Raw genomic sequence first — 57,223 nt, forward strand, 5'->3', positions numbered from 1 at the left:
CCACCCGGGTGACGCGTTCGACGTGCCGGCCGACGCGGCGGTGCAGACCCTGTTCGTGCCGGTGTGCGCGCCGTGGATGAAACTGTCCGAAGCAGTCGACTTCGTCCGGGCGGTCGCCCCCCGGCGGGCCCTGGCCCTGCACGACGGCCTGCTCAACGACGCCGGCCACCGCGTCACCGACAACCTGATGGGCAAGCTGGCCGGCTGCGACTACGCCCGGCTGCCGGCCGGCACCACGCTGGACTGAGTGCCGGGCATGAGCAGCGGTGGCGCGGCACCGGCCGAGGTGGTCCGCCGGCTCTACACCCTGCCACCCGGGCAGTTCGTGGCGGCCCGGACCGAGGCGGTCGCCGCCACGCGGGGCAGCGACCCGGCCGCCGCCCGCGCCATCGGGAAACTGCGCAAGCCGACGGTCGCCGCCTGGTTGGTCAACCTGCTCGCGCTGCGTCGCCCGGACCTGATCGACGGGCTGGTGGAACTGTCCGGGCAGCTGCGGTCGGCGCAACGGCAGCTGCGCGGGCCGGCGCTGCGGGAGCTGTCGACGCGCCGGCGGGCGGTGATCGAGTCACTGGTCGCACAGGCCCGCGCGCTCGCCGTCGATGCCGACCCGGCGGCCGCCGCCGGAAAACTACCCCTCGCCGAGGTGGAGGCCACCCTGTCGGCGGCCCTGTCCGACGAGCAGATCGCGGCTCAGGTGCGCTCCGGGCGGCTGATCCGGGCGGTGGACTACGCCGGGTTCGGTGAGGTGCCCCGCCCCCGGCTGCGCCTGGTCGGCCCGGACGACGTCGTGGCCGACGAGCCCGACACCGGCCGGGCCGCCGCCGGCCGGGCCAGGCGGGGCCGGGCCGCCGCCGATCGGGCGGAGCGGGACCGGGCCGCTGCCGACCGGGCCGCGCGGGAGTTGGCCGACCGGCGGCGTCGGCTCACCGCGGAGCTCGACCAGGCCAACGCCGGGCAGCACGCCGCCCAGTCCGATCTGGCCCGCGCTGCCGCCGCCGAGCACGAGGCGGCCGAGGCGGTCGCCGAGGCACACCGCCAACTGGCCGAATGGGAACGTCGTCGGGCCGCTGCCGAACAGGAGCTTGCTCGTCGTAAGGTGGCCCGCAAGACTGCGGAGCGGGCGGTCAGTGCCGCCCGACGGTACGTCGGCGACGTGACCGCCGTGTTGGAGGATCTGCCGGAGCCCGGCTGATCCGTCCACTGCGGGGACTGACCGGGGTCGACATCGGTCAGTGGAGGTTGCCGGGACCGGCAGCTGGGAGCGTCGACCTCGGCCGGCGCGGCGAAGGGCGGCGACGCGGTGAATCCCGACCAGGCCGCCGGCGCGTGTCGGCGCAGCCTGCACGAGCTGACGGCGGCGTACAGCGAATGTCCGCAGACCCTGCGCCGATCCCGTCAGCTGGGGCTCGGCGGGTGGGCGTTCCATGTGGCGGGGCGGGCCGGGGTGCTGGGGCCGGTCTCCGCCGCGACCGTGACGGCCGCGATCGGCGTCATCGCCCCCGAGGCGGTCGCCGACGGCTGGGAGGCTGCCTGTGCGGTCACCACCCCGGCCGAGGCAGCCTCGGTGAGCATGGCCGAATGCTGCCGGTGGGGCGCCGAGCAACTCGGTGACCTCGCCATCGTGGAGCGGTTGGTCGAGCTGGCCGAGCCGGTGGTGCGGGCCGCCGACGCCACCGGGATGCCGCTGTTCGCCGCCTGGCGGGCGATGCCGGTGCCGGACACCACGCCCGGGGCCCGGGCCGCCGTCGCGGTCCGGCTGCTCGGTGAGCACCGGGCCGGGGCCCACCTGATCGCCGTACGGGTGGCGGGGTTGACGCCGTTGGAGGCGGTGCTCGCCGGCCCGGAGGGCGCCAGCGGGGCGGTGGCCGCCGGCTGGTCGCCGCCGTGGCCGCCGACCGGGCCGCTGGTCCGCCGCCGGCTCTGGGCCGACCAGGTGACGAACCGGTTGGCCGGGCAGGCGTTCACGGTGCTCGACCAGGGGCTCCGCCGGGAGCTGGTCGAGTTGCTCGCCGGTGCGGCGGCACACGTACGCCGACGCTGAGCCGGGCGCGCTGGGGACCGTGGCGGCTCAGCGGCCAGTGGCGGTCAGGCGGTGGCGGTACGGGTGGGCCGGTCGCGCAGCGCCGCCACGTAGTCGTCCGGGGCACCGGCCTTCTCGGCCGCGTTGGCGATCTCGGACAGGTACCAGGCGGTGGGCAGCCCGCCCTCGTACCCGTCGAAGACGTAGACCCAGGCGGTGATCTCGCCGTCGAGGGTGACCGCCCGGACGGTCAGCCGCCGGTAGGTGCCCGACAGCGCCCCCTCGACCTCGTCGAGCTGCGCGGCGTCCCAGGGGTGGACGTCGTAGAGTGCGACGAAGACACGGTCGCCGGGCGACTCCACGATGGTGGTGACCGCACCCTCCCAGCCGATCACCCCCTCGCCGGCGAAGGTGAGCCGCCAGCCTTCCAGCCAGCCGGTACCCACCATGGGCGAATGCGGACAGTAAGCACGCATTCGTGCGGGGTCGAGGTTTGAGCCATACGCGGCGTAATGACGCACGGCGATGACGATAGCCCGGCGAGGGGGTGGGGGAGAATACGAGTGAGCGTGTCGCGTGTCGGGCGTGCCGTCGGGAGACGGCACCGGACGGGTGGAACGTACCGCTAAAGTCCAATTTGGGGAGAAAGTCGTTTTGAAGCGGATAGTGATAATCGGTGGTGGCCCGGCCGGCTACGAGGCGGCCCTGGTCGCGGCACAACTGCATGCCGAGGTCACGGTCGTCGAGGCCGACGGCGCCGGCGGGGCCTGCGTACTGTCCGACTGCGTCCCGTCCAAGACCTTCATCGCCAGCTCAGAAGTGGTGACCGGATACCGGGACACCGAGGAGTTCGGCATCGACTCCGAAGGGCTCGACGCCGTGACCGTCGACGCCGCCGCGGTGCACGCCCGGGTCAAGCGCCTCGCGCTCGCCCAGTCGGCCGACGTGCACAGCAAACTCGTCAAAGCCGGTGTGACGTTCGTCGCCGGCACCGCCCGGCTCGGCGAGGACACGCTCGGTCACACCCACCGGGTAATGGTCCGCCCGCATGACGGTGACGCAGAGTACGCGATCGAAGCCTCGACCGTACTGGTCGCCACCGGCGCCACCCCCCGGCAGCTGCCGACGGCGGTGCCCGACGGCGAACGGATCCTGACCTGGCGCCAGGTCTACGACCTGCCGGAGCTGCCCGAGCACCTGATCGTGGTCGGCTCCGGTGTGACCGGTGCCGAGTTCGCCAGCGCCTACCTGGCCATGGGGGTGCCGGTCACCCTGGTGTCGAGCCGGGACCGGGTGATGCCGCACGAGGACGCCGACGCCGCGATGGCGATCGAGCAGGTCTTCCGGGCACGCGGCATGACGATCCTGAACAACTCGCGGGCCGAGGCGGTCACCCGGACCGGCGACGGTGGTGCGGGCGACGGCGTCGAGGTCAGGCTCGCCGACGGCCGTACGGTGACCGGCTCGCATGCCCTGATCGCCGTCGGTTCGGTGCCCAACACCGCCGACCTGGGGCTGGCCGAGTACGGAGTCTCCGTCGCGCCCAGCGGCCACGTGCCGGTCGACCGGGTGTCGCGGACCAACGTGCCGGGTATCTACGCCGCCGGCGACTGTACCGGGGTGCTGCCGCTGGCCAGTGTCGCCGCGATGCAGGGGCGGATCGCGATGTGGCACGCGCTCGGCGAGGCAGTGGTGCCGCTGCGGCTGCGCACGGTCGCGGCGAACGTCTTCACCGATCCGGAGCTGGCCACCGTCGGCGTCTCCCAGGACGAGGTCGACGACGGGCGGGTGCAGGCCCGGCAGGTGATGCTGCCGCTGGCCGGCAACGCCCGGGCCAAGATGGCCGACCTGCGCGACGGCTTCGTCAAGCTGTTCTGCCGCCCGGCCAGTGGGCAGATCATCGGCGGGGTGGTGGTGGCGCCGAAGGCCAGCGAGTTGATCATGCCGATCACCGTCGCGGTGGAGAACCACATGACGGTCAGTCAGTTGGCGCACACAATCACAATTTATCCTTCGTTGTCCGGATCAATCGCTGAAGCCGCACGTCAGCTGATGTGGCATGACGAAGAGTAATTAACTGGAAACTTTTCGGGGCGGCGGAAGGCCGCCGTCACCGCGTACGGTTGACGCGGCGGTGGCCGCTACCCCCGGATCTCCCCGTTCCCGGCGGTCGCGGACGGTGCCCGGGCTGCCGGCAGGTCCCGTGCCGGCAGCCCGCCCTCATCTGGGCCCTTCACCGTCACGCGCACCCTGGCCCAAGATCAATGTGAGCGCCGTGGTTGTCATCCGGCGAGTTCGACGCCCCTGGCGCTCACATCGATCTTGCCCGAGGCTGGCGGACCGCCCGGCCGGGGCGTAGTCGCTGCTGCGGACACCGGCGTACCGTCGCCGTTAGAGCTCCGGCCGGCGTGGTACCCGGCCCCCAGCCCTCGGGCGGGAGGGACAGCATGAACATCGGAGAGAACCTCGCGAGGAAGCGGCGACGGGCAGGCCTCACCCAGGAAGGACTTGCCGAGCGCAGCGGCGTGAGCATCTCAGTCATTCGAAAGCTGGAACGCGGCGACCGAGACTCCGCCTCGCTGCCGACACTGCGCAGCCTGGCAACCGCCCTCGGCGTGACCACAGTCGAGTTGTTTCGCCCCACTCCGACCCAACTGCAGCCGCCCATCGACGATCGCAGCGACCTCTACCTCATTCGTCGGGCGCTGCAGCCGGCCAGAACCGCCGACGGTGATCTGATTACCCTGGCAGACGACGTGCAGCCTGGTGCTGACGACGTCGCCGATTCCGTTCGTGAGATCAGCGGGTTGTTCCGGGACAGCGACTACGCCGGTGCAGTCGCCGCATTGCCCACCGCTATCAGCCATGCCCGCGCCGCAGTGGCCGAAGCCGACGAACCCAGCCGACCTGGCGTATGGGGTCAGCTGGCGCAGGTCTACCAGACCGCCGCGTTGGTACTGATCCAGCTCCGTAAAGACGACCTGGCCTACCATGCGCTCGGCTTGGCCATGGACGCCGGCCGCCGAGCCGGCGACGACGTCCTCACAGCCTCTGTGGTCTGTAGTGAAGGATGGCTGCTCACCAGGCAGGCTCGATTCGACGAGGCCGAGCGTGCCGCGCTCGTGACCGCCGAAGCGATCGAGCCCAGGATGTCCAGGTCGCCAGCCAGCCAGGTTGCCGTATGGGGGTGGCTGAACCTCGGTGCGGCCGCAGCGGCCACTCGCAACAATCGGATGGACGTGGCCGCCGACTCCCTGCGTCGGGCTCACGCGTCCGCACACGTCGCCGCCGGCCACGTACCACCGCGTGTAGCGCACTGGACGACCTTCGCACCAGCGGTGGTGGCCATGCGTGAGGTGGAACTGGCGATGGTCGTCGGCGACGCCGGCCGCGCAGCCGAGGTGGCGCGTACCGTCCCGCCGGGTGCGCGTCCGGCCGTGACCTACCAGCGGTTCCGGCTGGACGTCGCTGCCGCCGCACTCGACCGACGCAGACGTGACGAGGCGTTGGCGGTGCTGCTGCGGTTGCGGGAGTCTGCGCCAGAGTGGCTGCGCTACCAGCGGTACGCCCAGCGCCTCGTCGAGCGTCTCCTGCACGCCCGGTCCCGCGCAGTGCAGCCTGAACTGCGCGCCCTAGCGGACTTCCTCAACATCGCCTGAACAGGCCAACTACCCCCTATTGGGTCAGTTCACGTCGGCGTGCCCACCGGAATGCCACATCCTGCACATGTCGATCATCGCAGTTGAGTGACATGTTGTGTGCGCAGCGCAGCTGATGCCTGATCGTCACCGTGATCGGTACAAAGCGCGTTGCGCCCGTCATGGCCCGGTCCTGTTTCGGTTCCAGCGCGCGGATCCGCGGGGCCGGGCCGTAGATCGGCGGCGGTCCGGCGCGGAACCCCCGTGCCCGCCGGGCCGCCGCCCCCTTCGACTCGAGGAGCGCGCAGATGATCGGGAAGTGGTTCCTGCGACCCGGCACGGTCGACGTCGTTCGGCCGATGCCCGGCCACCGCCGGTACGCCGACCAGCCCGCCCGGCCGGGCACCGGCCGGCCGGCGACCCGTACCGACCGGGCCGAGCGGCGCGGCGGCAACGCCGGCCGGCACTACCTGCGGTGAAGGTGCGGCCCGGGGTGGTGCACACGCCGCACCGCCCGTCCTGGATGTGCGCGGCCTGCCCGGTGGACACGCCCTGGCCGTGCCCACCGGCCCGGATTCAACTTGCCGAGGCGTACGCGGGCGAGCCCATCGCGCTCTCGGTCGACATCGGCGAGATGCTCCCCATGGCCGCCGAGGAGGCCGGCGTCACCGACCCGGCCGAACTGTACGAGCGCTTCGTGTCCTGGACCTGGATCGGGTCGGCGACGTGACCGCGATGGACGACGGGCCGGTCACCGGCCGGGACCTCGACGACGCCGCCTGCGCGGCCCTCGCGGCCCACGACGCAGGCCGGTTCTGCCACACCGGATGCCCCGGCACCCCCGACTGCCCACAGCTGGCCTGGGCTCGCCGCCATCACGGCCTCGGCGGGCCACAGCGGCCGTCCTGGACGTGCACGGTCTGCCCGGCCGGCACACCGTGGCCGTGCCCGCCCGCACGGGCCGCACTCGTCGACGCGTACGCCGGTGACCGGCTCCGGATGGTCGTCGAATTGGCCACGATGATGCAGACCGCGCTGGCCGAGACCGGCGAGGACGGCGGCATGCTGTACGAGCGGTTCGTCCTCTGGACGCGCACGCGTGGGCGACAGCCAGGTGGATCTCGGCCAGCCGACGGTGAGCATCCGATGCTCGGCCCTGCGACGCCGCCCTCTCCGCCGTGGTGGCACGGCCGGCGGATCTGACACTGAGGGCGACCAGCCCGCCCGGCGGTGCCACCCGTGCGTTCGGCGACTGTCGATGTGACCGCGTCGCCGGCACCAGCGGCAACCGCAGGTCGGGGCGGCCGCGTTACCCGTACGCAACGAGTCCGGCGTACCGTGCGGGAACGTGAAGATGCAGGCTGGCGCACACCGTGATGGGATGGTGCAGGGCCCAGAAACGGGGTGACTGCGGTCGCCGGAGGAAGGGCGGGGCTGGCCGATGGCCGATCTGTTCGAGGACTACCACCTCGGCCCCGGCTGGGACGAGATGTTCGGCGAGCCCGGCATGCCCCGGGAGACCTACGAGGCGCTGCACGCCACCCTGCAGCCGCTGTCCAGCGCCGAGCTGGGGGTGCGCGCCGACGTCCTCGCCCGGGCCTTCCTCGATCAGGGCATCACCTTCGCGCTCAAGGGCGTCGAGCGGCCGTTCCCGCTGGACATCGTGCCCCGGATCATCGCCGCCGACCAGTGGCGCACCGTCTCGGCCGGGGTCGCCCAGCGGGTACGCGCGTTGGAGGCGTTCCTGGCCGACATCTACGGCCCGGCCCGGGTGCTCGTCGACGGCATCGTGCCCCGCCGGCTGGTGGTGACCAGCGCGCACTTCCACCGGGAGGCGGCCGGCATCGTGCCGCACAACGGGGTCCGCATCCACGTCGCCGGGGTCGACCTGATCCGCGACGAGCAGGGCACCTTCCGGGTCCTGGAGGACAACGTACGGGTTCCCTCCGGGGTCAGTTACGTGATGGAGAACCGGCGGGCGATGGCCCACGTACTGCCGGAGGTCTTCGCCTCGACCCGGATCCAGCCGGTGGAGTCCTACCCGGCGCAACTGCTGCGGGCGCTGCGGGCCGCCGCCCCGGTCGGCGTCGCCGACCCGACGGTCGTCGTGCTCACTCCCGGGGTGCACAACTCGGCCTACTTCGAGCACGCGCTGCTGGCCCGGGAGATGGGCGTCGAGCTGGTCGAGGGTCGTGATCTGGTCTGCGTCGGCAACGAGGTCGCGATGCGTACCACCGGCGGCGAGCAGCGGGTCGACGTGATCTACCGGCGCATCGACGACGACTTCCTCGACCCGGTGCATTTCCGGGCCGACTCGGTGCTCGGCGTCGCCGGGCTGCTCAACGCCGCCCGCGCCGGCCGGGTCACCATCGCCAACGCGGTCGGCAACGGCGTCGCCGACGACAAGCTGCTCTACACGTACGTGCCGGAGCTGATCCGCTACTACCTGGCCGAGGAGCCGATCCTGCCCAATGTCGAGACGTACCGCCTCGACGACGGCCCGGACGTGCTCGCTCACGTCCTCGACCGGCTCGACCAACTGGTACTCAAGCCGGTCGACGGCTCCGGCGGTGCCGGCATCGTGATCGGTTCGCAGGCCAGTGACGAGGAGCTGGCCCGGGTCCGGGAGCAGATCGTCTTCGACCCGCGTGGCTGGATCGCCCAGCGGGAGGTGGCCCTGTCGATGGTGCCGACCCTGGTCGGCAACCGGCTGCGGGCCCGGCACGTCGACCTGCGGCCGTTCGCGGTCAACGACGGCGAACGGGTCTGGGTGCTGCCCGGCGGCCTGACCCGGGTGGCGTTGCCCGAAGGCGCGCTGGTCGTCAACTCCAGCCAGGGCGGCGGCTCGAAGGACACCTGGATCCTGGCGTCGCCGACCGCGACCCCGCATCCGGACGACGCGCCGGTGCTGGCCGAGCTGACCGTCAGCGGGGTCGACCCGGTGCCGGCGGCACCCACCCCGGATCCGGGTCCGGGCGCCGCCGCGACCTCCGCACAGCAGCAGCAACAGCAACAACAGGAGCAACGGGTACGCGGGGAGGACGGTCGATGCTGAGCCGGATCGCCGAGTCGCTCTACTGGATCGGCCGGTACGTCGAACGGGCCGAGGACACCGCCCGGATCCTCGACGTGCACCTGCACCGGATCATCTCCGACCCGTGGGTGGCCGAGGAGACCGCCTGCCGGTCGCTGCTCGGGGTGATGGGGGTCGACGTCGACGACCAGCCGTGCTCCTCCTCGCGGGTGGTCGGCCTGCTCGGACTCGACGAGCGCAACGCCAGTTCGGTGGTGGGCTCGCTGGCCGCCGCGCGGGAGAACGCCCGGGGTGCCCGGGAAACCATCTCGTCGGAGATGTGGGAGTGCCTCAACGCCACCTGGCACGGGCTGCCGGACGCCCGCCGCCGGGTCGAGCAGCAGGGGGTGCACGCCTTCTTCCGCTGGGTACGGGAGCGGTGCGCCCTGATGGCCGGGCTCACCGACGCGACGATGAGCCGCGACGAGGGCTGGCTGTTCCTGGTGCTCGGGCGCAGCATCGAACGGGTCGACATGACCGCGCGGCTGCTGTCCACGCACGTACGGGCCGGCGGCAGCATCCCGTCCTGGTTGACGCTGCTGCGTTCGTGCGGGGCGTGGGAGACGTTCCTGCGCACCTACCGGGGTTCGCTGGACGACCGGTACGCCGCCGAGTTCCTGCTGCTGGACCGGCTGTTCCCCCGGTCGGTGTTCGCCGCGTTGACCGCCGCCGGGTCCTGCCTGGCCGAGCTGGAGCCGGCCGCGGGTTCAGCTGCCGGGCCGGGGGCGGCCGGTCGGGCCGGGGTGATGACCGACGCGCAGCGGATCCTCGGGCGGGCCCGCACCAACCTGGAGTTCCGGGGCGCCGACGAACTGCTCGCCGACCTGGGTACGGTGCTGGACAGCCTGGAACGGACCTGTTCGCACCTCAACGACGCGGTGTCCCGGCGCTACTTCCGGCAGACCTCGGCGGTGCTCTGGCTTCCGGAGGCGGTGGCGTGACGGGCGTCGGCCGCAGCGGCCCGTCGGGCGAGGGGGTGGTGGCGTGAGCGTCGATTCGTGGCGGTTGAAGGTGGAGCACCGGACCGGGTTCAGCTACGCCGGCAAGGTCGGGTCGTCGTACAACGAGGCCCGGATGTCGCCACGTAACGAGGCCCGTCAAGCGGTGCTGGAGGCGCGGGTCGAGGTGTTTCCGCCGGCGCGGACCTACCGGTACGAGGACTACTGGGGGACGGTGGTCACGGCCTTCGACCTCCACAGTCCGCACGAGACGTTGGAGGTGACCGCGACCTCGGTCGTGGAGACCCTGCCCCCGGGTGACCTGCTCGACGAGCGGGCCGGTGCCGGCTGGGACGAGCTGGCCCGCCCGGACCGCGTCGACCAGTGGCACGAGTTCCTGCTGCCGACGCCGCGCACCGCGCTCGACGACGAACTGACCGGGCTGGCCGAGTCGGTGCGCGCCGACCAGGCCACCCCGCACGCGGTGGCGCTGGCGATCTGTGAGCGGGTCCGGGCCGAGGTCGAGTACGCGACCGGTTCGACGGGGGTACAGACCGACGCCGTGCACGCCTGGCGGCAACGCAAAGGTGTCTGCCAGGACATCAGCCACCTGGTGGTCGGCCTGCTGCGGGTCGTGGGGGTGCCGGCCCGGTACGTTTCCGGCTACCTGCACCCCAGCCGGGACGCGGCGATCGGGGACCGGGTGGTCGGGCAGAGCCACGCCTGGGTGGAGTGGTGGGCCGGCCGGTGGACGGCGTTCGACCCGACCAACGGGATCCCGGTCGGCGAACGGCACGTCGTGGTCGGCCGGGGCCGGGAGTACGGCGACGTACCGCCGCTGAAGGGGGTCTACGCGGGGCCGGCGAACACCGGTCAGGGCGTCGAGGTGGCGATCACCCGGCTGCGCTGAGCCGTACCCCGGCCGAGCAGCTCCGGTGGGTCACCAGCTGCCCGCCACCGGCATTCCCTCGGTGTAGCCGGCGGTGCTCTGCACCCCGACGACGGCCCGGTCGTGGAACTGCTCCAGGGTGGCGGCGCCGACGTAGGTGCAGGCGCTGCGGACCCCCGCGACGATCTCGTCGATCAGGTCCTCGACACCGGGACGGTCCGGGTCGAGCAGCATCCGCGCCGACGAGATGCCCTCCTCGAAGACCGCCTTGCGGGCCCGGTCGAACGGGCTGTCGTCGGCGGTGCGGGCGCTGACCGCCCGCGCCGACGCCATCCCGAAGCTCTCCTTGTACCGTCGCCCGTCGGCGTCGGTGTACAGGTCACCTGGGGATTCGTAGGTGCCGGCGAACCAGGAGCCGATCATCACGTTGGCCGCGCCGGCGGCCAGGGCGAGCGCCACGTCGCGGGGGTGGCGGACCCCGCCGTCGGCCCAGACGTGCCGGCCGCGTCGGCGCGCCGCCGCCGCGCACTCCAGTACGGCGGAGAACTGCGGCCGGCCGACCCCGGTCATCATCCGGGTGGTGCACATCGCGCCCGGCCCGACGCCGACCTTGACGATGTCGGCGCCGGCGTCGATCAGGTCGTCGACCCCGGCGGCGGTGACGACGTTGCCGGCGACCACCGGCACCGGCGGGTCGAGCTTGCGGACGGTACGCACGGCGGCCAGCATCCGTTCCTGGTGGCCGTGCGCGGTGTCGACCACGATGGTGTCCACCCCGGCGGCGATCAGCGCGGCCGCCTTGCCGGCGACGTCACCGTTGATCCCGACGGCGGCGGCGACCCGCAGCCGCCCGTCGGCGTCGACCGCCGGCCGGTAGAGCGTGGCCCGCAGCGCGCCGGCCCGGGTCAGCACGCCGACCAGCCGCCCGTCGGCGTCGACCACCGGGGCGACCCGGCGGCGGCCCTGCGCCAGCAGGTCGAACCCGGTACGCGGATCGACCGACCCGGCGACGGTCAGCAGGTTGGCCGACATCACCTCGTGCAGTTGGGCGAACCGGTCGACCCCGGCGCAGTCGGTCTCGGTGACGATGCCGACCGGCCGGCCGTCGTCGACCACGATCACTGCCCGGTGGGCCCGTTTCGGCAGCAGGTGGATGGCGTCGCCGACGGTGTCGGCGGGGCCCAGGGTCAGCGCGGTGTCGTAGACCAGGTGGCGTTGCTTGACCCAGGTGATTACCTCGGCGATCACCTCGATCGGGATGTCCTGCGGGATCACCGCCAGGCCGCCCCGTCGGGCCGCTGTCTCGGCCATCCGCCGTCCGGCGACCGCCGTCATGTTGGCCGCCACGAGCGGAACGGTGGTGCCGGTGCCGTCCGCCGTGGCCAGGTCGACGTCGAGCCGGGAGGCGACGTCCGACCGGTTCGGGACCAGGAAGACGTCGTTGTAGGTCAGGTCGTGCGCGGGTGCCGCGCCGGTGATGAACCGCACTCTGCCCATCATGCCCGGCGGTGCCACGGCCACGCAGCGGGACCAGCGACCGACCGTCGGTCAGGTGGCCATGCAGTGCGGTCAGCCGATCACACAGATCGTCGCGCCGGCGCCGACCACCGCGCCGACCTCGGCGGCCAGGCTGCTGACCGTACCGGCCTTGTGCGCGTTGAGCGGCTGCTCCATCTTCATCGCCTCCAGCACCACGATCGGGTCGCCCTCGGCGACCTGGTCGCCGTCGGCGACCGCGATCTTGATGATGGTGCCCTGCATCGGTGAGACCAGTGCATCGCCGCTGGTGGCGGCCGCCGCGCTGGTGCCGCCCCGACGGCGGGCCGGCTGTCGGGCGGCGGTCGGCGCGGTCGGCGTACCGCCGCCGAAGCCGGCGGGGAAGGTGACCTCCAGCCGCTTGCCGCCGACCTCGACCACGACGGTCTCGCGGGCCTCGGCCGGGGTGTCGGCCGCCGCCGGCACGGTGAAGGCCGGGACGGTGTTGTCGAACTCGGTCTCGATCCACCGGGTGTGCACGGTGAACGGCTCGCTGGTGAATGCCGGGTCCCGCACCACCAGGCGGTGGAACGGCAGGGCGGTGGCCATCCCGTCGACGACCATCTCGTCCAGCGCCCGCCGGGCGCGTTCCAGCGCCTCGGTGCGGGTCTCGCCGGTGACGATCAGCTTTGCCAGCAGCGAGTCGAAGTTGCCGCTGACGGCGTCGCCGGCGGTGACGCCGGTGTCCACCCGTACGCCGGGGCCGGTCGGCAGCCGCAGTGCGGTGATGGTGCCCGGCGCGGGCAGGAAGTTGCGGCCCGGGTCCTCGCCGTTGATCCGGAACTCGATGGAGTGTCCGCGCGGCGTCGGGTCGTCGGTGAACCGCAGCCGCTCGCCGGCGGCGATCCGGAACTGTTCGCGGACCAGGTCGATGCCGGCGGTCTCCTCGGTGACCGGGTGCTCGACCTGCAACCTGGTGTTGACCTCCAGGAAGGAGATGGTGCCGTCGGTGCCGACGAGGTACTCGACGGTGCCGGCCCCGTGGTAGCCGGCTTCCCGGCAGATCGCCTTGGCGCTGGCGTGGATCTCGGCGCGCTGGGCGTCGGTGAGGAACGGCGCCGGTGCCTCCTCGACGAGCTTCTGATGGCGGCGCTGCAGCGAGCAGTCCCGGGTGCCGACCACGACCACGTTGCCGTGCTGGTCGGCCAGGACCTGCGCCTCGACGTGCCGGGGCCGGTCCAGGTAGCGCTCGACGAAGCACTCGCCCCGGCCGAACGCGGCGACGGCCTCGCGGGTGGCCGACTCGAACAGGTCGCCGATCTCGTCGATGCTGCGGGCGACCTTGAGGCCGCGCCCGCCGCCGCCGAACGCGGCCTTGATCGCCACCGGTAGCCCGTACTGTTCGGCGAAGGCGACCACTTCGTCGGGCCCGGCGACGGGGTCGGCGGTGCCGGGGACGAGTGGCGCGCCGGCCCGCTGGGCGATGTGCCGGGCGGTGACCTTGTCGCCGAGGTCGCGGATCGCCTGCGGGCTGGGCCCGATCCAGGTCAGCCCGGCGTCGATGACCGCGGCGGCGAAGTCGGCGTTCTCGGAGAGGAATCCGTACCCGGGGTGCACGGCGTCGGCCCCGGACCGGGCGGCGACGTCGAGCAGTTTGTCGATCCGCAGGTAGGTCTCGGCGGCGGTCTCCCCGCCGAGAGCGTACGCCTCGTCGGCGAGCCTGGCGTGCAGAGCCTCGCGGTCGGTGTCGGCGTAGACCGCGACGCTGGTCAGGCCGGCGTCCTGGCAGGCCCGGATGACCCGGACCGCGATTTCGCCCCGGTTTGCGACGAGAACTTTGCGCACGCCCTGTTCTCCCTTGCTCACGGACTAATGCGGGAGTCTAACGGCCAGCGTGATCGATCTGACCTGCGCTTCGGTGTGGGATGAGGCACCGTTCAATAGGCTCGGCGCCGTGTCTGCCACTCGGATGATGATTCTCGGCCTGGTCAAGTGGATGCAACCGGTGCACGGCTACGACGTGCGCCGCGAGTTGCTGAGCTGGCGGGCGGACAGCTGGGCCAACGTGGCACCGGGTTCGATCTACCACGCGCTGCGCACCCTTGCCGAGGAGGGACTGCTCCGGCAGGTGGGTACCGCCCAGGTCGGCTCCCGGCCGGCCCGCACCAGCTACGAGATCACCGCCGCCGGCGTCGAGGAGTTCGACGATCTGCTGCGTCGACACTGGTCGGACTCTCGACCGGCGGCGGATCCTTTCCTCAGCGCGTTCGCGTTCCTGCCGGCGATGCCCCGGGCGGAGGCGGTCGCGGCGCTGCGGGCGCGGGCGGCGACGCTGCGGGCCGGCAACGCCGCCGCCCGCGACGAGCTGGCCGGTGGCTGGCCCCGGCAGAAACCGTCGTACGTCGGGTGGATGCTGGAGCTGACGATCGCGCGTGCCGAGGGGGAGATCGCCTGGTGTGAGCGGGTCGCCGAGCTGATCGCCGCCGGGGCGTCCTACCAGCCGGCTGAGAAGTCGGCTGACGCGGCCTGGGCCGGCTGGCAGGCTGACGTCGACGCAGGTGACCGGGATCCGCTGTGACCCGGGTGGAATACTCAAGCTTGACTAATCTTCGGGCAGTCCAGGAGCACACTGATGATCGAGACCAAGGGGCTGCGGAAGTCGTTCCGCTCCCGGCAGGGGCGCGGTGCCAAGACCGTCGACGCGGTCCGCGGCGTCGACATGCTGGTCGAGGAGGGCGAGATCTTCGGCTTCCTCGGGCCCAACGGCGCCGGCAAGACCACCACCCTGCGGATGCTCGCCACCCTGATCGAGCCTGACGGCGGCGAAGCCGTCATCGCCGGGGCCGACCTGCTGCGCGACCCCGGCGAGGTACGCCGCCGGATCGGCTACGTCGCCCAGGGCGGCAGCACCTGGGACGAGGTCACCGGCCGCGAGGAACTGGTGATGCACGCCCGGATGTACGGCATCGGCAAGGCCGAGGCGCAGCGCCGGGCCACCCGGGCCCTGGCCGCCTTCCAGCTGACCGAGTACGCCGACCGCAAGTGCAAGACCTACTCCGGTGGTCAGCGCCGCCGGGTCGAGATCGCGCTGGGCATCATCCACGAGCCGAAGGTGGTCTTCCTCGACGAACCGACCACCGGGCTCGACCCGCAGAGCCGGGCCCACATGTGGGACGAGATCCGTCGGCTGCGCGCCGAGGGCATGACCGTCTTCATCACCACCCACTACCTCGACGAGGCCGACGCGCTCTGCGACCGGATCGCGATCATGGATCACGGTGAGATCGTCACCGAGGGCACCCCCGCCGCGCTGAAGCGGGAGATCGCCGGCGAGGTGGTCACCGTCGGGCTGCGACCGGGCCAGGCGGCCACCGCCGCGCAACTGCTCGACACCCAGCCGTACGTCGCCAAGCTGGAGACCCCGGACGACGGCGGACTGCGCCTGTTCGTCGACGACGGTGCCACCGCCATCCCGCAGATCCTGCGCACCCTCGACGGCGCCGGCCTCGACCTCGGCTCGATCGAGCTGCACCGGCCGAGCCTCGACGACGTCTTCCTCACCAAGACCGGCCGCTCGCTGCGCGAAAGCTGAAATCGGAGACCACGAGATGAAATTCGCCCGCGACACCTGGCTGATCTTCCAACGACAGGCGACGTTGCTGCTGCGCAACCCTGTCTGGATCTTCGTCGGCGTGTTCCAGCCGATCATGTACCTGTTGTTGTTCGCGCCGCTGCTCAAGCCGGCGCTGGCCCCGATGGGGGCGAGCACCGACGCGGAGATCTACCGCATCTTCGTGCCCGGCCTGCTGGTGCTGCTGGCCATCTTCGGCGGACTGTTCCAGGGGTTCGGTCTGATCGCCGAGCTGCGGGCCGGCGTGATCGAGCGGTCCCGGGTCACCCCGGTCAGCCGACTCGCCCTGCTGCTCGGGCGCAGCCTGCGCGACGTGGTGTCGCTGCTGCTGCAGGCAGTGATCATCACCGTGCTGGCGATCCCGTTCGGGCTGACCGTGCAGCTGGGCAACCTGCTGCTGGCGTACCTGCTGCTCGCCCTGATCGCGCTGATGACCTCGGCCGTGTCGTACGGCGTGGCGCTGCTGGTCCGCAGCGAGGACGCGCTCGCCCCGCTGATGAACACCGTCGCCCAGCCGGTGCTGCTGCTCTCCGGCATCCTGCTGCCGCTGGCCTTCGCGCCACTGTGGCTGCAGCGGGTGGCCCAGTGGAACCCGTTCTCCTGGGCAGTCGACGGCACCCGTGCCCTGTTCGCCGGGAACATCGGCGACGACGCGGTCTGGCAGGGGCTGTTGATCACCATGGCGCTGGCCGCGCTCGCGGTGACCTGGGCTGCCCGCGCCTTCGCCCGCAGCGTCCGGTAACGGCGCCGCACCCAGGGCTGCCCTCTGCGCACGGCAACGGCGCAGAGGGCAGCGACTCCAGGCTACCGCCGGCCGGCTCGACCCGCCCCCGGCTGCGGGCCGGGACGGGACGGGCCGGTGGTCAGCGGCGGCGGGCCAGGGTCAGGCCGTCGGCGATGGCCAGCATCACCACGTCCACCCGGTCGTCGTCGGCGACCTGCCGGTTGAAGGCGACCATCGCCCGGTCCTCCTCGCTCTGCGGCTGCAGGACCCGGCCGTGGCGCAGTACGTTGTCGACCACGATCAGCCCGCCGGGGCGCATCCGGGGCACCAGCTCGGCCCAGTACACCGGATAGCTGATCTTGTCGGCGTCGATGAATGCCAGGTCCAGGTGCGGCTCGGTCGGCAACGCCCGCAGCGAGTCGGCGGCCGGCCCGATCCGCAGCTCGATCCGGTCGTCGACGCCCGCCCGCTGCCAGTAGCGGCGGGCCACCGAGGTGAACTCCTCGGAGACGTCCAGGCAGATCAGCTGACCGTCGGCGGCGAGGCCCCGGGCGATCGCGAGCGCGGAGAGCCCGGTGAAGGTGCCCACCTCGACCGCCTGGCGGGCACCCACCAGCCGGGCCAGCATGGTCATCAGGGCGGCCTGTTCGGGTGCGACCTGCATCTGCGCGTTCTCCGGCAGGTTGGTCGCGGTCTCGGCGATGAGATCGCCGACGATCTCGTCCGGCGGGGTGCCGTGGGCGACGACGTACGCCTGCAGCGCATCCGTCATCGGCAACGTCTTGGTGGTCATGCACCGAACGCTAGCGGGTCACCGGTCCTCGTCGGCCGCGCCCCACAGATCGGTGATCCGGTGGCCGACGTCGGCCACCAGCCGGCGCAGCAGCGGCAACGACAACCCCACGACCGTCCCGTGATCGCCTTCGATCCGGTCGAGGAACGGCGCACCCACCCCGTCGATGGTGAACGAGCCCGCCACCCGTAGCGGCTCGCCGGTGGCCACGTAGGCGGCGATCTCGTCGTCGGAGATGTCGGCGAAGTGCACCACGGTCGCGGCGGTCCGTTCGGCCCGGACCCCGCTCGCCAGGCTGGTCAGCGCATGCCCGGTGTACAGCACCCCGCTGCGGCCGCGCATCCGCCGCCAGCGCTCGGCGGCGTCGGCGGCGTCGGCCGGCTTGCCATAGACCGCGCCGTCGAAGTGCAGCACCGAGTCGCAGCCGAGGACGAGCAGGTCGGCATCGCCCTCGACGTGGTCGGGGCGCAGCCGGTCGGCGACGGCGACCATCTTCATCCGGGCCAGGGCCAGGCACAGCTCGTCGGGGCGCTCCAGCGTCACCGACTCCTCGTCGACGCCGCTCACCAGCACCTGCGGGGTGATCCCGGCGGACTGCAGCAGCGCGTACCGGGCGGGGCTGGCCGAGGCGAGTACCAGGCGGGGACGCATCGAGGTGGGCACGGTCGGTCAGGCTACCCGGCCGGTCAGCGCGGGGACGCCGACGTGCGCCAGGCGTCCGGGCCGGGCCGGGGCAGCGGGCCACGGTCGGGCCGGACGCTGCGGGCCCAGCGGGAGACCGCAGGGTCGCGGGCGCCGTCGTGGGCGTCACTGTCGGAAACCGGACGGGTACGGCTGAGTACGGCGCCGACCAGCGCGGCCAGCTCCTCGGCGGTCGGTGACCCCCGGGTGATCCGCCAATCGTGCCGCGCCTCGCTCATCGGCCCAGGCTACGCGGAGCGGCCGACGCGGTCGACCGGTGGTCGCCGGACCGGCGACGAATGGTGATCATCACTGGCGCGCCAGGCTGGCCACCGGGTTGCCGGATCGTACAATATGACGCGCGGCTCACACCGGCCGCGTGCCGATCGTGTGGCACCCAGATCTTCCGGGTACGGTCATTTGGATGTCCGCTGTGCCCCCGCAACTTGTTGCTGACCGTTACCGGCTGGTCGAGCCGCTCGGTCAGGGCGGCATGGGCCGGGTCTGGAAGGCCCGTGACGAGGTGCTGCACCGCGACGTCGCCATCAAGGAGCTGGTGCCGCCGCCGGGGCTGACCAACCAGGAGCGCCGCGAGATGCGGGAACGCTCGCTGCGGGAGGCGCGGGCCATCGCCCGGCTCAACCACATCAACGTCGTACGGGTCTTCGACGTGCTACGTACCGACGGTGACCCGTGGATCGTGATGGAGTACGTACCGTCACGGTCGTTGCAGGACCTGCTCGCCGACAGCGGCCCGGTGCCGGCCAGTCGGGCCGCGGAGATCGGTCTCGGCGTACTCGGCGCCTTGCGTTCGGCGCACCTTTCCGGGGTCATGCACCGGGACGTCAAGCCCGGCAACGTGCTCATCGGCCATGACGGCCGGGTGGTGCTGACCGACTTCGGGCTGGCCACCGTGCCCGGTGACCCGAACGTCACCCGGACCGGCCTGGTGCTCGGCTCACCGGCGTACATCGCCCCGGAGCGCGCCCGCACCGGCAGCGCCGGGCCCGAAGGTGACCTCTGGTCGCTCGGCGCGACCCTGTACGCGGCCGTCGAAGGGCAGTCGCCGTACGCCCGACCGACGGCGATCGCCACGCTCTCCGCGCTGGCCACCGAGCCGCCGCCGCCGGCCCGCCGCGCCGGGCCGCTCAAGCCGGTCCTCGCCGGGCTGTTGCGCAAGGACCCGCAGACCCGGATGAAGGCCGACGAGGCGGAGCGCCTGCTGACCCGGGCCGCCGGGCGCGGTCCGCGTCGGGGCCGGTCACTACTCGACGGCGTACGCCGACCGAGCCCGCTCGGCTCCCGGGAGCTGCGGCCCGGCGAGTCACGGTCGGGGATCGTTCCCGGTCCGCGTTCGGCCGCGCCGCGTAGCCCCGTGTCGCCGGGGCCGGTCTCGCCGGTCTCGCCGTTGCCGACCCCGCTGCCGGTGGTGCCGGGGCCGGCGAAGTACGGCCCGATCGCCCGGCCCGCCGCGGCTTCGGACGAGACCAAGGTGGTCGGGTCGCCATCGGTCGCGGCCGACGAGACCAAGGTGGTCAGGTCGCCGGCCGCCGAGACCAGCGTGCTTCCGGCGCCGAAACCGGCTGCACCCGCGCCGGCCGAAACGACCGTGCTGCCGCCGGCCGGCCCGGCGCAGCCGACGCCGCCGACCCAGGCTGAGCCGCAGGTCAAGGCTGAGCCGCAGGTCAAGGCTGAGCCGCAGGTCAAGGCTGAGCCGACCCAGGTCGTGCGGGCCGTCAAGTCGGGCACCGCCAAGCCGGCGGCGAGGCAGGAGCCGGCCCCCGCCGTCGTGGCGCCGGCCCCCGCCGTCGTGGCGCCGGCCCCCGCCGTCGCGGCGCCGGTCGACGAGCCGGCCGACGAGCCGACCACAGTGGCACCCGCCGTCGACGAGCCGGCCGACCGGAGCGGCCCCGCTGCCGCCGAGCCTTCGGCCCCTGCCGTGCCGGCCCCTGCCGTCGCCGCCGCGACCAGCGTGGACCACCGGCCGGAGCCCGCGTCGCAGCGGCAGAACTGGTCGACCCCGGCGCTGCTGTTCGACCGGGCCGCCCGCACCATCGGCGCGGTGCCGCGCAACGTGCTGCTCGGCAGCGCCGCCGGGATCGTCGTACTCGTGCTGTTGGTGACCGTCGCGATGCTCAGCCTCGGCGACGAGGGTGAGCGGCGCGGACAGCTCGGCACCGGAGCCGGCGAGTCGCCGGCCGCGCCCTCGCCGGCCGCGCCCTCGGCGGCCGCCAGCGGCGCGCCGAGCGCCGAAGCCTCACCGCAGCCGTCGTCCGCCGCGCCAACGCCGAGTGCACCGACGTCGCCGACCCCGACGACCGAACCGCCGACCGGGCCGGCCCAGGCCGGGCCGTTGCCGGCCGGCTGGCGGCTGCACGAGGACCCGACCGGGTTCTCCGTTCCGGTGCCGGAGGGCTGGGCGGTCACCCGCGACGGCAACCGGGTCGAGTTCCGGGAGACCGCACAACTCGGGCGACTGATCATCATCGACCAGACCGACAGCCCCAAGCCTGACCCGGTCGCCGACTGGGAGAGCCAGGAGCAGTCCCGGCGGGGTGGCTACAACAACTACGAGCGGGTCCGGATCGAAGCCGTCGACTACTTCCTGTCCGCCGCCGACTGGGAGTTCCGCTACACCAGCACCCGGGGCAACCGGCTGCAGGTACGCAACCGGGGATTCGTCACCGCGCCGGACAAGGCCTACTCGATCTACTGGTCCACCACGGCCGACCGGTGGCAGGAGGACCTGGTGTACTTCGACCTGATGGCGAGCCGGTTCCGCCCGGCCGGGAGCTGAGCCGCCGCACCGTACGCATTAACTTCCGATCTTCGGGGTACCACCCTGGACACGACGGAAGGAGGTGCGACATGAGCAACCGTCGACGGATCGTCAAGCCGAGTCTGGCACTGTGGATGCTGGTGGCATTGGCCGACGTTGCCCTGCTGGTCGCCAGCGTGGGGCTGCTGACCGTACTGCTGGTCGTGGCCGGCGTCGCCGCCGTGGCCGGAGCCGCAGTCGGGGCGTCCCAGCTGATCGGTCGCGGTGCCCGCCGAGCGGCGGACCCGCTGTCGTAACGATGTCACTTCTCTCCGTAGCCGTTGATTGTGATCTATGCGCCGACTAGCCTGAGGACGGCGGACCGCCACGGGCTCGATCTGCCGACCGGCGAAACCGGCGGCGCACACGGGGAGACGAGTTGGATCCAATGGTTCTGGCTGCCCAGCAATGGGTCAACGCCACCTATCGTCAGGTGCCCGGCTACCAGGTCGTGGCGGAGGACGGGCGCACCGGCTGGCCCACCATGTACGCCCTCACCAGGGCGCTGCAGCATGAGCTCGGCATCGCCACCCTGGTCGACAACTTCGGCCCCACGACGCTGTCCCTGCTGACCCAGCGCGGCGGGATTCGCATCGGCGACCCGAACACCAACATGGTGCGGATCCTGCAGGCGGCCTGCTTCTGCAAGGGCTACCACGCGGGCGGGATCACCGGCACCTTCGGCCCGAACACCCAGGCCGCGGTGACCGCCATGATGGCCGACGCCGGGCTGGGCCCGATCGTCGGCGGCGCCGCCTCGCCGAAGGTGGTCAAGGCGATGCTGACCATGGATGCCTACGTCCTGCTGCCCGGCGGCTCGGCGGCGATCCGGCAGATCCAGCAGTGGCTCAACGGCCGGTACGTGCACCGCCGTGACTTCTTCGTCGCACCCTGCGACGGCAACTTCTCCCGGGACGTCCAGAAGGCGCTGTTCCTGGCCATCCAGTTCGAGCTGGGGATGACCGACGACCAGGCCACCGGGGTGTTCGGCCCGGGGACCCAGGCCGGCCTGCGCAACCACCACCTCACCGTCGGCTCGACCGGGGTGTTCGTGCAGATCTTCACCGCCGCCATGGTGGTCAACCGGATCAGGCTCGCCGCCGGCGGTACGTACCAGACCTTCACCAGCAGCTACGACGGCACGGTCGCGGCGGCGGTACGCGACTTCCAGTCCTTCTCCGTGCTGCCGGTCACCGGCGCCGGTGACTTCGCGACCTGGTGCCAACTGCTGGTCTCCACCGGCGACCCGAGCCGGCCCGGCACCGCCGCGGACTGCGTCACCACGGTCACCGACGCCCGGGCCCAGGCTCTGTACGCCGCCGGTTACCGGGTGGTCGGGCGGTACCTCGACGAGAAGCCCTGGGGGACGCTGAACAAGAAGATCCAGCCGGGTGAGCTCGACACCATCTTCCGCAACGGTCTGAAGGTCTTCCCGATCTCCCAGTACTACGGCGAAGAGGTCTCCTACTTCACCTACGCCACCGGCTACCAGGACGCGCTGGACGCCCACGCCGCCGCGCTCGGCTACGGCTTCCGGGCCGGCACGGTGATCTACTTCGCGGTGGACTACGACGCCACCGGGGCCGACATCGCCTCCCACATCGTGCCGTACTTCACCGGGGTGGTGGCCGGGCTGGCCGCCGCCGGCAACCGGTACGTCCACGGCGTGTACGGATCCCGCAACGTCTGTGCCCAGGTCAGTCAGCAGACGCAGGCACGGTGGTCGTTCGTCTCCGGCATGTCGACCGGGTTCTCCGGCAACATGGGCTTCCCGCTGCCGGAGAACTGGTCGTTCAACCAGATCCAGACCCTCACCGTCGGCACCGGCAGCGGCGCCATCGAGATCGACAAGAACATCCACCGGCCGGGCACCGACCCGGGGGTCTCCTCGGTCGAGACCGCCGCCACGACGACGGAGACGACCAGATGACATCGACCATGATGCCCCGCCGCAGGCTGCTCGCGGCCGGCGGAGCCGTCACCGGCGGCGCGCTGCTCGGCGCGGCCAACCTGCCGGCGGCCGGCGCGGCCGCACCCGGTGCCCCGGCCGACCACACGGCGCCGGCCGCAGGCGCGGCACCGCCCGACCCGACCGCGACCAGCTGGCCGACAGTGGACGCCGGGCAGATCACACCGGTGCGGATCGAGGGCAGCGACGCCACCGTGCTACTGGTCGGCGGTGCCGTCGCCACCGTGCTGCGGCACGTCGCCCGCCGCTTCCACTACGAGGTCGCACCGCTGGGCGACGGCGACGCGTCCGGCTGGCAGCCCACCGGCTCCGCCGCCCACCGCAGCGGTACGGCGATCGCCCTGCACCCGGCCCGCTATCCGGCCGGCGTGACCGGCGGCCTCTTCCCGACGCAGCTGATCGTCGTCCGCGACATCCTGGCCGAGTGTGCCGGGGTGGTCCGCTGGGGCGGCGACGACCGGCAGACGCCACAGGAGGGTCACTTCCGGATCGACGTACCGCCGGGGGACCGCCGGCTGGCCATGGTCGCCGCCGCCGTCGACGCCCGGCGCGGACCGGGCGCCGGTGCCGGGAGCAGCCCGGACCCGCTGGTGCCGGGCCGCCGGGCCGCCGCGCGAACCCTGGAGTCGCTGCAGCGTCGCCGCTGACCGTCGCAGCGAGGGCAGGGCGTTCGCCAAGCGGGCGGCAGTGGCGACGCTCATGTCCGGCACCTCCCGGCCGCTGGCTGCTGTCGACGTGGCGCTGTCGACGACGTACGGCCATGTCTCACCTTTCGGCGCTCTGGTGGGGTTGGTACGCGGTGGGTAGGCTCGCGGGCTGTGTCGATCACCGGGCTGACGGATATGTGGAACCGCTTGTTCGGCGCGCAGCCCGACCCGCCGCCGTTGCTGGTGCTGATCACCGCGGTGCTCGCCGTGGCGGTGGTCGTCGTACGCCTGCCGTGGCGGATCGCCCGCAACGCGATCACCATCGCCCACGAGGGCGGTCACGCGCTGATCGCGTTGGTCACCGGACGCAAACTGAAGGGCATCCGGCTGCACTCGGACACCTCCGGGCTGACCCTGTCCGCCGGGCGGCCGACCGGGCCCGGCATGATCCTCACGCTGCTGGCCGGCTACGTCGCGCCGTCGCTGGTCGGCCTGGCCGGTGCCTGGCTGCTCGGCGGCAACCGGATCACCCTGCTGCTGTGGATCGCCGTGGCGCTGCTGTTCGCCATGCTGCTGATGATCCGCAACATGTTCGGCATCGTGTCGATCCTGGTCACCGGCGGGGTGGTCCTCGCGGTCTCCTGGTTGGCGACCCCGCAGGTACAGGCCGCGTTCGCCTACACCGGGGTGTGGTTCCTGCTGATCGGCGGGATCCGGCCGGTCGGTGAGTTGCAGCGGCTGCGCGCCCAGGGCCGCTCGCCGGAGTCGGACGCCGACCAGTTGGCCTGGCTGACCCGGGTGCCGGGTCTGGTCTGGGTGGGCCTGTTCGGCCTGGTCAACGTCGCGGCGCTGGTCGTCGGTGGGCTGCTGCTGGCCGGCCCCTGGCTGCCCGAGCTGAGCCTGCCGGTCGGGAGATGACCGTCGAGGTCGAGCAGGTAGGGGGTGGAGCGCCGCTCCACCCCCTACCTGCCTTCGTACGTCAGGTGCAGATGTCGATGCCAGGGATCCAGTTCGCGTGACCGGTGTTCATGTAGTAGTCGGAGACGAAGCCCTCGCCACCGGAGTAGACCACGTAGTCCCACACGTTGTTGCCGCCGATGTTCTGTCCGGAGCGTTGGCAGACGACGTGGACACTGGTGTACCGGGGCAGATGCCTGATGAACGTGCAGTCCTGGCTCGGCGGCAGCTTCACCGTCGGGTGGTAGCAGTCCCGAAGGCTCAGTCCGGGGTCGGGGGTCCAGGAGCCGACCGAGGCCGCGTGCCAGCTGGCTGCGGCCGGCCCGGCGGAGAGCCCCACCAGGCCGGTCACCGAGACGAGGGCGAGGGCGATCGTGGCTGCGATCCGACGGAGCGCTCGGCGGCTCCGGGGTGGTGACGATGGTGCACTGGTCATGTGTCGTTCCCTCCTGGCGGTCGGACGCTGATGTGCGTCCATGTCCAGGGAATCGGCCAGGCAGGTCGCGGCGGAAGGCTCCCGGGACCGGTCCGGACAAGGCCGGACGGGTCGCCGCCGGCTCCGTACAAGGCCGTACGGGCTTCACGCAGGCGGCCAACGCGCCGTCAGCACGGTGGATCGTAGTGAAGATCGGGAACGTACTGTCGCCACTCGGCTTCCGTCAGCGGGTCTCCCGCAGCGGAGCAGATCCAGGATGCCACCCGTGCCGGCTCGACGTCCCACAAGCGGATGGTGCCGTCGGTACCTGCCGCAGCGAGGCCGCGTCCGTCGGAGGTGAAGGTGACGGCGTTGACCGCGTCTGTCGCCCGGTTCAACACCGCGACCGGCCGTGGCGGGCCAGGCTCGTCGAGCGCCCAGAGCCAGACGGCACCGTCGATGGAGGCTGCGGCTAGGGTGTGCCCATCCGGGCTGAAGACGACCGCGAGGACGCCACCGACCGGACCGGTGACCGGTGAGCCGACCGGGGTCGGGCGGCCTGGTTCCGAGAGGTCCCAGATCCGGATGGTCCGGTCGGCGCTGCCAGCCGCGATCCGCCGACCGTCCGGGCTGAAAGCAACGCTCTGCGCATAGCCCGTGAAGCCGGTCAACGCCCGGCCGGTGGGTACCGGGTGTCGGGGGTCGCTTATGTCGAACATCCGTACGTCGGCGTCGGTCGTCGTCGCCGCGAGCAACGTGCTGTCCGGACTCGTCGCCAGCGAGAGCACGATCGCCGTGTTGCCCTCGATCGTGCCGGCCGGGTGGGCACGGGCAGGATCCGCGACGGACCAGAGATGGATGTCGCCGTCGTCTCCGCCGGCGGCCAGGACGGCTCCGTCGGCGGTGAAGGCGAGCGCTTGCACCAAGGCCTCGGGACCCTCCAGCGCCCTGTCGAACAACCGTGGAGCGGCCGGTTCACTGATGTCCCAGAGCCGTACCGCTCCAGCCCGGGTAGCTGCCGCCAGCAAGGTTCCGTCCGGGCTGACCGCCACCGTCGCGGCGAGTTCCTCGTGAGGTGTCTGACTTCGTAGCGGCGTCCCTACCGGTTCTGGCTGTCGCACCTGCTCGATGTCCCACAAGCTGACCGTGCCGTCGCGACTCGCGGAAGCCAGCAGCGGGCCGGCGACAGCGAGATTGAAGATCGTGTCGGCCGCGCCGCGCAGCACCGGTCCTGGATACCGCCAGAACCGTACGACCCCATCGATCCCGGAGGTGACAAGGCTGTGGCCGTCGTGACCCATCGCCACGCCGGTGACCGGTGCGGGGTGGGGAAGCGTCGCGGTCACCGCTCCGGACGAGAGGTCGTGGAGGTTCAGAGTCCGGTCGGACGAGCCGGTCGCAACAGTGCGGCCGTCTGGCCCGAAGGCGACGGTGTTGACCCAGCTCGTGTGCCCGGTCAGTACCCGTTCCAGGACCGGTGGATCCGGATGGGCGAGGCGCCAGACCTGAGCCGACTTGTCCGTGCTCGCCGAGGCGATACGCTGGCCGTCCGGGCTGAAGGCCACTGCGGTGATCCGTCCGGCGTGTCCGGAGGGGAAGGGACCCAGCGGCGTCGCAGCTGCGCCGCCGTCGATCCGCCACAGTCTGACGGCCCCGTCGCCGCCGGCGGCCGCCAGCATCGTCCCGAGTGGGTGCCACGCCACGGACTGGACGGTATCGGCGGAGCCGTGCAGTTCGGGCAGGACGACCGGGCGCTCCGGATCGGCGACGGTCCAGCGGTGTATCAGGCGATCAGCCCCGCCGGCGGCGAGTGTCCGTCCGTCGGGACTGAACGCGAGGGAGTAGATCGTCGATTCCGGCCCGACGATCTCGCCGACCGACCGGAACCGGTGCGTCGCTGCGGAGGCCTGCAACAGATGGATCACTTTGTCGGCGCCGGCGGCGGCGAGCAGCTTCCCGTCCGGGCTGAACGCGACCGAGTACAGCGCCGACGGCGACTGCGCCACGGGCACGTCGTCCATCAGCGCCGGTGGCCGTACCGTCGCGTCCCAGAGGCGTACCGCACCGTCGGCACCGACCGCGGCCAGCAACCGCTCGTCCGGACTGATCGCGACCGCCTGCGCCGCTGCTACGAAAGCATGACTGCGCGCGACCTCTGGCGTGACTGCGGCATCCAGCAGGCTGGACCGCGCCTCGACGGTCTCGGCGATTTCGTACGCCGCGAGACTCAACTGCATGGCCAGGGCCGGGTCGCTGTCCCGGACGCGATCAGCCCGACCCGCGATCAGCCGGGACATCGCCTCGTTGCGCTGCCTCACGGCTTCCCTGCTCCGGCTCTCGGCACGGCTGCGCTGGTCGAAGGCGTACACCGCGAGCGTCGCGGTGGTCAGAGTCAGCACGATCAGCGCAGCCACCACCTGGTACAGCGCGCGGGTCCGCCGACGGGCGTGCACGCTGCTGGCGTTGATGAACTCCCTGGTGAGCGGCGATACATCGGGGGCGTGCTGCTCGGCCCAGTCCTGTGCGGCTGTCAGCTTCACCCCGCGGTACAACGTCGCGGGATCCCGTGCCTCCGCCTGCCAGTTCGCTGCGGCCGCGTCGAGGCGCTGACCGATGATGAGGTCCGCCCGGTCGTTGTCGATCCAGTCCTGCAGTGTCGGCCAGGCCGTGAGCAACGCCTCATGCGTGATCGTGAGGGTCTCGGCGTCGACGGTGACGAGCCGTTGGCTGACGAACCGGTCGAGCACGGCCCGACCGTCTGCCAGTTCCGACGCCTCGAAGATGGCCTCGAAGGCTCGTATCGTCATTCGGCGTCGGGTGTCTGCGGCGTCGATCGATACCTGGACCAGATTCAGCAGCAGCCGACGAGCCAGTCTCTTCTGTCGGGGATCGAGACTCTGGTAGACCTCGTCGGCCGTGGCGGCCAGCGCGCCGTCGAGGGTTCCAGCCCGACGATACGATTCCACGGTCAACTGCTTTCCCCGCTCGTACTGCCAGGTGGCGTGCAAGGCGTGGGAGAGCAGCGGGAGGACTCCGGGATCATGCGCCCCGGTACTCGTCCGGTTCTCTGGGGACACCTCACGCAGCAGCAGTTCAACGAGGGCGTCGTCGACATCCACGCCGCTACGGCGGGCGGGTTCGACGATCGCCTCCCGTAGCTCCGACTCGCTCATCGGCCCGACGGTGACCTGGCGGGTGCGGACAGCCTCGACGAGCTGCGGAAAACGGAGCAGGCTCGCGTAGAAGTCGGCACGGACGCCCAGGACGACGACCATTGCGTCCGCACCGGTGGCCAGCTCGGCGAGCATGCCGACGAACTGCTGTTGGGCGGCGGCGGCGGTGGTCAACGCCTCCTCGAACTGGTCGATGATCACGACGGTGCCCGGCGCGGGCCGGCCGGTGCGTTGCAGTTGCTCGCGAAGGGTCTGCACCGGCTCGGCGGTGGGCGTGAGGAGTAGCGGTCCGGTCGTCCTGGTGGTGTCGTCGGGCTGGGATCGCAGGGCCGGTACGAGCCCGGCCTGCAGCAGTGACGACTTACCCGCCCCGGAAGCGCCTACCACGACCACGATTCCGCCGCCCGCGTCCAGCGCGGAGTGGACCTCGGCCACCAGCGCGGCGGTGAGGTGGGCGCGGCCGTGGAACCAGTCCGCGTCCTCGGATCGGTATGCTGCCAGCCCGCGGTACGGTGTCGGCCCGTCCGGCCTGCGGCCCGGCTCCTGGCGTACCCGGTGCCATGCCGCGTTCCATTGCTCGACGAGTTCGTGGTCGCTGACCCCGCACGCTGCGAGTACGGCGTTGAACAGCTCTCCGGAGGCCAGCGACGGCAGGCCGCGTCCGGCGAACCAGTCACCAACCGTACTGTGCGCGCCACGGACACCTACTCTCCCGGCGACCTGGCGCACTGTGACGCCGGCGGCCACCCGCAGCCTGGTCAGTTCGCGGGCGAAGTCCCTGCGGGTGTCGATGGCGGCGGGGTCGATGAACCGTTCGGAGCGACCAACGGATGACGAGGGGTACGGATCCGAAGGGTCTGGTTGTCGCCGGCGGTCGGCCATGGTGCGCCCTCCTCGCGGACTGCGTCGCATCGACAACGTAAAGTATCGATGCGATGACTCGCAGTCCCCCGTGGGGCGAGTTGTGTGACCGCTGTCGGAACCCGTGGACGTCGACCGGTCTACCTGACGGCGGGTTCCTAGAGCGGGATGTTGCCGTGCTTCTTCGGCGGCAGGGTCTCCCGCTTGCCGCGCAGCATCCGCAGTCCCCGGGCCACCTGCAGCCGGGTCTGCGACGGGGCGACGACCGCGTCGACGTAGCCGCGTTCGGCGGCGACGTACGGGTTGGCCAGCCGCTCCTCGTACTCGGCGATCCGCTGAGCCCGGACCGCCGCCGGGTCGTCGGCGGCGGCCAGCTCCGCGCGGTAGAGGATGTTCACCGCGCCCTGGGCACCCATCACCGCGATCTGTGCGGTCGGCCAGGCGAAGTTGAGGTCGGCGCCGAGGTGCTTGGAGCCCATCACGTCGTACGCTCCGCCGTAGGCCTTGCGGGTGATGACGGTGACCTTCGGGACGGTCGCCTCGGCGTACGCGTAGATCAGCTTCGCGCCCCGGCGGATGATGCCGTCCCACTCCTGATCGGTGCCGGGCAGGAAACCGGGCACGTCGACGAAGGTCAGCACCGGGATGTTGAACGCGTCGCAGGTCCGGACGAACCGGGCCGCCTTCTCCGAGGCGCCGATGTCCAGACAGCCGGCGAAGTGCAGCGGCTGGTTGGCGACCACACCGACCGGTCGGCCCTCGATCCGGCCGAAGCCGACGATGATGTTCTGCGCGTACAGCGGCTGGATCTCGAGGAACTCACCGTCGTCGACGACGTGCTCGATCACCCGGTGCATGTCGTACGGATGGTTGGCCGAGTCCGGCACGATGACGTCCAACTCCCGGTCGGCGTCGGTGACCGTCGCCTCCGGCGTGGTCGGCAGCGTCGGCGGGTCGTCGAGGTTGTTGCTCGGCAGGTACGCCAGCAGCGCCTTGACGTAGTCGACCGCGTCGTCCTCGTCGGTCGCCAGGTAGTGGGCGTTTCCGCTGGTCGCGTTGTGGGTCCGGGCCCCGCCGAGCTCCTCCATCCCGACGTCCTCGCCGGTCACCGTCCGGATCACGTCCGGGCCGGTGATGAACATGTGCGAGGTCTTGTCGACCATCACGGTGAAGTCGGTGACGGCGGGGGAGTAGACCGCCCCACCCGCGCACGGCCCCATGATCAGGGAGATCTGTGGGATCACGCCGGAGGCGCGGACGTTGCGGAAGAAGATCTCGCCGTACAGCCCGAGGCTGACCACACCCTCCTGGATCCGGGCCCCGCCGGAGTCGTTGATCCCGATCACCGGGCAGCCGACCTTCATCGCCAGGTCCATCACCTTGACGATCTTCTCGCCGAACACCTCGCCGAGGGACCCACCGAAGACCGTGAAGTCCTGGGCGAAGACGCAGACCTGTCGGCCGTCGACGGTGCCGTAGCCGGTGACGACCCCGTCGCCGTACGGGCGGGTGCGCTCCAGCCCGAAGTTGGTCGACCGGTGCCGGGCCAGCTCGTCCAGCTCGACGAAGGACCCCTCGTCGAGCAGCATGGCGATCCGTTCCCGGGCGGTGCGTTTGCCCCGGGCGTGCTGTTTGTCCACGGCGCGGGCCGAGCCGGCGTGCACCGCCTCGTCGACCCGGCGCTCCAGGTCCGCCAACTTGCCGGCGGTGCTGTGGAGGTCGGTTCCGGTCCCGGACTGCTCACTCGTCACGCCCACACCGCGGATGGTATCGACGCACGGGGCGTCGGGCAGGTGCGGCCGGTGTGCGGTTCGCCTCAACCCGCTCGGTGCTCCGGTGCGACGGCGACGTTTCCTGGTTGTTGTCCGGTTCGTTACCCCACCGTGACGATGTTCGGAGTCGCGCTGTTCGCAGCCGGTCTGACGGTGCTGCTGGTCATGTGGCCGATGCTGCGCCCGGCCCGGCCCGCCACCGAGGCGTGGACGGTGGACCCGGCCACCGGGGTATGGACGGTCGACGAGGCCACCGGGGCGTGGACCGTCGACGAGGCAGGCCCGCCTGCCGATCGATGGCGGGGCGGCCGGCGACCCGCGCCCCGGCACCGGCGGGGTGGGCGTCGCCGCGCCGGGCGGGCCGGGCTGCCACGTCGCCGCGTACCGGCGGGTGTGGCCGCGACCGCGACGGTGCCCCGGCAGCGGCGTGGTGGCCGGGGTGCCGACGACATCCCGCCCCGGCAGGGCGTGGTGGGCATCGTCGGTACGCCGCCGGAAGGTACCCCGCCGACCGGACCTGTGCCGACTGGACCTGTGCCGACTGGACCTGTGCCACCTGTGCCGACCGGACCGCCGCCGGCCACCGTGCCGGTGATCGGTACGACGGTCGCCGGTACCCCGTACCGGGGCGTCGCACCCGTACCGGACGGTTCCCGTCAGTTTCCGTGATCGCGCCGTAGGCTGGGCGGATGTCCGCTTCGCCGTACACCGATCTGGACCGCCCGCCGCTCGATCAGCGCGGGCTGCGCCGGGCGTTGGTCGTCCCTGGTGGACTCTGGACGGACCTGGAGGTCCGGCCGGTGACCAGGTCGACGAACATCGACGTGCTGGCGGCGGCACGGGCCGGAGCGGCCGAGGGTCTGGTGGTGGCGGCGGAACAACAGACTGCCGGGCGGGGGCGGCTCGGCCGCGACTGGATCTCGCCGCCCCGCGCCGGGTTGGCGGTGAGCCTGCTGCTGCGTCCGGCGCTGGCCCGGCCCTCGCGGGGCTGGCCGGCGGTGCCGCCGGCCCGGTACGGCTGGTTGCCGCTGCTGGCCGGCGTCGCGTTGGCCGAGGCGGTGTCCCGACTGGCCGAGTTGCCGGCCCGGCTGAAATGGCCCAACGATCTGCTGATCGGGGAGGCGAAGTGCGCGGGAATCCTCGCCGAGGCGGCACCGGTCGGACCGGCCGCCCTCGCCGCCCCGGCGGCGCCACGGGAGGCACCGCAGCCGGAGGCGTCGCAGACCGGCGGGGCCCCGGCGGTGGTGCTGGGTATCGGGTTGAACGTGACGCTGCGTGCCAACGAGCTGCCGCCGTCGGGCTCCGGCCTGCCGGCCACCTCGCTGCAGTTGGCCGGGGCGGCGGCGACCGACCGCGACCCGTTGCTGCGGGCCCTGCTGCGCGGCGTCGAGAGCTGGTACGGGCGGTGGCGGGCTGCCGGTGGCGACCCGACGGCGGCCGGGCTGCGACCGGCGTACCTACGGCACTGCGCGACCATCGGCCGTGCGGTCCGGGTGACGCTACCGACCGGGGTGGTCCGGACCGGGGTGGCCGTCACCGTCGACGACGGCGGTCGGCTGGTGGTCCGGACCGCAGCCGGCGACCTGCCGGTGGCCGCCGGTGACGTGCTGCACGTACGGGCCGCCGACGCGGTGGACGTGCCCGCCGGCGACCTGCCGGAGGTGCCCGCCGGCGACCTGCCGAAGGCACCCGGACCCGACGCGCCGGGAAACGGTACGCGCGGTTGACCGTCGCGGTGGCGGGAAGCCGCTACGGTCTTGCCGGCGCCGGTGTGCGGCGCGCCGGCCGGGCCGACGGCCCGGCTGTGGGCGAGGAGGTTGGCGTGGCGTTTCCCGAGGACATGCTCACCGATGACGAGCATGTCGTGTTGCATCTGCACCCGCACTGGAAGGCCCTGGTGGGGCCGGTAGCCGTGCTGGTGCTCGCGGTGGCCGCCGTGGTGGCCGGGTTCCTGTTGCTGCCCGCCGGCACCGGCGGCACCGTCGCGCTGTACGCGATCGCCGTCGCCGGGCTGGTGGCCGTGTCGTGGCTGACGGTCCGCCCGTTCCTGATCTGGCGGACCACCCACTACGTCTTCACCAACGAGCGGGTGGTGCTGCAGCACGGGGTCTTCTCCCGGGAACGGCGGGACATCCCGCTGAACCGGGTCAACGACCACTCGATGAGCCAGCGGTTCAGCGAGCGGCTGCTGGGCTGCGGCACGTTGACGATCGAGTCCGCCGGGGAGCGGGGGCAGACGGTGCTGGCCGACATTCCCGGCGTGGGTCGGGTGCAGACCACGTTGTACGAACTCGTGGAGAACCACCACGACCGGCACAGTCTCGGTGACGGCGAGATGCGGGAGATCCTCGAGGAGGTCCGCCAGGACCGGGGCCAGGACCGGGTCGACGACACTCCGGCGGCCACCTGACCCGCTGGGCGATCCTGGCCGGTGCGGCCTCCGCGCCGACCGGGCCCCGGCCTGACGCGGTCCGGGTCAGGTCACCCGGCCTGACGCGGTCCGGGTCAGGCCGGGGCCGTCGTCGCGCAGCGCGAACCAGCCGCGGAACCTGGTGCGCAGCACCTCACGTTCGGGGCGGTCGTAGGTGTCGAGCCGGGTCAGCGACCCGACCAGGGTCACCGTGCCGAGACCCGGCCGGGCGTGGGACAGCCGACGACTGAGCACGTCGAGGCGACCGGCCAGCCGGTCACCGGCGTACACCGGTGCCAGCCAGCGCAGTTCCTCCAACCCGGGGGAGGCGTCGGCGGCCGCCCGGGAGAGCACCGCGTCCACGTAGGCCCGCATGAACAGGCTGACGGTGAAGAAGCCGCTGGCGATCAATGCCCCGTGGTGGCTGGCCCGGGCCAGCCGCGCGTCGACGTGGTACCACTGCGGGTCGAACCGTTGCGCGAAGCTGACCATCTCGCTGCCGTCGACCGTGGTGACGCCGAGGTCGAAGGATCCGCCAGGGGCGAGGTCCTCGAAGAACAGTTCGGCGTCAGCACCGGTGCCGGAGCGCACGACGTGGGTCAGTGGGGGGCCGGGCGGGACGCCGCTGTGGCGATCTCCGCGGGATGGCGGGCCTCGCCCGGTTCGGCCAGCAGCGCGGGGCTGTCCGGCACCTGAACCGACGCCGACAACTGCGGGTCGCGGTGCAGTTGCTGCGGGACACGGCCGGTCGGCTGCGCCGGGTCGCTCGGGGCGGGTCCGCCAGCGGTCGCCCGAGGTGCCGGCCGGAAGACAAACGTCCGATATGCCCAGAATCGGAAGATGGTGCCGAGGACCAGTCCGACGATCTTGATGATGTTCAGCGCCAGCAGCCCGTGGATGGAGAAGCCGTACTTCGCCAGGGCCAGGATCCCGACCTCGATCAGCAGGCCGGTGATGTTGAACAGGAAGAAGAGCACGTACTCCCGCTGGAGCGCCGACTTGGGCCGGTCCCGGTAGGTCCAGTACCGGTTCATGAAGTACGAGCTGGTGGTCGCCACGATGGCCGCGACCACCGTCGCCTTCAACTGGCCGTCGCTGAGTACGGTCAGTGCCAGCGCGTTGAACACCGCGAAGTTGATCACCGTATTGATGCCACCGACGGTGCCGAACTTGACGACCTCGCGGACGAACTTCTGCCAGCGCTCGGGCAGAAGGTTGAGTACTCGCATCAGATCACCATACGGTAGTTCGGTCCCCCACTCGGGTCGACCGGCGATCAGCCCCGCGCGACGTGCGGTTACTCACGTTCGGTCGCCGCCGCCGGGACCACGGCCGCGGTGGTGCCGACGAACACGAACCGGCGGTAGGACCAGAACCGGAACAGGGTGCCCAGCGCGACCCCGACGACGTTGGCCGCGATGTTGTCCGCCAGCAGGGTGCGGAACACCTCCGGCCAGATGCTGCCCAGCCCGTAGTGGCTGATGGCCAGACAGCCGAGGCCGATGCCCAGACCGACGGCGTTGAAGAAGAAGTAGAGCCCGTACTCCCGGGCGAGCCCGGACCGGCCCCGGTGCCGCCAGGTCCAGAACCGGTTGCCGACGAAGGCCACCGAGGCGGCCACCACCGTCGACAGCGTCTTGGCGGTCAGCGGCCCCAGCCCGAGCACGCTGGCGGCGACGTTGAACAGAACGATGTCGATGACGAAGGCGATTCCGCCCACGATGCCGAACTTGCCCAGCTCGCGTACCAGTTGACCGAACCGGTCGCGGAGCCGGTGGATCAACCCTGGAGGGGAGGCGGGCGCGGATGGCTCGCCGGTGGCGGACACGGACACGGCCCCGAGCGTAGCGGGTGCCACCCCTGAAGTGGTGGACGGCACCGGTATTGGCGTCCGCGCCAACTACTTTCGGTAGTCGCTGTTCCGGGCGGCCGACGACCGGAAGATTGTGCGTAGAACTGCGCGTGGGAGCGAGAAACAGCTCGTCAGATTGCATTTGTCGACGTCTTGTGCAGTTCTTCACAAGCTCCCCGGCTGTCCTGAACGGTCGATCGGTTTACCCTGAGTCCAACTCCCGGACCTGTATCCCGGCGGTTGGACCAGTCCAACCGCCGGTGCGGTGCACTCCAGGAACGAGGTCAGCGCCGACCATCGAGGAGATCGCCATGACTGCAACGGCCACCACGCCCGTACCGTCGAACAGTCCGAGCCCCGCTCCCACCGACCACCCCCGCCTGCTGTCCTGGGTGCGCGAGATCGCCGCACTGACCACGCCGGACCGCGTGGTCTGGGTCGACGGGTCGACCGCCGAATGGCACCGGCTCACCGACGAACTCGTCGACGCCGGCACCCTGGTGCGACTCGACGGCGAACGCCGCCCCAACTCCTTCTGGGCCCGTACCGACCCGACGGACGTCGCCCGCGTCGAGGAACGCACCTTCATCTGCTCGCCGGACGCCGCCGACGCCGGACCCACCAACAACTGGATGGACCCGGGCGAGATGAAGCGGGTGATGACCGAGCTGTACCGGGGCTGCATGCGGGGCCGGACCATGTACGTCGTCCCGTTCTGCATGGGCCCGCTGGACGCGCCGTCGCCGATGTTCGGGGTGGAGATCACCGACAGCGCGTACGTCGTCGCCTCGATGCGGATCATGACGAGGATGGGCGCCGAGGTGCTCGCCGCGATGGGCGACGACGCCGACTTCGTGCCGGCCCTGCACTCGGTCGGCGCCCCGCTCGCGCCGGGCCAGGCCGACGTGCCGTGGCCGGCCAACGAGACCAAGTACATCTCGCACTTCCCGCAGACCCGGGAGATCTGGTCGTACGGATCCGGCTACGGCGGCAACTCGTTGCTCGGCAAGAAGTGCTATGCGCTGCGGATCGCCAGCGTCATGGCCCGCGACGAGGGCTGGCTCGCCGAGCACATGCTGATCCTCAAGCTGACCGCCCCGGACGGCCGGGTCCGCTACATCGCCGGGGCCTTCCCGTCGGCGTGCGGCAAGACGAACCTGGCGATGCTGGAGCCGACCATCCCCGGCTGGAAGGTCGAGACGATCGGCGACGACATCGCCTGGATGCGCTTCGGCGACGACGGCCGGCTCTGGGCGGTCAACCCCGAGTACGGGCTCTTCGGCGTCGCCCCCGGCACCGACTGGCGCACCAACGCCAATGCCATGCGGACCCTCGACCGGGGCAACAGCATCTTCACCAACGTCGCGCTGACCGACGACCGCGACGTCTGGTGGGAGGGGATGGGGGAGCCGCCGGCGCACCTGACCGACTGGCGGGGCCAGGACTGGAACCCGGACCGGGGCACCGACGCCGCCCACCCGAACAGCCGGTTCTGCACCCCGATCACCCAGTGCCCGATCCTGGCCGACGAGTACCACGACCCGCGCGGGGTGCCGATCGACGCGATCCTGTTCGGCGGCCGGCGGCGGACCACCGTACCGCTGGTCACCGAGGCGCGCGACTGGGTGCACGGCGTCTATCTCGGGGCCACGCTCTCCTCGGAGACCACCGCTGCGGCCACCGGCGAGGTCGGCGTGGTCCGCCGCGACCCGATGGCGATGCTGCCGTTCATCGGCTACCACGCCGGGGACTACTTTCGGCACTGGATCGAGATGGGCAAGGGCGTCGACGGCGACGCGGCCAAGCTGCCCCGGATCTTCTACGTCAACTGGTTCCGCCGCGACGACCAGGGCCGCTTTCTCTGGCCCGGCTTCGGGGAGAACTCCCGGGTGCTCAAGTGGATCGTCGAGCGACTCGACGGTACGGGCGCGGCGGTCGACACCCCGATCGGCAACGTACCGACCGTCGACGCGTTGGACCTGACCGGCCTGGACGTCGATCCGGCGGACGTGGCCGCCGCGCTCGCCGTCGACCCGGCGCAGTGGCGGGCGGAACTGCCGCAGATCACCGAATGGTTCGAGCGGTTCGGCGACAAGCTCCCCGGCGTGCTCTGGGCGGAGCTGGACGCGCTGCGGGCCCGGCTGGACGCCGCCGGGTGAGCGTCGGCTAGCCTGCGCCGGTGGCGGCAGACCCTCCAGCTCCCGTCCGTCTGCTGGTCTGGTTGCTCGCCGTCACCGCCGCGGCCACCGTCGTGGTCGACCTGCTCAACTGGCGGTACGCGGCCGAGCAGGACTTCGCCATGGCGGTCCGGTCCGGCTGGGCGCTGCTGCGGGCGGTCGGTTTCCTGATCCTCATCCGGCAGGTGCGCCGGGGTCGGGCCGGCGCGCGACCATTCGGGCTGATCCTGGCGGTGACGACGGTCTTCGCCCTCGGCCGGTTGGTGGTGCCCCGCTCCGGCGTGCCGCTGCTGCCGCAGGTCGCCGGCTTCAGCCTGCTGGTCGGCCTCTGCCTGGCCGTGGTCTGGCTGCTGTACCGCTCGCCGGTGGTCGGCGCCCATCTGGTGCGTCACCCCGCCCGGCTGGTCTTCGACGGCGCCCGGCCGGCGTGGCGGGAGGCGCCGCCCAGGCGGCCGCCGGTCGCCGCCGGGCTGCTGATCGCCCGGGTGGCGGCGTTCACCTACACACCGCTGATGCTGGTGCCGGCCCTGGTGTCGATCGGGGTGCTGGTCGACGGGCGGTTGGCCGCCGTACCGCTGGTCGTCGGATGGATCGCGGCCGCGCTGGTGACCAGTTACCTGGTGCTGCTCGTCTCCTTCTTCATGTTGCGCGGTCGACGGTGGGCGCGGGGCCTGCTACTCGTGATCAGTGTCGGGGTGCTCGCCGTCGACCTGCCGTTGTGCTGGTGGCTGCTCGGCGTGGACGGGCTGGTCCGCGACGGTGCCCCGTTGGTGGTGGCGGTGCTGCTGGCCGCGTACGGAGTGTGGCGGGCCGCCCGGGCCGCCCGGGCCGACAGGGTGGGCGATACCACCAGATCGCGTCCGGGTCGCTAGTCTGCAGGAGATGACTCTGCGGGACCTGCTCTATTCGGTCTATGAGCGACGGCTCATGGCCAGACTGGCGGGCAAGCCGGTGCCCGGCCACGTGGGCGTGATGTGTGACGGCAACCGCCGCTGGGCCCGGGAGATGGGCTTCGTCGACCCCAACGACGGGCACCGGGTCGGCGCGGCGAAGATCAAGCACCTGCTGAACTGGTGTGACCAGGCCGGGATCGGCCACGTCACGCTCTACCTGCTGGCGACGGACAACCTCCGTCGACCGGCCCGCGAGCTGGATCCGCTGCTGAAGATCATCGAGGATCTGGTCACCGAGCTGGCGGAGGACGGCAACCCTTGGCGGTTGCGGATCGTCGGCGCGCTGGACCTGCTGCCCGCTGCCACCGCGACCGCGTTGAAGGCGGCCCAGGAGCGTACCCAGACGAGGTCCGACGGCGCGCAGGTCAACATCGCCGTCGGGTACGGCGGCCGTCGGGAGATCGCCGACGCCGTCCGGTCGCTGCTGTACGAGCACGCCAAGTCCGGTGGGACGCTGGAGGAGCTGGCCGAGGTGCTCGACGTCGACCACATCGCCGAGCATCTCTACACCCGTGGCCAGCCCGATCCCGACCTGGTCATTCGGACCAGCGGCGAGCAGCGGCTCTCCGGTTTCCTGCTCTGGCAGTCGGCGCACTCGGAGTTCTACTTCTGCGACGTCAACTGGCCGGACTTCCGGCGGGTGGACTTCCTCCGGGCACTGCGGTCCTACGCCAACCGGCAACGGCGCTACGGCGCGTGAGCCACCGGGGGCCAGCCCAAGGGGAGCCGGGCAGGTAGCGGGCGGGCCGGTCAGTCGAGGGCGAGCACCGCCGAGGTCAGGAAGTCGCCGAGCGCCTCGGGCGAGTCGATGGTGAGGTCGGCGGCGGCGGACACGTCGTGTCCGGTCTCGGAGTTGGCGACCGCCACGCACACCCCGAAGAAGTCCGGGTGGGCTTCCTGATGCGCCCGCAGCGCCGCGAAGGCCTTGATGTCCGACACGTCGTCGCCGAAGTACCAGGCACAGCTGGCGGTGCCGACGGCCTCGCCGATGATGCTGCCCTTGTCCCGGTCGACCGGGGGCTTCAGCTCGAGCACCATCCGGCCGCTCTGGCTGCGCAGACCGAGCCGCTCGGCCTGGTCGTGGCCCCAGGACTCGACGACGCCACCGAGCTCGGGTGCGGTCCGGTAGTGCAGCGCCACCGACAGCCGTTTGTACTCGACCAGGGTGCCGGCCGGTAGTTCGGCACGGGCCCGGTCGGCGAGCTCGGCCATCGCGGGGACCCACGGCAGTGCCGCCGGCTCGGTCACCGTCGGTCCGGAGCCGTGGCTGTGCTCCAGCCCGTACAACCCGTACAGGTCGACGTCGGAGATCTCCGCGAACTGGTCGCGGAGGAACTCGACGGGGCGGGCCGACACGATCGCGATCCGCTGCACCACCCCGGTGAGTGACTCGATCGCCGCCAGCACCTTGGGTGCCGGTTGCACCGAGGTGGGATCGTCGCCGACCGGGGCGAGGGTGCCGTCGAAGTCGAAGAACAGCACGCACCGGTCGGCGCGATCGATGGTGGCTCGCCATGCCTGCTCCGCGGTCAGCGGACGGGCCAAGCGCTGGTTTCCTGCATCGAACGGCCGCACGGGCGTCAGAGTACCTGCTGGCGAACGCGGTGCCAGACCTCTCGCCGGATGAACATCGGGCTACGCCGGCGCGGCCGACTACGGTCCGCCTACCGCCCGGGCGGTCAGTCGTCGCCCCCACCCATCAGCCGACGGCCATGCATCCGCGGTGGAAATTGCACGACTGCCGCGTCCTGTTGGTGACCTTGTCGGAGCAAATACCCCTCGACGAACCCGGTATTGCGATCGCCCACGTGGGCGTCGACTTCATTGAGCCGGGCAACGAGGAATTCGGTGAGCGCGGTGAGCCGCCCCTGCTGCCGGTCATTGAGGTGTGCGATGACCGCCACCAGGGTGGCGACGGCCGCGCAGGCGATGGCGAACATGTTCACCACCGCGGGCACCTGCCCGGTCCGCAGGAGGGCGACGACGATATTCGTGGTGGCGCAAAGGGTGACCGCGACGGCCGCGATCACTACTGCCGACCATTTGAGGGTCATCGGTATCGACCCCCCCTTCTGTCCCGCAGGGCTGTGTCCGGCCTTGTCCCGTCGCCCCCGCCGACGAACGAGCCCAAGCAGTACGGAGAGGAACGTTATCGTGACTCAGCGTGCAAGTGGGACGGAATCGGGCTGCTTGATCGGCTTTCTTTCGCCATCTGAGAACTACCCTGCTCGCTTGGGGCCTTTGCGAGGTTCGGCCGGGAGTGGAGGCCGATAGGCGAGATACCGGATTGTCTCCCTGATGTGAAACTTCTCCGCATCAGAGACGTTGGGGTCGACCAGCCGCCGCAGCAGGGCCTCCACGTCCGGATCCATCGGAGGAGCGCTCGGTGCCGGCCTGGCGTTGGTCGCCCGGTCCCAGCCGAGTACGCCGAAGGCGACTGTCGGGCTGATGCCGAGCCCGTCACAGAAGGCGACCACCCGTTCGGCCTCCGGGTCGCTGGACCATTCGCCCCGTACCCAGCGGTTGATGGTCTGTCGGGAGACGCCGGTGCGGCGCGAGACCTCGGAGCCGGTCCAGGCGCGGGTCGCCCGCGCGTCGGCGAGCGCCTTGCGTACGAAGGCGGCGAAGGCGATCTTCCGCCCGGCGGAGCTGTCCGGCACCGGCCGACGGTACGGCGATTCGCCGTTCCGTCTGGGGGCGGGCACTCTCCTGTACTGCGTCTGTGACAGAGCTTTGTGAATCTCTGTCGGGAAATTATCCCTTGTCGAGAGGGGTGTCACGGGTGCAGTCTAAGGACGTCACTGAGGTGACGCTAATCAACCGAAAAGATGATGCTGTCACTTGCGCGTGACGCTTTACTCTACGTCACGTGCTTGAGACGCTTAGTGAGTGGAGTTGTCGCTTACGCGTGACGGAGACCGCTCGGTGACCGAGCTGGCCACCCGTGCCCAGGCCTTCGGCCTGATCGCCGACGCCGTGGCTTCGGGTCTCAGCGCGCCCTGGCGGCTCTACCTCGCCCGGGGATGTCGCTACCTGTCCCTCAACGTCGGTGACCGGGGCGAGTGGAACGCATGGCGTTCGCATCTGGGCTGTCCGGAGCTGAGCGTGCGGGTGTACGACGCCGGAGGGGAGATCAGGCGGGCCTCGACGGCGGAAGTGGTGCTGGGCGGTTGCCGGATCAGCGTGGAACTGGTCGAGGAGGTGCGGACCGACGATGTCGATCGGCTTCTCACCGACGACCCGACGTCGTTCGACTCGGAGGAACAATGATCAGACGGATCAGGGCGACCGGATGAGCCCGTTCTTCGCGGTCTTCCTCGTGCTGCTGCTGGCGTCGTCGAGCTACGCCGCCGGCCGGCTGCACGGACAGCTCAGCTACCGGATCGGCTACCGCTTCGGCTACCGCCAGGGCTACTTCGACGGGGACAGGGGTGCCTGGAGCCGCCGGCAGACCCGGACGGCGATCACCTCGGTGCCTTCGGCGGAGGCCGTCCCGGTGGCAACGGCCGGCACCCCGCTGGCCGGGTCTCCGCTGGCCGGCACCCCGCTGGCGGTGAGTCAGCCCGCGGCCGGCCCGCCGCTTGCGGCACCGGTTGCGGCGCCGGTGCTGGTCGAGCGTCCGGCGGCACCGGCGACCGCCGCCGCCCGCCAGGGCACGACGTACACCGGTGCGTCCTTCGCCGGCACCACCGGAACCATCAGCACCACCGGCACGACCGCCACCGGCACCACCGGCACCACCGGCGGGGCCGCCGGCACCGGAATCGCGGGTAGCGGTCGGCACGCCCGGGAGGTGCTCGTCGGGCGTCGCCCCTGAACCGGGACCAAGACCTTTCCGAGCGCGGCGTCGGCGTTGAGGCGGACGCGCCGCCGCGCGGGGAGCACCGGCGTCACCGCGCCGGGCTCCTCCCGGCCGGGATGCGTGCAGGGGGTGCGCATCCCGGCCGGCCACCCCGCACGGGGGCAGGTCAGGAGTGTGTCCGGCGCGTGGCCACGCTGTTTCGGGGATCGGTACGGCGGGCTGCGGGACGGCCGACGGGTGGGAACGGCGTCGAAGATCGGCTCGGATGCCTAGCCGAGGCCGGGATCCGGCAGCTAGCGTCTAAGCATGGTTCAGGGTCGTCCTGGACCAGCCGGACGCTCCGGACCTGCTGTTCGCATGGGTTCCGCATCCGACCCGTGCCCCCGGGCCCCGGTGGAGCCGGATCGCGGGCGGACCGGGTGCACGCCCGACGGAGCAGGCCTGTGACGAGTCGACGTACCACCCCCCGGGCCGATCAGGACCCGACCGCCACTGTCCCGTCCAGCCGCAGCCGGACCCGCCGCCGTACCTCGGATGCGACCACCGCATCCCGGTCGGCGGACAAGTCCGCCGGCACAGACCGATCGGAACCCGCCACCACCGCCCGCGCGTACGTGCTGGACACCTCGGTCCTGCTGTCCGACCCGGGGGCGTTTCACCGCTTCGCCGAGCACGAGGTGGTGATCCCGCTGGTGGTCATCTCCGAGCTGGAGGGCAAGCGGCACCACCCGGAGCTGGGCTGGTTCGCCCGGCAGTCCCTGCGGATGCTCGACGAACTGCGGGTCCGTCATGGCCGGCTGGACCAGCCGGTGCCGGCCAACGACGTCGGCGGCACCCTGCGGGTCGAGCTCAACCACGCGGACACCGACGTGCTGCCGCCGGGCTTCCGCAACGAGTCCAACGACACGCGGATCCTGTCGGTCGCCCTGAGCATGGGTGCCGAGGGTCGCGACGTCGTCCTGGTCAGCAAGGACATGCCGCTGCGGGTCAAGGCGGCGTCGGTCGGTCTGGTCGCCGACGAGTACCGGCACGGCCAGGCCAGCGACCCCACCTGGACCGGCATGGCGGAGCTGGAACCCACCGACGAGCAGGTCACCCAGCTGTACGGGGGCGACGCGGTCGATCTGGACAGCGCCGCCGGGCTGCCCTGCCACACCGGGCTGGTGCTGCACGGCACCGGTGGTTCCGCGCTCGGGCGGGTGATGGCCGACAAGACGGTACGGCTGGTCCGCGGTGACCGGGAAGCGTTCGGCCTGCGGGGCCGCTCCGCCGAACAGCGGATCGCCCTCGACCTGCTGCTCGACGAGACGATCGGGATCGTCTCGCTGGGTGGGCGGGCCGGCACCGGCAAGTCGGCGCTGGCCCTGTGCGCCGGACTGGAAGCGGTGATGGAGCGACGCCGGCACAAGAAGGTGATCGTGTTCCGTCCGCTGTACGCCGTCGGCGGCCAGGAACTCGGCTACCTGCCGGGCTCGGAGTCGGAGAAGATGTCGCCCTGGGCGCAGGCGGTGTTCGACACCCTCGGCGCGGTGGTGCACGAGAACGTGATGGAGGAGGTGCTCGCCCGCGGCATGCTCGAGGTACTGCCGCTGACCCACATCCGGGGCCGCAGTCTGCACGACGCGTTCGTCATCGTCGACGAGGCACAGTCGCTGGAGCGCAACGTCCTGCTGACCGTGCTGTCCCGGATCGGCCAGGGGTCGCGGGTGGTGCTCACCCACGATGTCGCCCAGCGGGACAACCTGCGGGTCGGGCGGCACGACGGCGTGACTGCGGTGATCGAGGCGCTGAAGGGCCATCCCCTGTTCGCGCATGTCACCCTGACCCGTTCGGAGCGGTCGCCCATCGCCGAAATGGTTACCGATCTGCTGGAGGACATCCCCCGCTGAGCCACTGGGCGGGAGTGTTACGACCGTATTCACCCCGAAGTGCGGCGTGACCAATGTCACAATGATGGTCACGCGTTTCCCAAGGGCCTCACCGTGCGCGATGGTGGTCGGCGAGCGCGCGCACCGGCGGCGGCCTGTCGACGGACGTCGGTGGTGGCGCGCCGACCGACCCCCATCACGGTCGGTCGGCGCGCGACCCACCCGGTCGGGCGCTCACGGCGTGCCCGCCCCGCCGCGCCCCTTCGTCGGGCGCTGCGGTCGGCGCACCGCCGTGCCCTTGCCCCCGACGAAGGGACCACTTCGTGAGTCGGCTGTGGAGCCGGTTCGGTCTCCGGGCACTCGCCGTCGGCCTGTTGGTGACAGGCGTCGCTGGCGGGTTCTACCTGGAGAGCGACCGGGACACCCAGCAACGCATCAGTGACGCCCGGTTGGCGGCACAGGCCGAGCAGGTCGAGCTCGAGCTGCTCCGGCAACGCCGCGCCGAGCATCAGCGGGTCACGGTGCAGCGCCGAACCGCAGAGCGGGAAGCAGCGGAGAAGGCCACCGCTGCCGCCAAGTCCGAGGCCGCCAAAGTCAAGCGGGCCGAGCAGGTCACCCAGCAGAAGCAGGAACAGACGGCCCAGCAGCCGTCCAACTCGGGCGCGACCGTGCCGTTCACCGGCGAGATTCCCGCCTCCTGTGACGAGTTCAGCGGCAACCGGGCCATCGGCTGCGCCCTCACCCTGGAGCGCGGCTGGGGCCTCGACCAGTTCGCCTGCCTGAACAAGCTCTGGAACAAGGAGAGCGGCTGGAACCACAAGGCCTACAACGCCGCCTCCGGTGCCACCGGCATCCCCCAGGCGGTACCCGGCAGCAAGATGTCCTCGGCCGGCGCCGACTGGCAGACCAACCCGGCGACCCAGATCAAGTGGGGTCTCGGCTACATCGCGAACCGCTACACCAACCCCTGCGGTGCGTGGCAGATGTCGCAGGCCGAGGGCTGGTACTGACCAGGTCGGCAGCGACCCGGCCCGACACCTGGGCACAGAGCAGGACACCCGGCGGCGGTACGGAGGACTCCGTACCGCCGCCGGGTTTTTCCGCCCGTCCGCGCGCTCGGGTGGCAACGGTTGCGCGGACCTGATAGCTACTTGAGGATGGCGTACGGCGTGTCATCCTCCAGCGGCGACCCGAACCGGTTCGGGACCGAGGCGTTCTACGCCTCGCTCGGCCGGGCGTTCGTCGCGATGTGCGCCGTCGTGCCGGTGCTCTTCGTCATCGAGGCCTTCGACGTCTGGCTCAATGCCGGCTTCGACTACAGCGCCGGCATCATCCCCCGGCGCATCGCCGGCCTGGACGGGGTCTTCTTCGCCCCGTTCCTGCACCACGGCTTCGACCACCTCTACAGCAACAGCGTGCCGCTGATCCTGCTCGGCACCTTCGTGCTGGCCGCCGGGGTGCGGCGGTTCCTCTACTCGACCCTGGTGATCATCCTGGTCAGCGGCATCGGGGTGTGGTTCACCGGCTCACCGAACACCGTCGTCGTGGGCGCCAGCGGAGTCGTCTTCGGCTACCTCGGCCTGGTGCTGATGCGTGGCATCGTCGAACGCACCTGGTGGAACCTCGGCGTGGTGCTGCTGGTCGGCCTGCTCTACGGCTGGCAGCTGGTCGGCATCCTGCCCACCGACGCGCTGATCTCGTGGCAGGGGCACCTGTTCGGTTTCGTCGGCGGGGTGCTCGCGGCGATCCTGTTCCGCCGGCGCAGCTACGACCCGTACGAGTCGGACCCGCTCACCATGCCCTGACCTGGGCGGAGGCATCCATCCAGGTGGGAATGGGTTGCCGCGCCGCAGCAGCGGCCCTACGTTCGACGAACGGGTCGACGCGGACCCGACGGCGAGAGGTCCGGTGGTGGGATGCGCGCAGTCGACGTGGCGATCGTCGGTGCCGGGCCGACCGGGCTGTTCGCCGCCTACTATGCCGGATTCCGGGGGCTGTCCACGGCCGTCATCGACGCTCTGCCGTCGCCGGGCGGTCAGGTGGCGGCGATGTACCCGGAGAAAGCGATCTTCGACATCGCCGGGTTCCCGGTCATCAAGGGCCGGGAACTGGTGGCGAACCTCGTCGAGCAGGCCGCGCCGTACCAGCCCGAGTACCTGCTCGGCGTCCGCGCCGACACCCTCGATCTGGTCGACGGCCGGCCGGTGCTCGGCCTGGCCGACGGCGCGCGGCTGGCCTGCGGCGCGGTGGTGGTCACCGGGGGGATGGGCAGCTTCACCCCTCGGCCGTTGCCGGCGGCGGCCGGGTTCACCGGCGACGGGATCGTCTACTTCGTGCCCCGGCTCGCCGAACTCGCCGGGCACGACGTGGTGATCGTCGGCGGCGGTGACTCGGCCTTCGACTGGGCGCTGGCCCTGCAGCCGCTGGCCCGCTCGGTCACCATCGTGCACCGCCGCGACCGCTTCCGGGCCCACGCCGCGACCGTCGAGCGGGTGCGTGCCCTACCGGTCCGCATCGTCGTCAACGCCCAGCTCACCGCCGTACACGGCACCACCCGGGTGACCGGCGTCGACATCACCACCGGTGACGGCGGCCCGCAGACCGTGCCGGCGGACACCGTGGTCGCGGCGCTCGGCTTCACCGCCGATCTCGGACCCCTCACGACGTGGGGCCTGGAGCTCGACAAGCGGCACATCCGGGTGGACAGCGCGATGGCCACCAACCTGCCCCGGGTCTTCGCCGCCGGGGACATCGCGGACTACCCCGGCAAGGTACGGCTCATCGCGACCGGGTTCGGCGAGGCGGCCACGGCGGTCAACAACGCCGCCGTGGCCATCGATCCGAGCGCGCACCTGTTTCCCGGTCACTCCTCCGACGGGACCTGACCGCCCGCCACCACCACCGCCACCGCTGCCGGCACCAATGTCGGCACCAATGTCGGCACCGGCACCGGCGTCGGTGCCCGAGTCGGCGTCTGCATCGGCGCCCGAGTCGGCGTCGGCTCAGGCTCAGGCTCCGGCGTCGAGCTCGGCGATCGGTCGGCCGTCGAAGTCGACCGCCGAGTAGAGCGCCAGTTTCTCCAACCGGTGGTAGGAGTCGATGACCCGGATCGTGCCACTCTTGGACCGCATCACGATCGACTGCGTGTAGGCACCGCCGGCCCGGTACCGCACGCCGCGCAGCAGGTCGCCGGAGGTCACGCCGGTGGCGACGAAGAAGCAGTTGTCGCCGGTCACCAGGTCGTCGGTGTCCAGCACCCGGTCGAGGTCGTGCCCGGCGGCGACGGCCCTGTCCCGTTCGTCCTCGTCACGGGGCCAGAGCTTGCCCTGGATCGCCCCGCCCATGCACTTGAGCGCGCAGGCGGCGGTGATCCCCTCCGGGGTGCCGCCGATGCCCATCAGCACGTCGACGTCCGACTCGTCGCGGGCGGCGGAGATCGCCCCGGCGATGTCACCGTCGGAGAGGAAGTGGATCTGGGCGCCGGCGTCGCGGACCTGCCGGACCAGTTCGCCGTGGCGTTCCCGGTCGAGGACGCTCACCGTCACGTCGGAGACGCTGGACTTCTTCACCTTGGCGATCCGGCGCAGGTTCTCCCGCACTCCGGCGTCGATGTCGATGACGTCGGCACAGTCCGGGCCGACGGCCAGCTTCTCCATGTAGAACACGGCGCTCGGGTCGAACATCGCGCCCCGCTCGGCGACCGCGAGCACGGCGAGGGCGTTCGGCATGCCCTTGCTCATCAACGTGGTGCCGTCGATCGGGTCGACCGCGACGTCCACCTCGGGGCCGGTGCCGTCGCCGACCTGCTCGCCGTTGTACAGCATGGGGGCGTTGTCCTTCTCGCCCTCGCCGATCACCACCACCCCGCGCATCTGGATCGAGTTGATCAGTTTGCGCATCGCGTCGACGGCGGCGCCGTCGCCGCCCTCCTTGTCGCCACGACCCACCCAACGGCCGGCGGCCATCGCGGCGGCCTCGGTGACCCGGACCAGGTCCAGGGCCAGGTTGCGGTCGAGATTCTGCGGCTGTCGGGTACGGGCTTCGGGCATCGGGGCTCCTCCTCGCGACGGTGCGGGGCGTGGGCCCTGGCTCGCGGCGGTTGTCGGCGGGTGCGTGCCGACCCCGCCCCGGCCGGCGCCAGGTCCTGGAAGAATCCTGGCACGTCCGGCTGCGGGCGTGCCGGTGCGGGTGCACCGGGGCCCCACGCGGCGGACCGTCGTGGGCTGGGACGATGGAGCGATGGACGCAGCCGAGCCGACCGCCGGGGCCGCCGCGCAGCGAGCTGCCGGGGCCGCCACCACCCCCAGCGCCGGACCGACCACCGGTGCGACGCGCGGCGGCGGTGACCGGTCGGGGCGCTCACCCCGGGACATGGCGCTGTCGCTGGCCGTCCTGCTGGTGCCGATCCTGCTGGTGTTCGTCGGGTACCAGGTCTTTCTGGGTGGCGACGAGCCGGTGGAGATTGACCCGGGCCCGGCGTACGAACAGGCCCGGTCGGCCGGCGAGTTCCCGGTGCTGGAGCCGGCCGGCCTGGGCCCGGACTGGCATCCGGTGAGTGCCGCGTACCGGCCGGCGGGCTCCGAGGGGCCGACCCTGCGGGTCGGCTACGTCACCGCCGACGGCGGGGCGCTGCAGCTGGTGCAGAGTTCCCGGCCGGTCCCGCAGCTGCTGGTGGCGGAGCTGACGTCGACCGCGCAGCCGCAGGGCCAGGTCCAGATCGGGGCCGCGACCTGGCAGTGGTACGCGGCCCGGCCTGGCGAACGCGCACTGGTGTGGCTGACCCCGCAGCGCAGCGTCCTGCTGGTCGGCAGCGCGACGGAGAGCGAGTTCACCGCGTTGGCCGCCGCACTCGCCGTACGGTGAGGCCCCGGCCGGTCGGCCCCGCGCGCGGGCGGGAAACCGGTTGCGGGGCCCGGGTGGCAGACTCAACGGGGTGAGCGACGTGGCCGCATCGTCGGTGGATGGTGAGCTGGAGAGCATCAGCCTCGTGGAGCTGGCCGTGCGGCGGCTGCGTCGCGAGATCCTCAGCGGCAAGACCGACCCGGGGGAGCGGCTCGTCGAGGAGCACCTGACCCGCCGGCTCGGGATCAGCCGGGCACCACTGCGCGAGGCGCTGCGTCTGCTCGCCCAGCAGGGCCTGGTGGAGCACGTACCACGACGCGGGGTGCGGGTCGCGACCCTGTCCGACCGGGACGTCCAGGAGCTGTACGCGGTCCGCGACGTCCTGGAGCGGTACGCCGTGGAGACGGCGCTGCCGGTGCGTCGGGCCGGCGTACTCGGCGGGCTGCGGGCGGCGATCGAGGAGATGCGGCTGGCGACGGCGGTCGCCGACCGGCTGCGCATCGCCGAGGCGCACCGGCGGTTCCACGTCGAGCTGGTCGGCCTGGCCGGCAACCAGCAGCTGACCGCCGTCTACGAGTCGGTGCTGGTGAAGCTGCAGCTGTACATGGCGATCAACCTGCGCCGGGAGGCCGAGGTGGCGCAGCCGGTCGACGGCGTACACCGGCACGAGCGGCTGCTGGCCGCGATCGAGGCGGGCGACCCGGCGGTGGTGCTGCGGGAGCTGGCCGCCCACGGAGCCCGAACGTACCTCGGCTGACCAGCCCGGACCTTCTGTGGCCCGCAGAACCCGGACCTCCTACGGCTGACCAGCTCCGCCATCGCCCGGCCGGCTACGGCGTCACACGCTCGTTACCGCAGAAGGCGCTGCCGGAAACAGTGCGGTCGACAATCGACTGTACTGACGAAGGAGGCGCGATGGCCCGCATCGGTCCGGTCAAGGCCGACCCCTACCTCTGGCCGTACGACGGCGCCGCGCCGGTCGAGCGCACCGCGCTGCTCTGCATCGACTGGCAGACCGACTTCTGCGGCCCCGGCGGCTACGTCGACGCCATGGGCTACGACATCAGCCTCACCCGGGCCGGCCTGCCGGCCACCGCCCGGCTGCTGGCCCACGCCCGCTCCCTCGGCATGCTCGTGGTGCACACCCGCGAAGGGCACGCGCCGGACCTGTCCGACCTGCCGGCCAACAAGAAGTGGCGGTCGGCCCGCATCGGTGCCGAGATCGGCGGCGCCGGCCCGTGCGGCCGGATCCTGATCAAGGGTGAGCCCGGCTGGGAGATCGTGCCCGAGGTCGCCCCGGTGGCCGGCGAGGTGATCGTCGACAAGCCCGGCAAGGGCGCGTTCTACGCCACCAACCTCGACCTGGTCCTGCGTACCCACGGGATCACCCACCTGATCCTCACCGGGATCACCACCGACGTATGCGTGCACACGACGATGCGCGAGGCCAACGACCGCGGCTACGAGTGCCTGATCCTGTCCGACTGCACCGGCGCCACCGACCCGGGCAACCACACCGCCGCCCTGCACATGGTCACCATGCAGGGCGGGGTATTCGGCGCCGTCGCCACCGCCGACGACGTCATCGCGGCGACCGAGCGGTGAGCAGGCCCGTGGCACACCGCCATCTGCTGCGGGTGCCGGCCCGGCCGGCGCCGTACACGTTCGAACCTGCCACCACCGCGCTGCTCGTCATCGACATGCAGCGCGACTTCCTGGAGCCGGGTGGCTTCGGCGAGAGCCTCGGCAACGACGTCAGCCAGCTGCGGCGCACGATCGACCCGCTGCGCCGGGTGCTGGCCACCGCCCGCGCGCTCGGGTTGACCGTGGTGCACACCCGCGAAGGCCACCTGCCCGACCTGTCCGACTGTCCGCCCGCGAAGCGCCAACGTGGGGCACCGAGCCGGCGCATCGGTGACCTCGGACCGTACGGGCGGATCCTGATCCGTGGCGAGTACGGCCACGACATCGTCGACGAGCTCGCGCCGGTCCCCGGCGAGCCGGTGATCGACAAGCCGGGCAAGGGCGCCTTCTACGCCACCGACCTCGACGGCCTGCTCGGCGAACGGTCGATCACCAGTCTGCTGGTCACCGGCGTCACCACCGAGGTCTGCGTGCATACCACCGTGCGCGAAGCCAACGACCGCGGCTACGAGTGCCTGGTGCTCGCCGACTGCGTAGGCTCGTACTTTCCGCAGTTCCACACCGTCGGGCTGGAGATGATCGCCGCGCAGGGTGGCATCTTCGGCTGGGTCGCCGAGTCGACCGACCTGCTCGCCGCCCTCGGGCCGGCCACCCCGTGAGCGCCGAGGTGAACCGGCCGGACGGGTACGCCGAGGTGAACCGGCCGGACGTGTGCGCCGAGGTCCGGGAGGCCTTCGACAGCTACGAGAAGGCCCTGGTCGACAACGACGTCGCGGCGATCGTCGGCTGGTTCTGGTCGTCGGAGCACACGGTGCGCTTCGGCATCGCCGACCGCCAGTACGGCATCGACGAGCAGCGCGCCTGGCGGGCGGCGCAACCGCCGTTGCCGCCCGGCCGACGGCTGTACGAGGTACGGGTGACCACCTTCGGTGCCGACTTCGCCGTGGTCACCTGCCGGTTCGACTACCCCGGTGGCGCCGTCCACCCCGGCCGGCAGTCCCAGACCTGGGTACGCGGTCCCGCCGGCTGGCGCATCGTCAGCGCCCACGTCTCCCAACCCGCCGCGATCTTGCACCTATCGACCGATAACTCGGACATATCTTCGCGATAAGTGCAAGATCTCGGCGATGTCAGGCGTCGGTGGTCGTCCGGGACTGGCGGGCGGTGTCGAGGCGCTGACGGGCACCGTCGAGCCAGCGTTGGCAGATGCCGGCGAGCTGCTCGCCGCGTTCCCACAGCGCCAGCGACTCCTCCAACGACGTACCGCCGGACTCCAGCCGCTCCACCACCGAGGCCAGCTCGGCGCGGGCCTGCTCGTAGCTCAACGATTCCGCCGCCGCGACCACTTCGCCGGTCGACCGCTCGGTGGCTGCCTTCTTCGTACTCAACTGGGTTGCCTCGTCAATCACGTCGGGCGGCGACGGCCGGCAGGTCGCCGCCAGCGAGCCGGAGCCGCAGCGGGTCACCGGCGGCCACGTCGTCGGGGGAGCGGACCACCTGACCGGCGGCGTCCTGCACGATCGCGTACCCCCGGTCGAGGGTCGCCGCCGGCGACAGCGCCCGCAGCCGGGCCAGGGTGTGCCCGAGCTCGGCGGTGCCGGCGGCGAGCCGGTGGGCCACACAGCGGGTGGCCCGGTCACGCAGCGCGTCGACCTCACCGGCCCGGCCGTCGAGCAGCACCTGCGGGCGGGCCAGCACCGGCCGGGACCGCACCATCTCCAGCCGGTGCGACTCCCGGTCGAGCATGCCGAGCACCGCGCGGTCCAGCCGGTGCCGGGCCAGGGCGATCAGCCGCTGCTCCTCGGCCAGATCCGGCACCAGCCGCTTCGCGGCGTCGGTCGGGGTGGAGGCGCGCACGTCGGCCACGTAGTCCAGCAGCGGGGTGTCCGTCTCGTGGCCGATCGCGCTGACCACCGGGGTCCGGCAGCGGAACACCGCCCGGCACAGCGCCTCGTCGGAGAAGGGCAGCAGATCCTCGACGCTGCCGCCGCCCCGGGCGACGACGATCACGTCGATCGACGGGTCTGCGTCGAGCACGGCGAGCGCGTCGAGCATCTGCGACACCGCCGTGGGGCCCTGGACGGCGACGTTGACCACCCGGAAGTCGACCGCAGGCCAGCGGCGGCGGGCATTGGTCAGCACGTCCCGCTCGGCGGCCGACGCCCGACCGGTGATCAGGCCGATCCGCTGCGGCAGGAACGGCGGGCGGCGTTTGCGGGCCCGGTCGAACAGCCCTTCGGCGGCCAGCAGCCGCTTCAGCTTCTCCAACCGGGCCAGCAGTTCACCCAGACCGACCTGGCGGATCTCGTCGGCGCGCAGGCTCAGCGTGCCCCGGGCCGGGTAGAACTCCGGCTTGGCGCGCAGCACCACCCGGGCGCCGTCGGCCAGCTCCGGGGCACCGGCGTCGAGCACGTCCCGGTGGGTGGTGACGGTCAGACTCAGGTCGGCTGCCGGATCCCGCAGGGTCAGGAACACCGTGGTCGCGCCGGGCCGGCGGCTGATCTGCGCGACCTGGCCGTCGACCCAGACCCAGCCGAGCCGGCCGATCCAGGCGCTGATCTTCTGGCTGACCACCCGGACCGGCCACGGATCGTCCGCGGTGCTGCGCGGCGTCGTCTCGGTGTCGGTCACCCGGCCAGGGTACGGGCGGACCCCGACAGCGCCGTCGCGCCCTGCCGCTCATGGACTGCGCGCCCTGCCGCTCGCGCTCTGCCGTCCGGGCGGACGGCACGTAGACTCGGGCGGGTGAGCGAGCGTGAGGCGAATCCGGTCCGACCCAAGCGGGTGCTGCTGGCCAACCCCCGGGGCTACTGCGCCGGGGTCGACCGGGCGGTGCAGACCGTCGAGGAGGCGCTGAAGCTGTACGGTGCCCCGGTCTACGTCCGCAAGCAGATCGTGCACAACAAGCACGTCGTCTCGACCCTGGAGGCCCAGGGGGCGATCTTCGTCGAGGAGAACGAGGAGGTCCCGCACGGGGCGACCGTGGTGTTCTCCGCCCACGGTGTCGCCCCCGAGGTGCACGAGCAGGCCCGGGAGCGCTCGTTGAAGGCGATCGACGCGACCTGCCCGCTGGTGACCAAGGTGCACCAGGAGGCCCGCCGGTTCGCCGCCCAGGACTACGACATCCTGCTCATCGGGCACGAAGGCCACGAAGAGGTGATCGGCACCTCAGGCGAGGCGCCGGCGCACATCCAGCTGGTCGACGGCCCGGCCGACGCCGACTCGGTCACCGTACGGGACCCGGAGAAGGTCGTCTGGCTGTCCCAGACCACGCTGTCGGTGGACGAGACGATGGAGACCGTTGCGCGGCTCAAGCGCCGGCTGCCGATGCTGCAGTCACCGCCGACCGACGACATCTGCTACGCCACCCAGAACCGCCAGCAGGTGGTCAAGCAGTTCGCGGCGCAGTGCGACGTGATGCTGGTGGTCGGGTCCCGCAACTCGTCGAACTCGGTCCGGCTGGTCGAGGTGGCGCTCGACGCCGGCGCGCGGTCCGGTCATCTGATCGACTACGCCGCCGAGATCGACGACGCCTGGCTGGTCGGCGCGACGACGGTCGGGCTGACCTCCGGCGCCAGCGTGCCCGACGAGCTGGTGCAGCAGGTGGTCGACCACCTCGCCGCGCGCGGTTTCACCGACCTGGAGACGGTCACCACGGTCGAGGAGACGATCACCTTCTCGCTCCCGTCCGAGCTGCGGCGGGACATGAAGGCGGCGGCTGCGGGAACGGACGTCCGCGCCGCCGCGTCCTAGATCATATGAGAGCGACTCGGATCGGCGTACCGCTGCTGTTGGTCTGTCTGACGCTGGCGTCGGGGTGCGGCGCCAGCGGGCCCGGCACCGAGCCGGACCCGACCGACCCCGCGCCGACCACGGCCGTGACTTCGCCGCCGACCACGGCCGCGCCCTCGACGTCGGCCCCGACGCCACCGAGTGGAGGAGTCACCGTGAGTCCGACCCCGCAGACCCCGGGTCCGCCGGAGGACCTGCCGACCGGCTCCGCCCGGCCGATGACCCTGACCGGTACGGTGCAGCCCGGCGTCGAGCACAACTGCTTCCTGCTGGACGGCTACCTGCTGGTGGGCGGGCCGGCGGACCTGGTCCGGGCCGGTGCCCGGGTGCGGGTCACCGGGCACGTCCAGCGCGACCTGATGACCACCTGCCAGCAGGGCGTCCCGTTCGTGGTGCAGCGGGTCGAACCGGCCTGAGCCGGGATCACCTCGGCCGGACCGACGCAGGGTCGGCACCCCTGGCGACGATGAATTCACCGCGCGTGCCCAGGTTGACCGGGCCGCCCTCGTGCATCATCATCTCCCCCTGAGGTGAGGTGGTCCTCGCCCGGGCACAGACAAGGGCTAAGACGCTGATTAATCGGACCTGGACGTTCGCCAAGCACCACACGCCGAGTCCCGTGCGTATCGCGGTGCGGTGGACGATGCTGGAGACGCGGAACGCGCGAAGCCGCCTGACGGTTCCGGTGGTGGCGCGGTGCGAGTACGACAACGTCTATCACTGTACGGTGCGCAAGACGGCCAGCCAGTGGGTCAAGGCGCTCGTCAGCGATCCGGTGGTGTACCGCTACTCCGGGCTGTTGCCCTTCGACCAGCGGGTGCACCGGCGGCGCTACCCCGACGCGATCCCGCCCGGCCGGATGGCCTCGTCGCTCTTCGTCGGGTACAAGCGTTTCAGCGCCATCCCCAAGCCCGACAAGTACCGGGCGTTCTTCATCACCCGGGACCCGCGTGACATCGTCGTCTCCGGCTACTTCTCCCTGCGGAATTCGCACACCCCGATGGGCGACATCCTGCACCACCGCAAGATCCTCCAGGAGCTTCCGCGAAAGGAAGGCCTGCTGTACGTCATCAAGCACCTCAAGGACACCAACCTCTTCTCGGCGCTGCGCTCCTGGGTGGTCGCGCCCCCTGCGGAGACTTACCGGCTGTTCAAGTACGAGGACCTCACCGGTGAGCGGCAGGTCGACGAGGTCGACCAGTTGATGCGCCACTGCGGGATCGTCCTGCCGCCGGCCGAGTTGACGGCGCTGCTCGACCGGCACGGGTTCGCCCGGATGCGCAAGACCCGCCTGGAGACCGAGGCGAAGGCCCACTACCGCAAGGGCAAGGCCGGCGACTGGCTCAACCATTTCGACGACGACATCTACGAGGCGTTCGTCGCGGCGACTGGTGATCTCGTCGAGCGGTGTGGCTATCCCAGCCGCGAGGAGGCGCTGCGCGCCCGCGAACAGGACCGGACCGAGGCGTAGCGGTCGTAGCCGGGTCGCCGCGACCTGGCGGTTCCCGCGCCCACCGGCCAGCTGAATGCGAGTTGGGGCCCATCCCGTACGGGATGGGCCCCAACTGCGATGGGAAGGCGTCAGCTCACTGAGCTGACCGTGACGCCGCCGCGTCCCACGACCGCGCCCTGGTCGGTGACGACCAGCATCTCGCCGAACAGTTCCCGACCGGCCGCCGGAGCGGCGTCGACCGTGACACTGCCGGTGACAGTGGCACTGTCACCGTTGTCCAGGTCGACGGTTGCCGGGGCGACCGCGATGGTGCCCAGCCCGGTCGAGTAGAACACATCCAGGTAGTCGTACTCGGTCGTGCCGGCGGGCACCGAGTATCCTTCGACCTCGATGTCGTACACGCCCGGCACCGGGTTGTTGATGGTGACCTGCTCCTCCGAGTCACCGTCGGCGTCGTAGGCGACGCGCGTCCCGTCCCGGTAGACGAACAGGTCCAGATCGGCACCGAGGTCACTGGTGTTGCCGATCTTGGCAACCAGCCTGGTCGCGCCGGCCGGCACCGTCACCTGGAAAGCTTGAACGTCCTTGTCGGCGATGGTCGGCCGCTCGCTGTTCGACGAGCCGAGCGATCCACCCTGGCCGGAGACGGTGACCGGGCCGAACGTGTTGCTGATCTCCCAGTCGATCGGGGTCGCCGCACCGGGCGTGACGCCCTCCAGCACGGTGGTTGCCGGGTCGACCGCCACGCCCTGCACCTCGGCGGTGAGGGTGTACGGGTTCTGCAGCATCGGCGTGGTCCGCCGCGTCTCGACCGTGATCTCCCAGACACCCGGCAGCGGGTTCTGGTAGTCCCGCTCGTCCGGCTTGCAGGTCGCCGGGTCGGAGAAGTTGGTGAAGCAGATCAGGGTGCTGCCGGACTCCACCGGCACACCTTGCGGGTTGACCGCCCGGAACCGGGTCTGCGACCCCTCGGCGATGCCGGACAGGTTCACCTGCAGCGCCGTCGCGCCTTCCGGCACGGTGACGAAGTACGAGGTGAAGCCGTTGCGGGCGATCTTGCCGGAGGTGCTGAACCCGTACTCCGGGCTGGCCAGCGTGTTCGACGCGACCACCGTGTTCATGAACTCGAAGTCCACGGTCGAGGTGAACGGGTTGTCCACTCGCAGGATGGCGCTGCGCGCGCCACTGGCCGGGGTGGCCCGTACGTTGATCGTGACCGGCTTGTTCAGCGGCAGGACGACCTGGCCCGGGGCAGCGAAGGTGCCGTCGTTGCCGACCCAGTCGAGCTTGTGCAGCAGGTCGACGTCCGGGCCGGTGGTCCGGGTGATGGTCACCGGGTAGGACTTGAACTGCCCCGGCCGGTGCCCGCCGGCGTCGGCCGCGCACCGGTTGTAGACGCCGGTGCCCCGGTGCGGAGTGGCCAGGAACTCCGAGATCGGGGTGCAGACCGGAGCGTCCACGACGTACTCCGCGGTCGTGACGCCCTCGCGCAGCAGCTTCCAGGTGTCGGCGACGTGCACCATGCCGTTGCCCTGAGCGTACGCCGGCACGTTGTTGATCCACCGGGCACCGCTGTAGAGCGCCCGCCGCAGCTGTACGGGGCTGACCTCCAGGTCGTTGGCCTTCGCCCCGGACAGCAGCAGCGCGACGGCGCCGGTGGCCTGCGGGGCTGCCATCGAGGTGCCGTTGTACATGGCGTAGCCCGGCGGCAGCGGGTAACCGGCCTCGGGGACCGGGCCGCCCGCCTCGTAGCCGGCGATCGGCGCGATGGCCGAGCCCGGCGCGCTGATGCTCGGCTTGAAGCCACCGTCCTCACGCGGGCCGGTGGAGGAGAAGTAGATCATCGCGTTGCGGACGTTGACCTCGGAGCCGTAGTTGGCCAGGTAGGTGTCCTTGCTGATGCTCGCGCCGACGCTGACCACGCTGGACGCCACCGACGGGTCGCCGATGGTGTT

57 protein-coding genes and 1 pseudogene (2 of these 58 only partly in view) are annotated in these 57,223 nt (G+C 71.6%); 39 read left to right on the plus strand and 19 right to left on the minus strand.

The window, feature by feature from the left end:
* The 3 genes from O7623_RS26160 to O7623_RS26170 all read left to right on the plus strand — a co-directional run.
* A protein-coding gene (locus O7623_RS26160) for an MBL fold metallo-hydrolase (RefSeq protein WP_282225610.1) crosses the window boundary here: on the plus strand, positions 1-247 show its final stretch. The gene continues 383 nt to the left of window position 1, outside the view; the window shows 247 of its 630 coding nt (coding positions 384-630); the start codon falls outside the window, past its left edge; it ends in the stop codon at positions 245-247.
* A 9-nt stretch (positions 248-256) separates the two neighbouring features.
* Positions 257-1,192 (plus strand): hypothetical protein, encoded by a 936-nt coding sequence (locus tag O7623_RS26165; RefSeq protein WP_282225611.1) that lies wholly within the window; start codon positions 257-259, stop codon positions 1,190-1,192.
* Between the two features lie 108 nt (positions 1,193-1,300).
* Positions 1,301-2,041 (plus strand): hypothetical protein, encoded by a 741-nt coding sequence (locus O7623_RS26170; RefSeq protein ID WP_282225612.1) that lies wholly within the window; start codon positions 1,301-1,303, stop codon positions 2,039-2,041.
* A gap of 44 nt (positions 2,042-2,085) precedes the next feature.
* Here the strand turns inward: O7623_RS26170 and O7623_RS26175 are convergent, their stop codons facing one another.
* The gene (locus O7623_RS26175) at positions 2,086-2,541 is read right to left on the minus strand and encodes a gamma-glutamylcyclotransferase (RefSeq protein ID WP_282225613.1); all 456 of its coding nucleotides are present in this window, start codon (positions 2,539-2,541) and stop codon (positions 2,086-2,088) included.
* A gap of 133 nt (positions 2,542-2,674) precedes the next feature.
* On the opposite strand from O7623_RS26175, the gene O7623_RS26180 reads away from it, so the two are divergent.
* The 8 genes from O7623_RS26180 (at position 2,675) to O7623_RS26215 (ending at position 10,579) form a co-directional block, all read left to right on the plus strand.
* Positions 2,675-4,093 (plus strand): NAD(P)H-quinone dehydrogenase, encoded by a 1,419-nt coding sequence (locus tag O7623_RS26180; RefSeq protein ID WP_282225614.1) that lies wholly within the window; start codon positions 2,675-2,677, stop codon positions 4,091-4,093.
* 374 nt (positions 4,094-4,467) lie between these two features.
* On the plus strand, positions 4,468-5,679 hold the full coding sequence (locus O7623_RS26185; protein WP_282225615.1) for a helix-turn-helix transcriptional regulator: 1,212 nt from the start codon (positions 4,468-4,470) through the stop codon (positions 5,677-5,679).
* Positions 5,680-5,966: 287 nt separating this feature from the next.
* Positions 5,967-6,137, plus strand: coding sequence for a hypothetical protein (locus tag O7623_RS26190; RefSeq protein ID WP_282225616.1), 171 nt, complete (start codon positions 5,967-5,969; stop codon positions 6,135-6,137).
* Positions 6,134-6,388: a hypothetical protein gene (locus O7623_RS26195; protein ID WP_282225617.1), complete on the plus strand. Its 255-nt coding sequence runs from the start codon at positions 6,134-6,136 to the stop codon at positions 6,386-6,388. The genes O7623_RS26190 and O7623_RS26195 overlap by 4 nt, the downstream gene beginning before the upstream one ends.
* A complete protein-coding gene (locus O7623_RS26200) occupies positions 6,385-6,861 on the plus strand; it encodes a hypothetical protein (protein ID WP_282225618.1) in 477 nt (158 codons plus the stop codon). Before O7623_RS26195 ends, O7623_RS26200 begins: the two co-directional genes overlap by 4 nt.
* Before the next feature lie 238 nt (positions 6,862-7,099).
* Positions 7,100-8,713 carry a circularly permuted type 2 ATP-grasp protein gene (locus tag O7623_RS26205; protein WP_282225619.1) on the plus strand — a complete coding sequence of 538 codons (1,614 nt, stop codon included), beginning with the start codon at positions 7,100-7,102 and terminating at the stop codon, positions 8,711-8,713.
* Positions 8,707-9,672 (plus strand): alpha-E domain-containing protein, encoded by a 966-nt coding sequence (locus tag O7623_RS26210; RefSeq protein WP_282225620.1) that lies wholly within the window; start codon positions 8,707-8,709, stop codon positions 9,670-9,672. The genes O7623_RS26205 and O7623_RS26210 overlap by 7 nt, the downstream gene beginning before the upstream one ends.
* Positions 9,673-9,715: 43 nt before the next feature.
* On the plus strand, positions 9,716-10,579 hold the full coding sequence (locus O7623_RS26215) for a transglutaminase family protein (RefSeq protein WP_282225621.1): 864 nt from the start codon (positions 9,716-9,718) through the stop codon (positions 10,577-10,579).
* Between the two features lie 30 nt (positions 10,580-10,609).
* Here O7623_RS26215 and O7623_RS26220 read toward each other — a convergent pair whose 3' ends face one another.
* Together O7623_RS26220 and O7623_RS26225 are read right to left on the minus strand one after the other, a co-directional pair.
* Positions 10,610-12,046, minus strand: a complete 1,437-nt coding sequence (locus O7623_RS26220; protein WP_282225622.1) for a GuaB1 family IMP dehydrogenase-related protein — start codon at positions 12,044-12,046, stop codon at positions 10,610-10,612.
* 81 nt (positions 12,047-12,127) lie between these two features.
* Positions 12,128-13,879: a biotin carboxylase N-terminal domain-containing protein gene (locus O7623_RS26225; RefSeq protein WP_282229585.1), complete on the minus strand. Its 1,752-nt coding sequence runs from the start codon at positions 13,877-13,879 to the stop codon at positions 12,128-12,130.
* Positions 13,880-13,988: 109 nt separating this feature from the next.
* On the opposite strand from O7623_RS26225, the gene O7623_RS26230 reads away from it, so the two are divergent.
* From O7623_RS26230 to O7623_RS26240, 3 genes are read left to right on the plus strand one after another with little or no spacing between them, the layout of a single operon-like run.
* The gene (locus O7623_RS26230) at positions 13,989-14,612 is read left to right on the plus strand and encodes a PadR family transcriptional regulator (protein WP_348775111.1); all 624 of its coding nucleotides are present in this window, start codon (positions 13,989-13,991) and stop codon (positions 14,610-14,612) included.
* Between the two features lie 54 nt (positions 14,613-14,666).
* The gene (locus O7623_RS26235) at positions 14,667-15,626 is read left to right on the plus strand and encodes an ATP-binding cassette domain-containing protein (RefSeq protein ID WP_282225623.1); all 960 of its coding nucleotides are present in this window, start codon (positions 14,667-14,669) and stop codon (positions 15,624-15,626) included.
* A 16-nt stretch (positions 15,627-15,642) separates the two neighbouring features.
* Positions 15,643-16,407, plus strand: a complete 765-nt coding sequence (locus O7623_RS26240) for an ABC transporter permease (RefSeq protein ID WP_282225624.1) — start codon at positions 15,643-15,645, stop codon at positions 16,405-16,407.
* Positions 16,408-16,528: 121 nt separating this feature from the next.
* Here the strand turns inward: O7623_RS26240 and O7623_RS26245 are convergent, their stop codons facing one another.
* The 3 genes from O7623_RS26245 to O7623_RS26255 are packed head-to-tail and all read right to left on the minus strand — an operon-like array spanning position 16,529 to position 18,102.
* The gene (locus tag O7623_RS26245) at positions 16,529-17,182 is read right to left on the minus strand and encodes an O-methyltransferase (RefSeq protein ID WP_282225625.1); all 654 of its coding nucleotides are present in this window, start codon (positions 17,180-17,182) and stop codon (positions 16,529-16,531) included.
* A gap of 18 nt (positions 17,183-17,200) precedes the next feature.
* Positions 17,201-17,845, minus strand: coding sequence for a nucleoside triphosphate pyrophosphatase (locus O7623_RS26250; RefSeq protein WP_282225626.1), 645 nt, complete (start codon positions 17,843-17,845; stop codon positions 17,201-17,203).
* Between the two features lie 23 nt (positions 17,846-17,868).
* Entirely contained in the window at positions 17,869-18,102 is a 234-nt protein-coding gene (locus O7623_RS26255; protein WP_282225627.1) for an acyl-CoA carboxylase subunit epsilon, read from the minus strand.
* Between the two features lie 185 nt (positions 18,103-18,287).
* Between O7623_RS26255 and O7623_RS26260 the strand changes: the two genes are divergently transcribed.
* From O7623_RS26260 to O7623_RS26280, 5 genes are all read left to right on the plus strand, one after another.
* Positions 18,288-20,660 carry a serine/threonine protein kinase gene (locus O7623_RS26260; protein WP_282225628.1) on the plus strand — a complete coding sequence of 791 codons (2,373 nt, stop codon included), beginning with the start codon at positions 18,288-18,290 and terminating at the stop codon, positions 20,658-20,660.
* A gap of 71 nt (positions 20,661-20,731) precedes the next feature.
* Complete coding sequence (locus O7623_RS26265) at positions 20,732-20,938, plus strand: hypothetical protein (protein ID WP_282225629.1); 207 nt, start codon at positions 20,732-20,734, stop codon at positions 20,936-20,938.
* Positions 20,939-21,069: 131 nt separating this feature from the next.
* A complete protein-coding gene (locus O7623_RS26270) occupies positions 21,070-22,611 on the plus strand; it encodes a glycoside hydrolase domain-containing protein (RefSeq protein WP_282229587.1) in 1,542 nt (513 codons plus the stop codon).
* Complete coding sequence (locus O7623_RS26275; protein ID WP_282225630.1) at positions 22,608-23,297, plus strand: hypothetical protein; 690 nt, start codon at positions 22,608-22,610, stop codon at positions 23,295-23,297. Before O7623_RS26270 ends, O7623_RS26275 begins: the two co-directional genes overlap by 4 nt.
* 195 nt (positions 23,298-23,492) lie before the next feature.
* Positions 23,493-24,215: a M50 family metallopeptidase gene (locus O7623_RS26280; protein ID WP_282229588.1), complete on the plus strand. Its 723-nt coding sequence runs from the start codon at positions 23,493-23,495 to the stop codon at positions 24,213-24,215.
* A gap of 61 nt (positions 24,216-24,276) precedes the next feature.
* Here O7623_RS26280 and O7623_RS26285 read toward each other — a convergent pair whose 3' ends face one another.
* The 3 genes from O7623_RS26285 to O7623_RS26295 all read right to left on the minus strand — a co-directional run bounded on the left by O7623_RS26285 (position 24,277) and on the right by O7623_RS26295 (position 30,454).
* Positions 24,277-24,690 carry a hypothetical protein gene (locus O7623_RS26285; protein WP_282225631.1) on the minus strand — a complete coding sequence of 138 codons (414 nt, stop codon included), beginning with the start codon at positions 24,688-24,690 and terminating at the stop codon, positions 24,277-24,279.
* A 167-nt stretch (positions 24,691-24,857) separates the two neighbouring features.
* A complete protein-coding gene (locus O7623_RS26290; protein ID WP_282225632.1) occupies positions 24,858-28,724 on the minus strand; it encodes a helix-turn-helix domain-containing protein in 3,867 nt (1,288 codons plus the stop codon).
* A gap of 137 nt (positions 28,725-28,861) precedes the next feature.
* Positions 28,862-30,454, minus strand: coding sequence for an acyl-CoA carboxylase subunit beta (locus O7623_RS26295; protein WP_282229589.1), 1,593 nt, complete (start codon positions 30,452-30,454; stop codon positions 28,862-28,864).
* Positions 30,455-30,586: 132 nt separating this feature from the next.
* Here O7623_RS26295 and O7623_RS26300 point away from each other — a divergent pair, with 132 nt between their 5' ends.
* The 3 genes and pseudogenes from O7623_RS26300 to O7623_RS26310 all read left to right on the plus strand — a co-directional run bounded on the left by O7623_RS26300 (position 30,587) and on the right by O7623_RS26310 (position 32,885).
* A complete protein-coding gene (locus O7623_RS26300; protein ID WP_282225633.1) occupies positions 30,587-31,144 on the plus strand; it encodes a hypothetical protein in 558 nt (185 codons plus the stop codon).
* Positions 31,145-31,164: 20 nt separating this feature from the next.
* A pseudogene (locus O7623_RS26305) lies at positions 31,165-32,094 on the plus strand (biotin--[acetyl-CoA-carboxylase] ligase); the annotation flags it as partial.
* 203 nt (positions 32,095-32,297) lie between these two features.
* The gene (locus tag O7623_RS26310) at positions 32,298-32,885 is read left to right on the plus strand and encodes a PH domain-containing protein (RefSeq protein ID WP_282225634.1); all 588 of its coding nucleotides are present in this window, start codon (positions 32,298-32,300) and stop codon (positions 32,883-32,885) included.
* Between the two features lie 66 nt (positions 32,886-32,951).
* Here O7623_RS26310 and O7623_RS26315 read toward each other — a convergent pair whose 3' ends face one another.
* The 3 genes from O7623_RS26315 to O7623_RS26325 all read right to left on the minus strand — a co-directional run bounded on the left by O7623_RS26315 (position 32,952) and on the right by O7623_RS26325 (position 34,719).
* Complete coding sequence (locus O7623_RS26315) at positions 32,952-33,476, minus strand: MaoC/PaaZ C-terminal domain-containing protein (protein WP_282225635.1); 525 nt, start codon at positions 33,474-33,476, stop codon at positions 32,952-32,954.
* An 8-nt stretch (positions 33,477-33,484) separates the two neighbouring features.
* A complete protein-coding gene (locus O7623_RS26320; protein WP_282225636.1) occupies positions 33,485-34,114 on the minus strand; it encodes a GtrA family protein in 630 nt (209 codons plus the stop codon).
* 68 nt (positions 34,115-34,182) lie between these two features.
* Positions 34,183-34,719 carry a GtrA family protein gene (locus tag O7623_RS26325; RefSeq protein ID WP_282225637.1) on the minus strand — a complete coding sequence of 179 codons (537 nt, stop codon included), beginning with the start codon at positions 34,717-34,719 and terminating at the stop codon, positions 34,183-34,185.
* A gap of 329 nt (positions 34,720-35,048) precedes the next feature.
* Between O7623_RS26325 and O7623_RS26330 the strand changes: the two genes are divergently transcribed.
* Genes O7623_RS26330 through O7623_RS26340 form a run of 3 tightly spaced genes read left to right on the plus strand, consistent with a single transcriptional unit; the run spans position 35,049 to position 38,567 of the window.
* Positions 35,049-36,896, plus strand: coding sequence for a phosphoenolpyruvate carboxykinase (GTP) (locus tag O7623_RS26330; RefSeq protein WP_282225638.1), 1,848 nt, complete (start codon positions 35,049-35,051; stop codon positions 36,894-36,896).
* 20 nt (positions 36,897-36,916) lie between these two features.
* A complete protein-coding gene (locus O7623_RS26335; protein ID WP_282225639.1) occupies positions 36,917-37,786 on the plus strand; it encodes a hypothetical protein in 870 nt (289 codons plus the stop codon).
* A gap of 10 nt (positions 37,787-37,796) precedes the next feature.
* Positions 37,797-38,567 carry an isoprenyl transferase gene (locus O7623_RS26340; RefSeq protein WP_282225640.1) on the plus strand — a complete coding sequence of 257 codons (771 nt, stop codon included), beginning with the start codon at positions 37,797-37,799 and terminating at the stop codon, positions 38,565-38,567.
* A 50-nt stretch (positions 38,568-38,617) separates the two neighbouring features.
* On the opposite strand, the gene otsB is transcribed toward O7623_RS26340, so the two are convergent.
* The 3 genes from otsB to O7623_RS26355 form a co-directional block, all read right to left on the minus strand.
* Positions 38,618-39,442, minus strand: a complete 825-nt coding sequence (gene otsB / locus O7623_RS26345; protein ID WP_282225641.1) for a trehalose-phosphatase — start codon at positions 39,440-39,442, stop codon at positions 38,618-38,620.
* Between the two features lie 104 nt (positions 39,443-39,546).
* The gene (locus O7623_RS26350; RefSeq protein WP_282225642.1) at positions 39,547-39,921 is read right to left on the minus strand and encodes a hypothetical protein; all 375 of its coding nucleotides are present in this window, start codon (positions 39,919-39,921) and stop codon (positions 39,547-39,549) included.
* 165 nt (positions 39,922-40,086) lie between these two features.
* Complete coding sequence (locus O7623_RS26355; protein ID WP_282225643.1) at positions 40,087-40,527, minus strand: XRE family transcriptional regulator; 441 nt, start codon at positions 40,525-40,527, stop codon at positions 40,087-40,089.
* A 265-nt stretch (positions 40,528-40,792) separates the two neighbouring features.
* Between O7623_RS26355 and O7623_RS26360 the strand changes: the two genes are divergently transcribed.
* From O7623_RS26360 to O7623_RS26385, 6 genes are all read left to right on the plus strand, one after another.
* A complete protein-coding gene (locus O7623_RS26360; protein ID WP_282225644.1) occupies positions 40,793-41,137 on the plus strand; it encodes a hypothetical protein in 345 nt (114 codons plus the stop codon).
* A 22-nt stretch (positions 41,138-41,159) separates the two neighbouring features.
* Positions 41,160-41,684 carry a hypothetical protein gene (locus O7623_RS26365; RefSeq protein ID WP_282229706.1) on the plus strand — a complete coding sequence of 175 codons (525 nt, stop codon included), beginning with the start codon at positions 41,160-41,162 and terminating at the stop codon, positions 41,682-41,684.
* A gap of 428 nt (positions 41,685-42,112) precedes the next feature.
* Complete coding sequence (locus O7623_RS26370; protein WP_282225645.1) at positions 42,113-43,558, plus strand: PhoH family protein; 1,446 nt, start codon at positions 42,113-42,115, stop codon at positions 43,556-43,558.
* 302 nt (positions 43,559-43,860) lie between these two features.
* Complete coding sequence (locus O7623_RS26375; RefSeq protein WP_282225646.1) at positions 43,861-44,547, plus strand: lytic transglycosylase domain-containing protein; 687 nt, start codon at positions 43,861-43,863, stop codon at positions 44,545-44,547.
* 147 nt (positions 44,548-44,694) lie between these two features.
* Entirely contained in the window at positions 44,695-45,342 is a 648-nt protein-coding gene (locus O7623_RS26380; RefSeq protein ID WP_282225647.1) for a rhomboid family intramembrane serine protease, read from the plus strand.
* A 111-nt stretch (positions 45,343-45,453) separates the two neighbouring features.
* Positions 45,454-46,422 (plus strand): NAD(P)/FAD-dependent oxidoreductase, encoded by a 969-nt coding sequence (locus O7623_RS26385; protein WP_282225648.1) that lies wholly within the window; start codon positions 45,454-45,456, stop codon positions 46,420-46,422.
* Between the two features lie 123 nt (positions 46,423-46,545).
* Here the strand turns inward: O7623_RS26385 and glpX are convergent, their stop codons facing one another.
* Entirely contained in the window at positions 46,546-47,586 is a 1,041-nt protein-coding gene (gene glpX, locus O7623_RS26390; protein ID WP_282225649.1) for a class II fructose-bisphosphatase, read from the minus strand.
* Between the two features lie 190 nt (positions 47,587-47,776).
* Here glpX and O7623_RS26395 point away from each other — a divergent pair, with 190 nt between their 5' ends.
* The 5 genes from O7623_RS26395 to hpxZ all read left to right on the plus strand — a co-directional run bounded on the left by O7623_RS26395 (position 47,777) and on the right by hpxZ (position 51,134).
* Entirely contained in the window at positions 47,777-48,400 is a 624-nt protein-coding gene (locus O7623_RS26395; RefSeq protein ID WP_282225650.1) for a DUF4245 domain-containing protein, read from the plus strand.
* A 70-nt stretch (positions 48,401-48,470) separates the two neighbouring features.
* Entirely contained in the window at positions 48,471-49,136 is a 666-nt protein-coding gene (locus O7623_RS26400) for a GntR family transcriptional regulator (protein ID WP_282225651.1), read from the plus strand.
* Between the two features lie 158 nt (positions 49,137-49,294).
* A complete protein-coding gene (locus tag O7623_RS26405) occupies positions 49,295-49,984 on the plus strand; it encodes an isochorismatase family cysteine hydrolase (protein ID WP_282225652.1) in 690 nt (229 codons plus the stop codon).
* Complete coding sequence (locus O7623_RS26410) at positions 49,981-50,682, plus strand: cysteine hydrolase (RefSeq protein ID WP_282225653.1); 702 nt, start codon at positions 49,981-49,983, stop codon at positions 50,680-50,682. Before O7623_RS26405 ends, O7623_RS26410 begins: the two co-directional genes overlap by 4 nt.
* A complete protein-coding gene (gene hpxZ, locus O7623_RS26415; protein ID WP_282225654.1) occupies positions 50,679-51,134 on the plus strand; it encodes an oxalurate catabolism protein HpxZ in 456 nt (151 codons plus the stop codon). Before O7623_RS26410 ends, hpxZ begins: the two co-directional genes overlap by 4 nt.
* 19 nt (positions 51,135-51,153) lie before the next feature.
* Here hpxZ and O7623_RS26420 read toward each other — a convergent pair whose 3' ends face one another.
* Together O7623_RS26420 and xseA are read right to left on the minus strand one after the other, a co-directional pair.
* Entirely contained in the window at positions 51,154-51,369 is a 216-nt protein-coding gene (locus O7623_RS26420; RefSeq protein ID WP_282229590.1) for an exodeoxyribonuclease VII small subunit, read from the minus strand.
* 55 nt (positions 51,370-51,424) lie between these two features.
* Entirely contained in the window at positions 51,425-52,654 is a 1,230-nt protein-coding gene (xseA, locus tag O7623_RS26425) for an exodeoxyribonuclease VII large subunit (RefSeq protein ID WP_282225655.1), read from the minus strand.
* 114 nt (positions 52,655-52,768) lie between these two features.
* On the opposite strand from xseA, the gene O7623_RS26430 reads away from it, so the two are divergent.
* The 3 genes from O7623_RS26430 (at position 52,769) to O7623_RS26440 (ending at position 55,286) form a co-directional block, all read left to right on the plus strand.
* Entirely contained in the window at positions 52,769-53,776 is a 1,008-nt protein-coding gene (locus O7623_RS26430; RefSeq protein ID WP_282225656.1) for a 4-hydroxy-3-methylbut-2-enyl diphosphate reductase, read from the plus strand.
* Between the two features lie 5 nt (positions 53,777-53,781).
* Positions 53,782-54,231 carry a hypothetical protein gene (locus O7623_RS26435; protein ID WP_282225657.1) on the plus strand — a complete coding sequence of 150 codons (450 nt, stop codon included), beginning with the start codon at positions 53,782-53,784 and terminating at the stop codon, positions 54,229-54,231.
* Positions 54,232-54,386: 155 nt separating this feature from the next.
* Entirely contained in the window at positions 54,387-55,286 is a 900-nt protein-coding gene (locus O7623_RS26440) for a sulfotransferase domain-containing protein (RefSeq protein WP_282229591.1), read from the plus strand.
* 110 nt (positions 55,287-55,396) lie between these two features.
* On the opposite strand, the gene O7623_RS26445 is transcribed toward O7623_RS26440, so the two are convergent.
* Positions 55,397-57,223 carry the 3' portion of a S8 family serine peptidase gene (locus O7623_RS26445; protein ID WP_282225658.1) on the minus strand. Its footprint extends 1,431 nt past the window's final position, so the window shows 1,827 of its 3,258 coding nt (coding positions 1,432-3,258); its start codon lies off the right edge, out of view; its stop codon occupies positions 55,397-55,399.

Origin of the sequence: Solwaraspora sp. WMMD791 (assembly GCF_029581195.1) — a bacterium.
Classification (GTDB): domain Bacteria; phylum Actinomycetota; class Actinomycetes; order Mycobacteriales; family Micromonosporaceae; genus Micromonospora_E.

Coding starts and splice junctions, on each gene's coding strand:
- O7623_RS26165 (WP_282225611.1), top strand. CDS start 257: ATGAGCAGCGGTGGCGCGGCACCGGCCGAGGTGGTCCGCCGGCTCTAC.
- O7623_RS26185 (WP_282225615.1), top strand. CDS start 4,468: ATGAACATCGGAGAGAACCTCGCGAGGAAGCGGCGACGGGCAGGCCTC.
- O7623_RS26190 (WP_282225616.1), top strand. CDS start 5,967: ATGATCGGGAAGTGGTTCCTGCGACCCGGCACGGTCGACGTCGTTCGG.
- O7623_RS26205 (WP_282225619.1), top strand. CDS start 7,100: ATGGCCGATCTGTTCGAGGACTACCACCTCGGCCCCGGCTGGGACGAG.
- O7623_RS26210 (WP_282225620.1), top strand. CDS start 8,707: ATGCTGAGCCGGATCGCCGAGTCGCTCTACTGGATCGGCCGGTACGTC.
- O7623_RS26235 (WP_282225623.1), top strand. CDS start 14,667: ATGATCGAGACCAAGGGGCTGCGGAAGTCGTTCCGCTCCCGGCAGGGG.
- O7623_RS26240 (WP_282225624.1), top strand. CDS start 15,643: ATGAAATTCGCCCGCGACACCTGGCTGATCTTCCAACGACAGGCGACG.
- O7623_RS26245 (WP_282225625.1), bottom strand. CDS start 17,182: ATGACCACCAAGACGTTGCCGATGACGGATGCGCTGCAGGCGTACGTC.
- O7623_RS26255 (WP_282225627.1), bottom strand. CDS start 18,102: ATGAGCGAGGCGCGGCACGATTGGCGGATCACCCGGGGGTCACCGACC.
- O7623_RS26260 (WP_282225628.1), top strand. CDS start 18,288: ATGTCCGCTGTGCCCCCGCAACTTGTTGCTGACCGTTACCGGCTGGTC.
- O7623_RS26265 (WP_282225629.1), top strand. CDS start 20,732: ATGAGCAACCGTCGACGGATCGTCAAGCCGAGTCTGGCACTGTGGATG.
- O7623_RS26270 (WP_282229587.1), top strand. CDS start 21,070: ATGGTTCTGGCTGCCCAGCAATGGGTCAACGCCACCTATCGTCAGGTG.
- O7623_RS26275 (WP_282225630.1), top strand. CDS start 22,608: ATGACATCGACCATGATGCCCCGCCGCAGGCTGCTCGCGGCCGGCGGA.
- O7623_RS26280 (WP_282229588.1), top strand. CDS start 23,493: ATGTGGAACCGCTTGTTCGGCGCGCAGCCCGACCCGCCGCCGTTGCTG.
- O7623_RS26285 (WP_282225631.1), bottom strand. CDS start 24,690: ATGACCAGTGCACCATCGTCACCACCCCGGAGCCGCCGAGCGCTCCGT.
- O7623_RS26290 (WP_282225632.1), bottom strand. CDS start 28,724: ATGGCCGACCGCCGGCGACAACCAGACCCTTCGGATCCGTACCCCTCG.
- O7623_RS26320 (WP_282225636.1), bottom strand. CDS start 34,114: ATGCGAGTACTCAACCTTCTGCCCGAGCGCTGGCAGAAGTTCGTCCGC.
- O7623_RS26330 (WP_282225638.1), top strand. CDS start 35,049: ATGACTGCAACGGCCACCACGCCCGTACCGTCGAACAGTCCGAGCCCC.
- O7623_RS26340 (WP_282225640.1), top strand. CDS start 37,797: ATGACTCTGCGGGACCTGCTCTATTCGGTCTATGAGCGACGGCTCATG.
- O7623_RS26350 (WP_282225642.1), bottom strand. CDS start 39,921: ATGACCCTCAAATGGTCGGCAGTAGTGATCGCGGCCGTCGCGGTCACC.
- O7623_RS26365 (WP_282229706.1), top strand. CDS start 41,160: ATGAGCCCGTTCTTCGCGGTCTTCCTCGTGCTGCTGCTGGCGTCGTCG.
- O7623_RS26380 (WP_282225647.1), top strand. CDS start 44,695: ATGGCGTACGGCGTGTCATCCTCCAGCGGCGACCCGAACCGGTTCGGG.
- O7623_RS26385 (WP_282225648.1), top strand. CDS start 45,454: ATGCGCGCAGTCGACGTGGCGATCGTCGGTGCCGGGCCGACCGGGCTG.
- glpX (WP_282225649.1), bottom strand. CDS start 47,586: ATGCCCGAAGCCCGTACCCGACAGCCGCAGAATCTCGACCGCAACCTG.
- O7623_RS26395 (WP_282225650.1), top strand. CDS start 47,777: ATGGACGCAGCCGAGCCGACCGCCGGGGCCGCCGCGCAGCGAGCTGCC.
- O7623_RS26405 (WP_282225652.1), top strand. CDS start 49,295: ATGGCCCGCATCGGTCCGGTCAAGGCCGACCCCTACCTCTGGCCGTAC.
- O7623_RS26435 (WP_282225657.1), top strand. CDS start 53,782: ATGAGAGCGACTCGGATCGGCGTACCGCTGCTGTTGGTCTGTCTGACG.